At 37.5% G+C, this 57,671-nt stretch carries 42 protein-coding genes (1 of these 42 running past the window's edge); 12 read left to right on the top strand and 30 right to left on the bottom strand.

Annotated elements, in window-relative coordinates; genetic code table 11:
- The 9 genes from NYQ66_RS14930 to xylA all read right to left on the bottom strand — a co-directional run.
- Positions 1–69, bottom strand: partial view of a carbohydrate ABC transporter permease gene (locus NYQ66_RS14930; protein WP_259870535.1) — the beginning only. 852 nt of this gene lie to the left of the window's left edge; the window shows 69 of its 921 coding nt (coding positions 1–69); it begins with the start codon at positions 67–69; its stop codon lies off the left edge, out of view.
- A 12-nt stretch (positions 70–81) separates the two neighbouring features.
- Positions 82–1,053 carry an ABC transporter permease gene (locus NYQ66_RS14925; protein ID WP_407652096.1) on the bottom strand — a complete coding sequence of 324 codons (972 nt, stop codon included), beginning with the start codon at positions 1,051–1,053 and terminating at the stop codon, positions 82–84.
- A 187-nt stretch (positions 1,054–1,240) separates the two neighbouring features.
- On the bottom strand, positions 1,241–2,986 hold the full coding sequence (locus NYQ66_RS14920) for an extracellular solute-binding protein (RefSeq protein WP_259870534.1): 1,746 nt from the start codon (positions 2,984–2,986) through the stop codon (positions 1,241–1,243).
- Positions 2,987–3,259: 273 nt separating this feature from the next.
- Positions 3,260–5,014: a cache domain-containing sensor histidine kinase gene (locus NYQ66_RS14915; protein ID WP_259870533.1), complete on the bottom strand. Its 1,755-nt coding sequence runs from the start codon at positions 5,012–5,014 to the stop codon at positions 3,260–3,262.
- Between the two features lie 17 nt (positions 5,015–5,031).
- On the bottom strand, positions 5,032–6,594 hold the full coding sequence (locus tag NYQ66_RS14910; protein ID WP_259870532.1) for a response regulator transcription factor: 1,563 nt from the start codon (positions 6,592–6,594) through the stop codon (positions 5,032–5,034).
- A 147-nt stretch (positions 6,595–6,741) separates the two neighbouring features.
- The gene (locus NYQ66_RS14905; protein WP_259870531.1) at positions 6,742–7,422 is read right to left on the bottom strand and encodes a YesL family protein; all 681 of its coding nucleotides are present in this window, start codon (positions 7,420–7,422) and stop codon (positions 6,742–6,744) included.
- A gap of 762 nt (positions 7,423–8,184) precedes the next feature.
- A complete protein-coding gene (locus NYQ66_RS14900; protein WP_259870530.1) occupies positions 8,185–9,333 on the bottom strand; it encodes a glycosyl hydrolase family 8 in 1,149 nt (382 codons plus the stop codon).
- 176 nt (positions 9,334–9,509) lie between these two features.
- Complete coding sequence (xylB, locus tag NYQ66_RS14895) at positions 9,510–11,009, bottom strand: xylulokinase (RefSeq protein ID WP_259870529.1); 1,500 nt, start codon at positions 11,007–11,009, stop codon at positions 9,510–9,512.
- A 190-nt stretch (positions 11,010–11,199) separates the two neighbouring features.
- Positions 11,200–12,525, bottom strand: coding sequence for a xylose isomerase (gene xylA, locus NYQ66_RS14890; protein WP_259870528.1), 1,326 nt, complete (start codon positions 12,523–12,525; stop codon positions 11,200–11,202).
- A 159-nt stretch (positions 12,526–12,684) separates the two neighbouring features.
- Between xylA and NYQ66_RS14885 the strand changes: the two genes are divergently transcribed.
- Positions 12,685–13,869 (top strand): ROK family transcriptional regulator, encoded by a 1,185-nt coding sequence (locus NYQ66_RS14885; RefSeq protein WP_259870525.1) that lies wholly within the window; start codon positions 12,685–12,687, stop codon positions 13,867–13,869.
- Positions 13,870–14,157: 288 nt separating this feature from the next.
- Here NYQ66_RS14885 and uxaC read toward each other — a convergent pair whose 3' ends face one another.
- From uxaC to NYQ66_RS14825, 12 genes are all read right to left on the bottom strand, one after another.
- Positions 14,158–15,567, bottom strand: coding sequence for a glucuronate isomerase (gene uxaC, locus NYQ66_RS14880; protein ID WP_259870524.1), 1,410 nt, complete (start codon positions 15,565–15,567; stop codon positions 14,158–14,160).
- 20 nt (positions 15,568–15,587) lie between these two features.
- Entirely contained in the window at positions 15,588–16,133 is a 546-nt protein-coding gene (locus tag NYQ66_RS14875; protein ID WP_259870522.1) for a D-lyxose/D-mannose family sugar isomerase, read from the bottom strand.
- A 282-nt stretch (positions 16,134–16,415) separates the two neighbouring features.
- Entirely contained in the window at positions 16,416–17,063 is a 648-nt protein-coding gene (locus NYQ66_RS14870; RefSeq protein WP_259870520.1) for a bifunctional 4-hydroxy-2-oxoglutarate aldolase/2-dehydro-3-deoxy-phosphogluconate aldolase, read from the bottom strand.
- 24 nt (positions 17,064–17,087) lie between these two features.
- Complete coding sequence (locus NYQ66_RS14865) at positions 17,088–18,050, bottom strand: sugar kinase (RefSeq protein WP_259870519.1); 963 nt, start codon at positions 18,048–18,050, stop codon at positions 17,088–17,090.
- A 463-nt stretch (positions 18,051–18,513) separates the two neighbouring features.
- Positions 18,514–19,359 carry an SDR family oxidoreductase gene (locus tag NYQ66_RS14860; protein ID WP_259870518.1) on the bottom strand — a complete coding sequence of 282 codons (846 nt, stop codon included), beginning with the start codon at positions 19,357–19,359 and terminating at the stop codon, positions 18,514–18,516.
- A gap of 19 nt (positions 19,360–19,378) precedes the next feature.
- The gene (gene uxuA / locus NYQ66_RS14855) at positions 19,379–20,455 is read right to left on the bottom strand and encodes a mannonate dehydratase (protein ID WP_259870517.1); all 1,077 of its coding nucleotides are present in this window, start codon (positions 20,453–20,455) and stop codon (positions 19,379–19,381) included.
- 65 nt (positions 20,456–20,520) lie between these two features.
- Positions 20,521–22,617, bottom strand: a complete 2,097-nt coding sequence (locus NYQ66_RS14850; RefSeq protein WP_259870516.1) for an alpha-glucuronidase family glycosyl hydrolase — start codon at positions 22,615–22,617, stop codon at positions 20,521–20,523.
- 95 nt (positions 22,618–22,712) lie between these two features.
- A complete protein-coding gene (locus NYQ66_RS14845; protein WP_407652097.1) occupies positions 22,713–23,393 on the bottom strand; it encodes a GntR family transcriptional regulator in 681 nt (226 codons plus the stop codon).
- 962 nt (positions 23,394–24,355) lie between these two features.
- A complete protein-coding gene (locus NYQ66_RS14840; protein ID WP_272480045.1) occupies positions 24,356–25,924 on the bottom strand; it encodes a glycoside hydrolase family 43 protein in 1,569 nt (522 codons plus the stop codon).
- A gap of 154 nt (positions 25,925–26,078) precedes the next feature.
- A complete protein-coding gene (locus NYQ66_RS14835; RefSeq protein ID WP_259870513.1) occupies positions 26,079–26,900 on the bottom strand; it encodes a carbohydrate ABC transporter permease in 822 nt (273 codons plus the stop codon).
- Positions 26,900–27,847, bottom strand: coding sequence for a carbohydrate ABC transporter permease (locus tag NYQ66_RS14830; protein WP_259870512.1), 948 nt, complete (start codon positions 27,845–27,847; stop codon positions 26,900–26,902). Before NYQ66_RS14830 ends, NYQ66_RS14835 begins: the two co-directional genes overlap by 1 nt.
- A gap of 93 nt (positions 27,848–27,940) precedes the next feature.
- Positions 27,941–29,290: an extracellular solute-binding protein gene (locus NYQ66_RS14825; protein ID WP_259870510.1), complete on the bottom strand. Its 1,350-nt coding sequence runs from the start codon at positions 29,288–29,290 to the stop codon at positions 27,941–27,943.
- A 465-nt stretch (positions 29,291–29,755) separates the two neighbouring features.
- On the opposite strand from NYQ66_RS14825, the gene NYQ66_RS14820 reads away from it, so the two are divergent.
- The gene (locus NYQ66_RS14820) at positions 29,756–31,747 is read left to right on the top strand and encodes a YjhG/YagF family D-xylonate dehydratase (RefSeq protein ID WP_407652095.1); all 1,992 of its coding nucleotides are present in this window, start codon (positions 29,756–29,758) and stop codon (positions 31,745–31,747) included.
- A 189-nt stretch (positions 31,748–31,936) separates the two neighbouring features.
- On the opposite strand, the gene NYQ66_RS14815 is transcribed toward NYQ66_RS14820, so the two are convergent.
- The 4 genes from NYQ66_RS14815 to NYQ66_RS14800 all read right to left on the bottom strand — a co-directional run bounded on the left by NYQ66_RS14815 (position 31,937) and on the right by NYQ66_RS14800 (position 37,110).
- The gene (locus NYQ66_RS14815) at positions 31,937–33,406 is read right to left on the bottom strand and encodes a methyl-accepting chemotaxis protein (protein ID WP_259870509.1); all 1,470 of its coding nucleotides are present in this window, start codon (positions 33,404–33,406) and stop codon (positions 31,937–31,939) included.
- 465 nt (positions 33,407–33,871) lie between these two features.
- Positions 33,872–35,332 carry an alpha-ketoglutaric semialdehyde dehydrogenase GucD gene (gene gucD / locus NYQ66_RS14810; RefSeq protein WP_259870507.1) on the bottom strand — a complete coding sequence of 487 codons (1,461 nt, stop codon included), beginning with the start codon at positions 35,330–35,332 and terminating at the stop codon, positions 33,872–33,874.
- A 29-nt stretch (positions 35,333–35,361) separates the two neighbouring features.
- Entirely contained in the window at positions 35,362–36,273 is a 912-nt protein-coding gene (locus NYQ66_RS14805; RefSeq protein WP_259870505.1) for a fumarylacetoacetate hydrolase family protein, read from the bottom strand.
- 69 nt (positions 36,274–36,342) lie between these two features.
- Positions 36,343–37,110, bottom strand: a complete 768-nt coding sequence (locus NYQ66_RS14800) for an IclR family transcriptional regulator (RefSeq protein ID WP_259870504.1) — start codon at positions 37,108–37,110, stop codon at positions 36,343–36,345.
- Positions 37,111–37,354: 244 nt separating this feature from the next.
- Between NYQ66_RS14800 and NYQ66_RS14795 the strand changes: the two genes are divergently transcribed.
- A complete protein-coding gene (locus tag NYQ66_RS14795; protein WP_259870503.1) occupies positions 37,355–37,825 on the top strand; it encodes a nucleoside deaminase in 471 nt (156 codons plus the stop codon).
- Between the two features lie 40 nt (positions 37,826–37,865).
- Here NYQ66_RS14795 and NYQ66_RS14790 read toward each other — a convergent pair whose 3' ends face one another.
- Positions 37,866–38,321: a hypothetical protein gene (locus NYQ66_RS14790; protein ID WP_259870502.1), complete on the bottom strand. Its 456-nt coding sequence runs from the start codon at positions 38,319–38,321 to the stop codon at positions 37,866–37,868.
- A gap of 1,240 nt (positions 38,322–39,561) precedes the next feature.
- On the opposite strand from NYQ66_RS14790, the gene NYQ66_RS14785 reads away from it, so the two are divergent.
- The 4 genes from NYQ66_RS14785 to ppc all read left to right on the top strand — a co-directional run bounded on the left by NYQ66_RS14785 (position 39,562) and on the right by ppc (position 45,162).
- Complete coding sequence (locus tag NYQ66_RS14785) at positions 39,562–40,479, top strand: aldo/keto reductase (protein ID WP_259870501.1); 918 nt, start codon at positions 39,562–39,564, stop codon at positions 40,477–40,479.
- A 490-nt stretch (positions 40,480–40,969) separates the two neighbouring features.
- Complete coding sequence (locus tag NYQ66_RS14780) at positions 40,970–41,497, top strand: hypothetical protein (RefSeq protein WP_259870500.1); 528 nt, start codon at positions 40,970–40,972, stop codon at positions 41,495–41,497.
- Positions 41,498–41,717: 220 nt separating this feature from the next.
- On the top strand, positions 41,718–41,888 hold the full coding sequence (locus NYQ66_RS14775; protein ID WP_259870499.1) for an aspartyl-phosphate phosphatase Spo0E family protein: 171 nt from the start codon (positions 41,718–41,720) through the stop codon (positions 41,886–41,888).
- A 523-nt stretch (positions 41,889–42,411) separates the two neighbouring features.
- Positions 42,412–45,162, top strand: coding sequence for a phosphoenolpyruvate carboxylase (gene ppc / locus NYQ66_RS14770; RefSeq protein WP_259870498.1), 2,751 nt, complete (start codon positions 42,412–42,414; stop codon positions 45,160–45,162).
- Between the two features lie 724 nt (positions 45,163–45,886).
- On the opposite strand, the gene NYQ66_RS14765 is transcribed toward ppc, so the two are convergent.
- Positions 45,887–51,088, bottom strand: a complete 5,202-nt coding sequence (locus NYQ66_RS14765; RefSeq protein WP_259870497.1) for an AAA family ATPase — start codon at positions 51,086–51,088, stop codon at positions 45,887–45,889.
- Positions 51,089–51,239: 151 nt separating this feature from the next.
- On the opposite strand from NYQ66_RS14765, the gene NYQ66_RS14760 reads away from it, so the two are divergent.
- On the top strand, positions 51,240–51,383 hold the full coding sequence (locus NYQ66_RS14760) for an anti-repressor SinI family protein (RefSeq protein ID WP_259870496.1): 144 nt from the start codon (positions 51,240–51,242) through the stop codon (positions 51,381–51,383).
- Between the two features lie 2 nt (positions 51,384–51,385).
- Here NYQ66_RS14760 and NYQ66_RS14755 read toward each other — a convergent pair whose 3' ends face one another.
- Positions 51,386–52,108 (bottom strand): response regulator transcription factor, encoded by a 723-nt coding sequence (locus NYQ66_RS14755; protein ID WP_259870495.1) that lies wholly within the window; start codon positions 52,106–52,108, stop codon positions 51,386–51,388.
- A 490-nt stretch (positions 52,109–52,598) separates the two neighbouring features.
- Between NYQ66_RS14755 and NYQ66_RS14750 the strand changes: the two genes are divergently transcribed.
- Entirely contained in the window at positions 52,599–52,871 is a 273-nt protein-coding gene (locus NYQ66_RS14750; protein ID WP_259870494.1) for a spore morphogenesis/germination protein YwcE, read from the top strand.
- 290 nt (positions 52,872–53,161) lie between these two features.
- Here NYQ66_RS14750 and NYQ66_RS14745 read toward each other — a convergent pair whose 3' ends face one another.
- Together NYQ66_RS14745 and NYQ66_RS14740 are read right to left on the bottom strand one after the other, a co-directional pair.
- A complete protein-coding gene (locus tag NYQ66_RS14745; protein ID WP_259870493.1) occupies positions 53,162–53,698 on the bottom strand; it encodes an RDD family protein in 537 nt (178 codons plus the stop codon).
- 131 nt (positions 53,699–53,829) lie between these two features.
- A complete protein-coding gene (locus NYQ66_RS14740) occupies positions 53,830–54,474 on the bottom strand; it encodes a M50 family metallopeptidase (protein WP_259870492.1) in 645 nt (214 codons plus the stop codon).
- A gap of 214 nt (positions 54,475–54,688) precedes the next feature.
- Here NYQ66_RS14740 and NYQ66_RS14735 point away from each other — a divergent pair, with 214 nt between their 5' ends.
- The 3 genes from NYQ66_RS14735 (at position 54,689) to NYQ66_RS14725 (ending at position 57,178) form a co-directional block, all read left to right on the top strand.
- On the top strand, positions 54,689–55,264 hold the full coding sequence (locus NYQ66_RS14735) for a ribonuclease H-like YkuK family protein (RefSeq protein ID WP_259870550.1): 576 nt from the start codon (positions 54,689–54,691) through the stop codon (positions 55,262–55,264).
- A gap of 118 nt (positions 55,265–55,382) precedes the next feature.
- A complete protein-coding gene (locus NYQ66_RS14730; RefSeq protein ID WP_259870491.1) occupies positions 55,383–56,015 on the top strand; it encodes an alpha/beta family hydrolase in 633 nt (210 codons plus the stop codon).
- Positions 56,016–56,044: 29 nt separating this feature from the next.
- Complete coding sequence (locus NYQ66_RS14725; RefSeq protein WP_456151317.1) at positions 56,045–57,178, top strand: IS110 family RNA-guided transposase; 1,134 nt, start codon at positions 56,045–56,047, stop codon at positions 57,176–57,178.
- Positions 57,179–57,671 lie beyond the last annotated feature (493 nt).

Here is a 57,671-nt window from a genome sequence, read left to right as displayed (position 1 = left end):
ACTTGTGTCAAAGATCACGTCTTCTCTTGTTTTCATAAAACCTGATTTTCTTTTTTTAGCTTTTTTCATGCTGTACACCTCCTAGTATAGTCCGCCTTGGCCCATTTTTTTAGATAGTGAGTTCGCTGCTACTAAGAAAACAAAACTTATAACAGTCTTGAACATACCTGCTGCGGTCGCTAAAGCAAAGTTAAACTGCGATATACCATATTTAATAACAAATACGTCGATGTTCTCAGAATACTCAACGTTTTGTCCATTACCTAGTAGGTATTGCGCTTCAAATCCTGCTTCTAGGATGTAACCAATGTTCATAATTAAAAGTACAATGATTACTGACTTCATTCCAGGTATGGTAATGTGAATAATCCTTTGAACACGAGATGCACCATCAATTTTTGCAGCTTCATACTGTTCTTGGTCGATCATTGAAATTGCCGCTAAATAGATAATTGCATTCCAACCAACATTTTTCCATGTTTCAGCAGCACCTAGGATACCCCAGAACCACTCACCAACACCTAAGAATAACAGTTCTCTATCGACTAAGTTAAGACCCATTAATATTTCATTGATAATACCATCAATAGATAATACGGATGAAACTAATGCAGCCGCAACTACCCATGATAGGAAGTGTGGTAAATAACTGATAGTTTGTACCACTCTTTTAAATTTCATATTTGTTAATTCGTTAATTAAAACAGCCAATCCGATTGCTGTTACGAATCCTAATACCATGTTAATAACACTTTGTGCTAATGTATTTCGTAAAACACCTAAGAAACGGTCACTTTCAAACAAGAATAAGAAGTGTTTGAACCCAACCCACTCTTGCTCGGAAAATGTTCTTGCTGGCTTATAATCCTGAAAGGCCATTGTCCAGCCCCAAACTGGAAGATATTTAAAAATAAATACCCAAATTACAAATGGGATTGTCATGATAAGTAAAGCACGTTGGTCTTTACATTTTTTCAAGAAAGCCTTGAATCCCTTATCTTTTCTTTGAGGCATTTTAGGAGTAGGTGCGTTTACTTCAGTTTGTGCTTGCATGATCTATTCCCTCCTTCTCTTCTGTACATCCTTGATGAAAAAACCAAATTCCCACCAGTTCGTTTCACTCGTCCTGATGGTCATCGTACGTTTTTATATCTAGTCAGTATTAACTTTTTGTCATATTCGGAAAAATGGGAAGGCTGAACTCCCCAAGGACAACTCAGCCTTCCATTATTTTTTCTAATTACTCAGCGTTAGCGTTTTCTACACCTTCAGCAAGCTTTTCAGCTTTACTCTTCGCACCATTACCAATTACTTCTTCATAAGCTTCCGCTAAATCTGATGGGAACTCATCTAAATATTCTTGCCAGTTAGCATCGAATTCAGATGGATCACCAGTAATGATTTTAGGGAATTGTCTTAACATAAGATCATTATTCGTTTGATCATAAAGCGCAGCGTCTGATCCAGTTTCAACTGGTGTATCCCATGCTGGGAACCATGGTCTTTCTTCTGGCTCAGCGAATAACTCAGTGAAAGTTGTAATTCCGTAAGCATCTAGGAATTCTTTATCACCATCTTTGTAAGATAAAGCTGCTACTTCAGGTTGTCTGCGTGGTTCTACAGAGTTACCATCATCATACAATCCTGACATACGAGGCCAGCCCCACTCAAAGTATGTGAAACCGTGTGCATCTCTGAACTCTTTTGGTTCTAACATTGCGATTTGTTCTTCTGTACGATAGTAGCGACCATCATCACTTACTTCATAGTGTACGCCTTCATCGCCCCACATAATTTCTTTTTGTGTTTCGATTTTAGCAATGTGATCTAGATATTTAATGATTCTGATCTGATCCTCTTCAGGAGTACCAGTAGTAATACCCATACCAGGTGATGATACATAAGCAACTGGATCTAGGTATTGGTCTTTAATATCTTCACTAAATGTTATAGGGAATCCCATGTAATCATTGTATGGATCTTCATCTTCACCTAGTTTGTTCCAAGCGTCACCAATTTGCCATTGGTAGTCGAAGAAACCTACTACACGACCATTAGTTATCTTAGCTAGGTATTCATCATAGTTTTGTGTAAATGCTTCACGGTCAAATAGACCTTTGTTATTCACTTCGTTTAACTTTTTCAACCAATCTCTTGTATAATCTGTGTTAGCATACACAGTAGCGTCTTGTGTTTCCATGTCGATCATCGCGCCACCATCGTTAGGGAAACCAGCTAAGTGGTTCGGTTGGTTAGTAAATGCGAATAATCTCCAGTCATACGTTAAAGCTGTAAAACCGATTCTATCAGCACCATCTTCTGTTTGAGGGTTAGCTGCCATAAATTCTTCAATAACTGCAAAGTACTCATCTAAAGTTCTTGGTTCTGGATAGTCAAGTTCTGCTAGAGCTTCACGTTTGATAAACCAAGCACCTTGTTCAAGGTTAGCTGGTCTAGCATATCCATTTGGCGCACCAGATGAAATAAGATAGATGTTACCATCATCACGTTTCATCAACTCCCAATATGGAGCGTACATGTCATAAAGGTTTGGAGCATGTTCTTTAATTAAATCTTGTAATGGAACAAATCCACCAGCGTCGATAACCGCATCTGTAGATTGCTCAGCGTTTAATAGTTCTGGGTATTCACCACTAGCGATCATTGTACCGATCTTTTGGTTAACGTCACCTACGATATGCTCGATATCGAAAGTTACTCCAGTAGCTTCTTCAAAACGCTTACCAAGTTCTACTTCACTTGTGTTGATGTCAGTTCCTGGACCTGATGCATCAAAGAAATCGTACGATACAGGCTCAAGATTTTCTTCCGGTTCTTCTTCAGGAGTTTCATTATCTGTTCCTTCTTCAGAAGTATCTGGCTCATTATTCTCGCCGCTTGTTTCATCGCTGTCATCGCTACATCCTACTACAGCTAGTAGAAGAACAAGCATTAAAGCGAAAAGCAAATGTTTAAACTTAAACATTAGGTATTTCCCCCTTTTTTCTAATTAATCGCTTACATAACTTCGATTATTAAATCGTCGCCGTTCTTTGTAAGCACTTTCATTATACATTCTAAAATCTCGTTCAGTTACCCAACAAACTATAGTTGTTACTTTGTAAAACTTAGATTGCTAGAGTTTTTGTCGGATAAACCTATAATTTGTTATGTGAAAATCTAGTAAAAATGGAATAATTCATCTCCTTTTTCATGAATAGATGATAAACTTAGACAAAAAAATGTAGTCTAGTTATATCTAGACTACATTTTTATCTTTATCTACAGGAATACTGATTCGCACTGTTGTACCTATGTCTTTTTTACTTTTAAGTTCAAACTTAAATTGATCTTTATAATGAAGCTTTAATCTATAATAGACATTTTTAATCCCAACATGTTCTCCAATATATTCCTCTTCCTGTAGTGACTTTAATATAGAATTATATTTTTCTTCTTCCATTCCAACCCCATCATCTTTTATCTCGCAGATTAATCGATTATCACTGAGGGATATCTTTATGTTGATCACCCCAGATCCTTTCATGGCTTCAATTCCATGAATACTAGCATTTTCAACAAATGGAATCAACATCATATTCGGTATGACTGCCTCGTTTGCTTCGGGTTCTACATCAATATAATATTTCATTTTATCATCAAATCGATAGTATTGAATTTCTAAGAAGCACTTGATCAAGTAAACCTCTTCCTCAACCGTCACCCAATCTTTCCCCCAAATAAAAGATCTCCTTAGCATCATCGCCATGTTTTGAATAATCTTCGCAGTTTCATCTTCCTTTTTTATCAAGCTTCGCATCCGAATGGTTTCTAACACATTAAATAAAAAATGAGGATTAATTTGACTTTGCATCGCACTAAGTTGTGCCCGTTTGCTTTGCAATTCCAGATCCTTTTTCTGAATACTAGCAACATATACGTCATTAATAAGACCTTTTATTTTTAAAGACATTCGATTAAATTCAGATGTTAATACACCTATTTCATCTCGATATTGCTTCCCTTTGATGATATCGAAATTTTGTTTTTCCACTTTCCGAATATGACGAATAATGTTCGACAACCGTATGTGTAAATTACTAGTGATAAAAATTATAACAGCAGATGGGATGACAAAGTTAAGAAATGTTATAAGAAACAAAGATTTACGGGACGTTTGCACGTCTTCTAAAAGTTCATTTTCCGCTACAATCCCAACTAACCTCCAATTATCCATGTACTGTGCAGTATATCCAGTTTCAATCATCACACCGTTATTTGCATATCTGTTTGGATTAAACACTAGCTTACCATTTAACCAGTTCACATTTGGATTATTCGTGTATTCTATTTCACCATTTTCATTTAACAAATATACATCCCCATGGAAAGTGGCACTATCGAATATTTGTTCAATAACAGCCAAACTTAAATCGATCTTAATGATCTTTTGTATAGGGGAGTTTTCATAAAGTCCAAGCTCTCTCGTTACACTAAAAGTATCTAATTCGTCCGCATCCCCTTTTGAACGAGTTAATACTGGTGACATATCGGGACTCTCTACCGTTTTTTGATACCATTCCGTTTGTTTTACTTCCTCATTAATTTCATAAATACCACCAGCATAAATTGCCGTTTCATTTTCTGTGTAGAGACTAATGGAGTGAATAAAAGAATAGATCGGCGCATATTTACTTACATCACGATAATAAGTATTGTAGGCAAGTACAAAGTCAATTGTTTCTTCATAACGTCTCTCCAAAAAAGAATCTAACATATTATCGGTGTACAAGACATGAGATACACTTACAGCATCATCAATTCCCTCTTGTAGGTCATTCGAAATTTGCTCTAGTGATAAAGAGAGGTCATCCATTTTTTGTTCTTTCACATTACCCACTGTCACAAAATAAAATATGATATTGGTTAAAATAATTGGTAAAAAAACACAAAGAAAATATACCATTAATAACTTGTCTCGAAGTCGAATATTATTGATATGGAAGCGTCTCATTCTATCGCCAACTTCTTTTAGTTTTGTTTCATCACTTTATTTCGGTATTTTGTTGGTGTCACGCCAACAGTTTTCTCGAATTGTGTCACAAAATAATCAGCATTACCGAAGCCTACACTTTCCGCAACTTCATACACGCGCATGTCTGTTTGTCTTAACATTTTCTTTGCTTCATTTATTCGAACCTGCAAGAAGTAATCTTTAAAATACATGCCATATGTTTTTTTAAATAACTGGCCCATATAAACTGGATTCATATAAAACTCATTAGCGATGCTTTTTAATGTAAGATTCTCTCTGAAGTGTGTATCAATATATTTCTTTACTTTATGAATATTGCCCTTTAAATTATCTTTATTTAACTTTGCAATCAAAGACGATACTTCTAGTGTAAACGCGTAAAATTCAACTTTTATTTGGTCTAATGTACAAGGATGGTCTCTTAGTTCTAACATAGAATCAAGTGTATATAGATCCTTTTCATCTCCATTAAATGACTTTACGGTTTTTACTAGCTCATGTACAAACCGATTAATGGATGTTTTAACCGCATCACGTGCGAAAGACTTATCTTTATATTGTTGAACCATTTGATCAATCGTACCTTCAATTTTGACTACATTGTTTTCTTCGATTTGTTCCATTAAACGATCATAGTAGGACTGATCCAAATCAATATAGTGAACAGCATTATCATGAATCTTATCGTAAAAGATTGGTCGGTTTGGTTCCTCTACATATTTGAATTGCGCAGCAACTTTCGCAGACTCAAAGGACTCTTTTATCTCTTTTGGATGTTCAACAAGTTTACCTACAAACAAAGAGACGGGTTGCTCTAACTTTTCAGTTAAATCTGATTGAAGTTTATTTGCAAATTGCTCTAGATTCTTGTTAGCAACTTGCAATTGTTCTGTGTGGACAAGCAAGCCAAAATGGCCATGGCCATGTTCCCTGAACAAGATATTGTTAGCTTCTGTATTATCTTGGTTAATTGCTTGGTGAATCGTGTCACGTATCAATAGAGCGTCAACCTTCATATGATTGACTTCAATCAACATGTAACTCATTAATCCAGCTTGTTTCACATTTAGCTTCTCTAGCCAATCTTTGCTACTCGACAGGTTGTCCTTTCCGGAAATGATCTCCTCTAAGGTAGCGATTGCTAATGTGTTTGCTTTATTTCGTTGTTGCACTTTTTCTTTTTCCATCTTTTCAAATAGCACACGCAACGTTGTTTCGAATTCGTCTTTATCAATTGGCTTAAGAATAAAATCATGCACCCCAAACCGTACAGCTTGTTGTGCATATTTGAAATCACTATAACCACTTACAATGATAAATTTCGGCGAACGAACTTCCAATTCTGTTGTTTGTTTAATAAGTCCTATCCCATCAAGCACAGGCATTCGAATGTCAGTAACGACTAAGTCTGGTTTATGTTCCTTGATAAACTCTAACGCATCTTCTCCATTGTCAGCTTCCGCAAAAACCTCAAATCCACAACTATTCCAATCAATCAAACTTCGTAACCCTTGTCGAATAAATCGGTCATCATCAACTAAAAAAACTTTATACCGCAATGCTGTTCCTCCTTCAATCCTACTCCCTCGCAGGCGAAAAGATAGATAGAGTCTGTTCCCACCAAGTGCATCAGACTGCCAGTTGCTACATTTAAAATATATTGTATTTCAATTAGAAGGGTGGTTTCACTAAAAAGTTTGTTACTCTTATTTATTACTTTCTTCGCCTTGTTCTTTTTCATCTGCACGTTCTTTAAGTACTTGTTGTTTATACTCTAAGCGCTTGAATGCTAACAAAGCACACCCCATTGTTATAAGAGAGATCATACTTGCTGAGATTAACGGTGTTAGACCTGGTAGAAAAGACATAAGGTAATATAAACCTACTAATCCGACAACCATGGCAATAGTCATAATTGGACTAAATACACCGATTAAAATCGCTTGTTTAAAATAACTCCTAAATTTGAGGTCAAAATGTACATAAACAGGAAAAATATATAAAAGTGCAATGATATAAAGGATCCCAACAAAAATTAACCCAATTCGTAATACATACGACATGGCACCAGTTACATTCGGTAAGAATTGTAAATCTAAATATAAAATATATCCCACTATAAGAAGTACAAAACCGATTAGGTTGGCTTTGAAGAACTCACTTTTAAAAGTGTGTAAGAAGGTATTGAAAAACTTTACCGGTTTGCCTATTAATAAATCTCGCCAAACAGTGTACATAGCTACTGTAGCAGGAAATATTCCTAAGACAATTAGACCTAAAAGGGAAAAGCCAAACCACAATAAGTTGACATATGCAATCCACATAATCCATTCAAGTATACGGTACATTCCTTTTCCACTACCACTGATGTTCTTTCCCATAGACATAGCTGAATAACCTCATTTCCAATTTTATATCAAATTGATTATAACATGCGATTACTAACAATATATACAATAATCCGACATAAAGATGTTACTTATTATAATAGAAGATACTCGTACTAATTCATCCTATAATAAATCAAAATTTATTTTATATTAGCACTCTATAAGTCGCACACTTCCACAAATTATTCATATTTGATACAAAATGCGTCGCAACTGTAGCAGCCGCTAATCTATGGTCGATTTTGGCGGCTAAGAGATCCGTTATTTGTCCATAATCTTCCTTTATATTATTTTAGCGGCTACCAGATCCCTTATTTGCCCTGCTTCCATTGATTACGTGGGCATTTTGCTAAAATAACGTACTGTATAGCCGCTTAGATTTTAAATTGGCCTAAAATAGGAAAATAAGGTCTCTCATAGCCGCTCCGAATTCTATGGAAATCTTGGTGGTCATGGGATCCGTTATTTGCCTAAATTTCATTGTTACCAAATTTTCGCGGTCACCAGATTCGTTATATGACCTAATTGCATTGATTTCGATGGCATTTTGTTAAAATAGCGTACTGTATGACCGCTCAGATTCAAAATTGGTTAAAAACAAGAAAATAAGGGAACTCATGACCGCTTGCGTTGTATTCTCTCATTATCTTGTGTTACGGTGCACTCTATACAAATTCCGTCATACAACGTTTGATTTTCTCTGTTTCAAAAAAATAACCGAGTGAACAACAGGCCCACTCGATTTCTTTTTTTATTATGTTATTCAGCTGGTTTTATTATTCTAAAGTTTCCACTTAAAGACAATAAACTAAAGAAATACAAGCAATTATCATAGTAGCGACGATCGCCAGTGCGAAGCGGTGTATTCCAGAAAAGGTCCACACATTTCTCTGCATTTTTGCCAGTTGTAGCTAAAGATGCCATTGCGTTAGATGCTAGTAATCCAACAGGGTGTAATGACTTCTCTTCAAACGGCTCTCCATCAACTTTATATCGGCGATAGTCATCTGGATCTTTATCAACAAAGAAAGCTTGAATCCTGTCATTGATGTCAGTTGGACACTCTTCGTCTTTAAACCATTCATAATCTAGTCCAATGTTACAAGCAACACGATAAGAGTCACTAAAGAAATGCCCAAAGCCTCTTACATGGTTAGGTGTACCATCATAGAATGCATATTCCGGAGCAAGGCCTGTTTCAGAGTGACATGCAATTTTTAGATATTGTCTGCTCGCATCGGCAGCTTCTTTCCAGAATCCACGATCTTCTTCATTTGCCCATAAAGCAAATAACTCATAAAAGTGTGGTAAGTGATAAGATGGATCAGAGAACTCTACATTTGGAATGAACTTGATTAATTTATTTTCTGGATTCCACATTGGATATCCATCATTATTTTCACCTTTATGCACACATGCTTTTAAGATTTCTCTAGCTTGTTCACTATAGTTTAATGGGAATTCTCCATCACCCCAACGATTAGATGCAAAGAATAATGCCATAGCAAAATACTCTTCTCCATCTGGTGCTGGACCATGTGAATTTTTCTTCCCGTCAGTTTGACAAGACCATGCAAAATAGCCTGCATTTTCTCCTTCTGTCATGTACATATATTTATATGTCCATCGCCAAATACGATCAAACACATCTTTATTATCCATTTGCACGGCCATCATCATACCGTAAGATTGTCCTTCAGTACGGACATCTATATTTCCCGTATCAACCATATATCCAAGATCTTCGCCTTTTTCAAAGTAGATCTGATACTCAGGATCTTTATCTGTGAAAAGTTTCTCCCATGTATCTTGCACTTTAGCAGCAATTTCCTTTTCATCATATCCATAATCTTTCAATAGGTTTCTGTACTCATTTGTATAATAAGCGCCTTCTTTAATTGCAGTCATGTGTTCTTCCCCCTTGTGAAATAGACTTCTAGATTTAGGTGCATAGTTAACTTTACTTTATTATGTAAGCACTTTCAAGTTTTAATGAAGCAAATTTCGACATGTTTAGTAGCACGTCGATTAAATAGATGGTGCGGTCTTTTCAAAAACCGCACCTTCCTATTAATTAAGTTAAATTAGCTACGGAAATCCATTAATTGTTTGTTTAAGCTAGATGTTTGCGTGTACACATCTTTGTACACTTTAAATAATTTTGCATAAGTTTCAGCGTTCTCTGGAATTGGCTCATAGCTTTCTGCTTCTGCTAAGAATGCATCAGCACATTCCTCAAGCGTTGAGAACCAACCAGATCCAAATGCAGCAAGCATCGCAGCACCCATACCAGGACCTTGTTCACTTGTAAGCTTCACAATTTTCGCATTGAAAATGTCCGCTTGCATTTGTAGCCAGTCTTCGTTTTTCGCACCGCCACCGATGGAGTATACGGTATCGATCGTTTTGCCATTCTCTCTAAAGATATCAATTGATTCGTTAAGAGAGAAAGTGATTCCTTCAAGTACCGCACGAGCAAAGTGCTTACGCTTATGTGAGCTATCCATTCCGATGAAGCTACCACGGATTGTTGCATCTGCATGCGGTGTTCTCTCTCCAACTAAATAAGGAGTGAATAGTAATCCGTTCGAACCAACTGGTACAGTACCTACGTCTTGAAGAAGTGTAGCAAAGTCTTCTTCTGGTGCAAACGTGCTCTTGAACCAGTTTAAGCTGTGTCCTGCAGATAATGTAACACCCATTGTGTAGTAAGCATTTGGTGCAGCATGGTTAAAGTAGTGAACTTTACCTTCGTAATCTTTATCACCAGTTTCTTCATAAGAAAGTACAACACCTGAAGTACCGATACTTGCAAATGTTTTACCTGGTGAAAGAATACCTGAACCGATTGCACCACAAGCGTTATCTGCTCCACCAGCAAATACATCTGTAGTTCCAGCTAGACCTGTTGCTTTGGCAAAATCAGCTGTGATGTTACCAACATTGTCGTGAGAGTTTACAAGCGGAGGGCAAATAGAAATGTCGATATCTAAAATTTCACAGATTTCTTTGCTCCAGTCTTTTGCACTAATGTCTAACAAGCTTGTACCCGCAGCATCAGAATATTCCATTTGTAACTCACCAGTAATACGGTAACGCAGATAGTCTTTTGGAAGTACAAATGTTTTTGCCTGCGCATAAAGATCCGGTTCATTTTCTTTTACCCAAAGGATTTTTGGTAATGTAAAACCTTCTAACGCAAGGTTTTTCGTAATACCAATGAACTTTTCTTTTCCAACTTTTTCATAGATCTCTGCACATTGTGGAGTTGTACGTGTATCATTCCAAAGAATTGCGTTGCGCAATACTTCATTGTTTTCATCTAAAAGTACTAATCCGTGCATTTGACCTGAAAAACTCATACCTTCAATAGCATCTACATCAACATTGGCTGTGCTAACTAACTCAGCAAGACCAGCTGTTGTTTGTTTTACCCACTCTTCTGGATCCTGCTCACTATAACCCGTTTTTTCATGAATCAATGGATATTCCTTTGATACTTCGTGTGCTACTTCACCTTTTTGATTAACAAGCAAAAGCTTTACAGCACTCGTACCAAGATCGACACCAATAACATATTTCATTCAAACACCTCTTCTCCTGGGATATCTGGATAGGAATTTCCCCATCTTCAAATCCGCAAAGTTATAATTTTTTCTATTAGTTATCCCCGAATTGAACATCTATATCTATATTCTAGCGTATGAAAGTAATACCCCCACTTACAACTTTAAAGTGAGGGTATTGTAATTTGGTTACAAGGTAAGTTTTAAATTATTCAGCGAACGTAGTTAAAAGGTATTGGTTGATTGTAGCTTTAATGCTCTCCGTACGACCAGAAGTAAGTGGAGTTACTTCACCTTTATTAAGCATATAGTCTTCTAATTGTTTGAAGTCAGACTTTCCGTCTACGATATCTTTACCAACACCAGTAGTGAAGCTAGAATAACGCTCAGAAACGATATTTTCGAATACTTTGTCTTCAATCATTCTGTTAGCTACTTTGTAACCAATAGCAAATGCGTCCATACCTGCGATGTGTGCATGGAATAGATCGTCTTGCTCGAATGATCCTCTTCTGATTTTCGCATCGAAGTTTAGACCACCTTTACCTAAACCACCGTTTTTGATGATTTCATACATCGCTAATGTAGTTGAGTAAAGATCAGTTGGGAATTCATCTGTATCCCATCCTAATAATGGATCACCTTGGTTAGCATCAACAGATCCTAAGATGCCATTGATTCTTGCCCAACGTAATTCGTGTTCGAAAGTATGTCCAGCAAGTGTAGCGTGGTTAGCTTCAATGTTCATCTTGAAGTGATCTTGAAGACCATAAGTTCTTAAGAAACCAATTGTAGTTGCTACGTCAAAGTCATATTGGTGTGTAGTTGGCTCTTTTGGTTTTGGCTCGATTAGGAATTGTGCATCAAAGCCGATTTCTTTTGCATAGTCTACTGCCATTTGGAAGAAACGTCCTAGGTTGTCTTGCTCTAATTTAAGGTCTGTGTTAAGAAGCGTTTCGTAACCTTCACGACCACCCCAGAATACGTAGTTTTCTCCACCAAGCTCTTTACCGATTTCTAATTGCTTTTTCACTTTCGCAGCTGCATAAGCAAATACGTCTGCACTGTTTGAAGAAGCAGCACCGTGTACGAAACGTGGGTTCGTAAAGTTGTTAGCAGTGTTCCAAAGTAATTTTGTTTTGCTGTCTTTCATGTAATCTTTGATCATTGCAACGATTGTATCTTGGTTTTTATGAGATTCAGCTAAAGTGTCACCTTCTGGAGCGATGTCTACATCGTGGAAACAGAAGTATGGTGCACCGATTTTTTCAAAGAATTCGAAAGCTGCTTCAACGCGTGCTTTTGCAAGGTCCATTCCAGAAAACTTGTCCCATGAACGTACTGCAGTACCTGCACCGAATGGGTCAGAAGCGTCTGCAGTGAAAGTGTGCCAGTAAGCTACACCGTAACGTAAGAACTCTTCCATTGTTTTGCCATTGATTACTTCTTCTGGATTGTAAAATTTAAATGCGAAAGGGTTAGTTGACTTAGCGCCTTCGTACTTAATCTTGTTAACGTTTTCAAAGTAAGCCATTTTATAAATTCCTCCAATTTACTTTATATATAAAATTCGCTTGCATAAATAATTATAACAACGACATAATAGTTTGTCTAGTGAATAAACAAAGTTTGTGATAAAATTACAGAAGCGTCACAAAAGTTTTACATTTTAGGGGAGCGAGATGATCATATTATGGCTCAAACATGGAATCAACATGTAGTGAAAAAAGAAAATAAAACATTGGTACTTGAAACCATAAAAGAACATGCACCGATTTCTCGTGCTGATGTTGCACAACGTACTGGGTTAAACAAAGGCACCGTCTCCTCATTAGTTAGTGAGTTAATTAATGAACAATTAATCGATGAGTTAGGACCTGGGGAATCCAGTGGTGGCAGACGACCCGTTATGTTGTTATTTAATCAATTGGTAGGATACGCAATTGGCATTGATTTAGGTGTCAATTACCTGTTGGGCATCTTAACAGATTTAAACGGCAATATCATAACCGAAAAGAAGATAAATTATGAAAACATCTCCTATGAAGAAATACGTGAACGATTGTGGGATATGATTGATTTTTTAAAAAGCAAAGCACCGGATTGTCCATATGGAATCATAGGAATTGGAATTGGCGTCCCCGGTATTGTAAGCAATGAAGGTGAAATATTACTTGCACCTAACCTAAATTGGAAACGGATACAGTTAAAAGAAGAAGTAGAGAAAAAATATAACTTACCTGTTACGATTGAAAACGAAGCAAATGCAGGTGCATATGGGGAAAAGAAGTTCGGCGCTGGGAAAGATTTTCAAGATATCGTCTATGTTAGTGTTAGCTACGGAATTGGTGTTGGACTAATTTTAAACGGCAACTTATACAAAGGTAGTCATGGATTTTCTGGTGAGTTCGGTCATATGACCATTGAATTAAAAGGACTGGATTGTCGATGTGGTAATAATGGTTGTTGGGAGCTCTATGCATCTGAACAAGCTATTTTACGTCGTGCGAAAGAACTAAAGATTCAACCTAATAAAGGAGAAGAACTCACACTGGATACGCTTGTGCAGCTTGCAGATCAAGCAGAGGATCCTAATGCCATCGCTCTTTTTGAGGAAATTGGAGAATACTTAGGATTAGGAATTACAAACATCGTTAATTCCTTTAACCCAGACCAAATCATTATCGGCAACCGGATTACTGCTGCAAAGAAGTGGTTGCAACCTACATTAATTGATCGCATTTATAGTTATGCGCTTAAGTTTCACCAAACCGATCTACAAATTAATTTTTCTATACTTACTACACATTCAACTGCATTGGGTGTTGCTGCTTTTGCGATTGAGAACTTTTTAGAGGTGGATTTGATTAAGAAATAATGTGTTTTTAGGTTGCTTTCATGTAAATGTAGCAACCTTTTTTAGTTCTCTAGGGAAATTACGCGGTTTATGTCGCTCCTCTCCTTTTACGACGCGTATTTCTCGGATTTCCGTTTTTCGTGTCGCTTATCTCCTTTTGCGACGTGTATTTCTCGGATTTTAGTTTTTCGCGTCGCTTATCTCCGATTCACCTCCATCATTGTCGAATTCATTAAATGAAGTGTAGGTGTAAGGAAAAAGAATATGAAAAAAGCTTGGGAACCGGAGAACCCAAGCATTAATAATATTCTATTTTGCTAACTCCACACCCAAATATTCTTCAACGTTATTAAATGAAATGTCCTGTACCATTTGTCCTAGCCACTCGATGTCATTTGGATATTCCCCGTTCTCCACCCATTTACCAAGGATGTTACAAAGAATGCGGCGGAAATATTCATGGCGTGTGTACGATAGTAAGCTACGAGAGTCCGTTAGCATACCGATAAAACGTGATAACACACCAACATTGGCTAGGGTTTTGATCTGCGCTTCCATACCATCGCGGTGATCATTGAACCACCATGCTGTACCAAACTGAATTTTCCCTGGAACATCCCCTTGGAAGTTACCAGCCATCGTCGCTAACATATAGTTATCACGAGGATTTAGATTATACAAAATCGTTTTTGGCAACTCGTTTGTTTTATCCAATTCGTTTAAAACATTTGCTAAGTCGTCTGCATAAGTAAAGTCTGCAATCGAATCAAAACCAGTGTTTGGTCCTACTTTTTCTACCATCCGTGTATTCGTGCTACGTAGTCCACCGATGTGGAATTGCATCGACCAACCTTTTTTCGCATATAGCTTTCCTAAGAAGATTAACACAAAGCATCTAAACTGTGTTGCCTCTTCAGCTGTAATAGTGTGTTTGTTTCGCGCTTGATCAAAGATCGTTTCAACTGTTTGTTGGTCAACATTACGATAAAATGGCGTGTCTAAACCGTGGTCAGAAAGTCTGCAACCTACTTCGTGGAAATACTCCACACGTTGCGATAATGCTAATAAAAAGTCGTTAAAGCCTTCAATTTTAACGCCACTAACCTCTTCTAGTTTTGCAACCCAATCGGCAAATGAAGCCATGTGCACATTTAATGCGCCATCCGGACGGAAAGTTGGTAACACTTTCACATCAAAAGAGGCGTCTTCCTTTAATTGTTTATGGTACGCTAGATCGTCAATAGGATCGTCCGTTGTACAGATCCCTTTTACATTAAACTGCTCGATAATGCCACGCGCAGAAAATGCCCCTTGCTTTATCACTTCATTACTCTTTTCCCATATTTGCTCAGCTGTTTTTGGTGATAAAGGTTCTTCTATACCAAAACACCGTTGCAATTCTAAATGCGTCCAGTGATAAAGAGGATTCCCAATCAGATGTGGTACAGTTTCTGCCCATTTCAAATACTTATCTTTAGCACTCGCGTTTCCAGTCACCAATTCTTCTGGGACACCATTTGTTCGCAACACACGCCATTTGTAATGGTCTTCACCAAGCCATACATCCGTGATCGAATCAAAGCGCTTATCTTCCGCAATTTCCTTTGCTGTTAAGTGACAATGGTAATCAAAGATTGGCATATCTTTCGCATACGTATGATAAAGTTGTTTTGCTGTTTCTGTTTCTAACAAAAAATCCTTGTCCAAAAATGTTTTCATGCCGCTCCTCCTATAAATCTTTATTCCGCTACTTCCGGTGTTCTTTTTATTCTTGGATCTGTGAAAATATCCGATTCATCTCTGCTCGTAGTTGAAAACTCTGAAATAATTGCTCCACGGCCATCTGCCTGAAACCAATGCAACGTGTTCGGTGGAATTGTGTATTGCTCACCAGCATTCAGTTCTACCTCATGAAACACAGTGTAGTAATCCTCACTTCCAACTGGAACAGTTGCTTGCATTGCCTCAGATGGTTTCCCTTCTACATATAACCAGACCTTCCCCCACCTGCATCGGAACGTTTCTGTTTTACCTTTTATCTCACCTACATGTGGATGTTTATGCTCTGGGCATGTTTGGTTTGGAAATAGTACTAGTTCCTTCGCGCAATAGTGCTCATTGTTAATATAAGTAATTAGCTCAAGACCTTGGACCTCTAATTCGTTTAGTCCAAAATCAGCAACTTCAATGGATTGCTTTTCTTCACTAGTTAACACAATCCCTACTCTGTCAAAAAAGTTAATTGTTTTCGACTTCGCTTTTTGATAATCTACCTTAGCCAACATGCGCCTCACTCCTTTTTTCATTGGAAAAACCCACGACTACTGGTGTGTGACTCGGCATTCTATTTCTTAAGCTCACTCATTTGAAAAGGATGCTAAAAAATCATCCAATCCAACATACGTATGTGTTTCATCTTTAATTGGACAAACTTCCATTATCGTTTTATGCGAGGAATGCCTTGATTATGCGCCATATGCGCCTTCATCTCCAAGACAAGAGCCTAACTTACAATTGCAAAAAAAGGCTGTGCCTAATAAAAACGAACACAACCCCATATTTATATATTAAGCTAATCCTCTAGCTTTCTTCACTTCTGCTACAAACTGTTTCGCTTTTTCTGTTAACGCTTTGCAGTATGCTTCGTCAGCATTGTCTGTAGCCTTCACAAGTGTACTACCAGCACCAACAGCTACAGCACCATTTTTGATATATTCGCCTACGTTATCGACATCAATACCGCCAGTTGGCATTAACGGAATTTGTGGTAATGGACCACGAACATCTTTAAAGAATCTTGGACCAACCACACTTGCAGGGAATACTTTGATCAGGTCAGAACCATTTTCATAGGCCGTTAAGATCTCAGTTGGTGTAAATGCACCAGCTACGCAAACAGCACCATAACGTTTGGTCATTTTAATTGTTTCTACATTAACCGTTGGGGAGAATACGAATTTCGCGCCAGCCATAAGTGCCATACGAGCTGTTTCAGCGTCAAGCACTGTACCTGCTCCAACAATCGCATCATCGTCACCCAATTCTTTTGCCGCTTTTTCAATAACAGCTAAAGCACCTGGAGTTTCTACTGTAATCTCAATTCCTTTTACTCCACCAGCACTTAAAGCCTTAGCGATAGGAATGATTGTATCTGGTGTCGCTTTACGTATAACCGCAACAACACCACTATCTATTAATCTGTCTAATGTTTTCATGTAAGTCATCTCCAATACCTTAATCTATCGAACGACATCTTCTGTTGCTGTTCGATTTACAAATGCTTCTAATTCTTCGTGGTCTGGTAAACCTTCATAGTCACCTTTGACCAATGTCTGCATAGCGCCTACTGCATTTCCGCGTTCAACCGCTTTCGGAATAGTTAAGTTATCCAACATTCCAGAAATAAAACCTGCTGCAAAACCATCACCAGCACCAACCGGATCAACTACTTGCTCTACCGGGAATCCTTCTACAAGTTCACTCGTAGTTCCGTCAAAATAAAAAGCACCTTTTGCTCCTACTTTAAGGATAACTAACTCGGCACCTAACTCCAAAAATAGTTCGCCAAGCTTTTCTGGATCCTTTTCTCCATGGAATAAGAACGCTCCTTCATCAACGCCTGGAAGTACAATATCAGCAAGCGAACAAAGTTCACGTAACACTTCACGTGCACGATCTTCTGACCATAGCTTTCTTCGTAAGTTAGGATCAAAGATAATTTTAGTCCCGTGTTCTTTCGCGATCGAAATTGCACGCAACACTGCTCCATAACAACTCTGGCTTAATGCCGGTGTGATACCAGTTAGGTGTAAGAACTTGGCTTGTTTAATATAATCCTCATTGATATCAGCCGCTTCTAGTCGACTAGCCGCTGAACCAGCGCGATAATATTGCACGCGCACATCTTGGCTATTTCTTACTTCTTTAAAATAAATGCCAGTAGGCGCACTGCGATCAAATTTCACCTGACTCACATCAATACCTTCACCTCTTATCGAAGAGAGAAGTGATTTGCCAAATTCATCTTTTCCTAGTTTACTAACCCAACCAACCTGATGGCCTAGTCGTGACAGTCCAATTGCTACATTCGTTTCTGCACCACCAAAATTATTGGAGTAGCTATTCGAATAGCGCATGAGTGGCGATGGTGAAGCCATTGGTGTAAATACGATCATTGTCTCCCCTAAAGTTACAACATCCATACTAAAACCCTCGTTTCTTTTCACTTTCGTATAGGTTTTTATATTATCTTTATCTTTCACATTATATATAATAAGCGCAGTAACAACTTTTAGATGAGTGCTAACACTCCGTTCGGCAGAATACTTCGCTTATTAGACTTTCAAACTAATAAGTGTATAAAGACTTAATTTTCAAGAACTTCTCTCACGATAAAAGAGTACAAGAAACAGATTTCATGTTCCACACTGATTTTATTACTGTATAAAGATCATATAATGTTTTATCTATGTGCAGGTATTAGCGAAACAAGTTAAATTGGCGACACTCCTACGGGAACAGCGCGAGCCGAAGATCCACTCAGAAGCGTACTTTGCTTCTGAGTTAGCTGAGGCCGTGCCCGTGGAAAGGGAGCCAATTTCACTTGTGTAGCGGGTGCGATAGTTACTGCACAGTTTATATAAATTACGTCAAAATCTAAAGTTTTTACACCCCAGAATAAGCCATAAACCCGCCATCTACTGGAATACAAGTACCGGTTACAAATCCACTAGAATTTTCATCCACTAACCATAACAAAGTACCTAATAAATCTTCTGGTTTACCTAAACGACGCATTGGTGTATGATCCAATATTTTCTGCATTCTTGGTGTTGGAGAACCATCTGTATTTGTAAGTAGTCCACGGTTTTGTTCTGTTAAGAAAAATCCAGGCGCAATCGCATTTACACGAATATCCGATTCAGCCATATGAACAGATAACCATTGCGTGAAGTTGTTGATTGCTGCTTTTGCCGCACTATAAGCAGGTACTTTTGTCATTGGGCTTGGCGCACTCATCGATGAAATGTTAATGACAGAACCGGATCCCTCTACCATTTTTCTTGTAAATACTTGTGTTGGAATAAGGGTTCCGATGAAGTTCAAGTTGAACACAAAATTAAATCCTTCTGTAGTTAAATCAAAGAATGATGTCACTTCTTCACTCTTAATATCTGCAAGGTTTAATGTTTCATTAGTCGTACTTCCTTTAGGATGATTACCACCTGCACCATTAATTAATACATCACACGTACCATACGTATCTGATACAAGTGCTTCTGCCTTTTTCACACTTTCCAAATCTAGTACATCACACTGAACAGCTAAAGCTTCTCCGCCATTAGCTTTAATTTCATCTGCAACTTTCACAGCCTTTTCGTACGTACGATTTAAAATCGCAACTTTCATTCCTTGGCGTCCTAGCTCTTTAGCCATCGCACCACATAGTACACCGCCACCACCAGTGACAACCGCTACTTTTCCTTTTAACTCTGGACTAATCGGTAACATAATTACTCCTCCTCGAAATTTATTTAGTTGAGCTTTGTTTTTCATTCTCCATCGCGTCCCATAGTCCCCATAAGTACATGATTCCCAGAGCGCGGTCGTATAAGCCGTAACCCGGTCTACATTGCTCGTCCCAAATATGACGACCGTGATCTGGACGTGCATAACCTGTGAAGCCACTATCGTGATACGCTTTTACGATGTTCGTAATATCAACAGAGCCATCCGCTGTACGGTGAGATGTTTCAATAAAATCACCATTGTCAAAGCGTTTTAAATTTCGGATATGTGCAAAAGGAATACGATCTGCAAATTCACGTACCATTGCTGGAATATCATTTTCTGGATTAGCTCCAAGTGAACCACTACATAAAGTCACACCATTATACGGACTATCAACAAGTTTTAGAAACCTTCTAATATTCTCATGTGACGTAATTACACGTGGCAAACCAAAGATAGGCCATGGTGGATCATCCGGGTGGATCGCCATTTTAATGTCATTTACCTCTGCTACCGGAATAATTTGTTCTAAAAAGTACTGTAAGTTGTTCCATAAATCTTCTGTAGACACTTTGCTATATGCATCAAATAAGTTCTTCAGTGATTTTAAACGCTCAGGCTCCCAACCAGGCATAGTGAAATCTTGATTGCTAGCAATTTTCTCTACTAGTTCGATAGGATCCATGTTTTCTACTTTTGCTTTTTCATAGAATAAAGCAGTTGAACCATCATCTAATGCTTTAAATAGATCCGTACGCGTCCAATCAAATACTGGCATAAAGTTATAGCAGATTACTTTCACGCCTACTTTAGACAATTTTTCAATCGTACGTTTATAGTTTTCAATATATTTATCACGTGTTGGTAAACCTAGTTTAATATCTTCATGTATGTTTACACTTTCCACAACATCAATATGAAAACCGTGTTTATCTGCTTGTTGTTTAACTTCTTCAATTCGCTCTAACGGCCACTCTTCTCCAGCCGGAATATCATGCAAGGACCATACAAGACCTTCTACACCAGGAATTTGTTTAATGTGATCCAAACTAACGGCATCGTTTCCTTCACCAAACCATCGAAATACCATTCTCATCTGCTATTCCTCCAATAATTGTATAACCTAGGGCTATCTATTTTTAGATAGCCCTAGCATTTGAATTAATATATTGTTCTATTTTTTGCGTCTGGAACACCTGACTTACGATAGAAGTACGTGTTAATTTGATCGCGCCACTCTCTTGCATTTTTAAGTTGCATGTGTAATCTTTCTTTCACGTTATTAAAACGATAGTCATCCATTTTTCCTTCTAAACTGTTCCAACGTGTAATTAATCCTTCTACCTGCTCGAAACCTAAGAAGTGTGTATCATAGATATGTTGGATCACTGTTTTACCAGATTTCAATTCATATGTGTAAGGAACATGGTGGAAGAACAGTAATAATTCATCCGGACATGTCTCTAAAGAATTATAGATTTCTTTATTTGGAGAGAAATATTGTTCCGTGTATCCAGTCCCTGTTTCCATCGTTCTGTCAACACCCATACCGTCTCGATCTGAGAAGTGATAGGTTCCCCAAACGTCGTACTCATATCCATCAATATTTGGACCATAGTGGTGATGTTGATTAATCATCCAACCTACACCAAGTGGCGCATTATAATTTTCATAGATATGCCAAGAATCTAGTAGCATTCCTTTCACTGTTTCCACTACATTTTTATCATCACCAAATGTTAAACGTACCCAATCATCCGCAATATCTTCTGATGTAGCATCCGGATTCCAGATTAATCGACCATAACCAAAAAGGTTCGCTTGTGCTAGTGTGTTTCCAGTCCAGTTCGCATCGTTACCGATATTAGAAACCGCTGTGATCCCACTATATTTAAAGTCATAAACCGAACCATTTACAATACTATCAACCGTTGTACCTTCCCCTTTAGCATGCGTATCAAATTTCAAGTATTCCTTCCATTGCGGTACTAAGAAACAAAGGTCTTTTTGTTGACCTGTGTACTCTTGTGCTACTTGGAATTCCATTACTTGATTCGTTTTTTCCATTGAACCGATTAGTGGAGAAATTGGTTCTCTAACTTGGAAGTCCATTGGTCCATTTTTAATTTGTAATACAACATTATCTAGGAATTTCCCATCTAACGGCTTAAAGTGATCGAATGCCGCACGAGCTCTATCTGTAGAACGATCACGCCAATCTTGTAAGCAGTTGTACACGAAACATCTCCAGAATACGACTCCGTTAAATGGAGCAAGTGCTTCCGCTAACATGTTTGCGCCATCTGCGTGGTCTCTGTCATAGAAGAATGGACCTGGACGATGCTCCGAGTCTGCTTTCACAACAAACCCACCAAAGTCAGGGATATATTTATAAATTTCTTCTACTTTTTCTGCCCACCATTTTTGCACGCCCGCGTCTAATGGATCCGCAGTAGCTAAGCCACCAATTTGAATAGGGCTAGCGAAATTTATACTTAAGAATGTTTGCACACCATAAGCTCTGAAAATATCCGCAATTTGTTGTACTTCCGGTAAAAACTTACTTGTAATTAAGTTTGTCTCTACTTCCCAAACGTTAACGTTGTTAATCGATATTGCATTAATACCAACAGAAGATAGAAGACGAGCATAATCTTTAATTCTAGTTAAATCACCAGTAAAACCATTTTCATCATAAAATATAGAATTACCAGAGTATCCGCGCTCGATGCTACCATCCATGTTATCCCACTGATTCATCATACGGAACTGGTTTTTCGGTTGCTCGACATGATGAAGTCCATCAATTGAATTACTTGTTTGCATAAAGCGTAATAATTGGAATGCTGCATAAAGCACGCCTTTGTCCGTCTTACCAACTAGTACTAATTTCTTTGTGTCAGCTTGGTTAACCGATTTAATAACGTAACCTTCATCATTTAGGTTCTTCACCTCATCTGCAGAAAGACCATATTCTTCTACATCGATAGTTTGGTATGTACCAAGAATGATAGTGGCATCATCCGTAAAATAGTTATAGATTGTCATATCTTTCCCTAGCATTGCGTTAGCTGCTAACGTTAGCTCTTCAACTGCTGCATTTAAAATTGGTGAATCTTCTGTCACGCTTAACGATGCGAAATAGGAGGAATACTCTGCTTTTAGGCTCTCGTCTGTAATCTCATTGTACTGTAACCATGCTTTATATCCTTTTTCAGCGGATAATTCTTTTATTACATTTGGTGTTTTTACACTCATGGTCTAAATCCCCTCTCGATATAATGTTATAGTTGATACCGCTTACACATTATTTAAAAAAATAAATTATACAACACGAGTAGAGAAGCTTTCTTCTACTCGTTAAAAAAACCTGGATATTGCTCTTTTAACTTCCCTTTTTCCAGGTCGACTAATTTTAGATGCAAGGCCATTGATGCTTCCGCTTCGTCACGTTTCTTATCTGAAATGAAGTGGAATATTTCTTTATGCTGCGCAACAAGCACGCTCCAATTATGATCCGCAACCAATCGCAACATTCGTAAGCGGTCAAAGTGACTATTCATCTGCCGGATCATATTCCACGTACGAATTTTGTTACAGCCTTCAAATAAGATTTTGTGGAATTCATCATCTAATTCGAACAATTTGTGATGAGATTCTTTTTCCAGGCACAGTTCTTGTAATCTAATATTTGTTTCAAGTTGAAAAAGTTGGTCATCATCCAACGCTTCACACGCTTCTCTAACAATTGCTTTTTCAATATTTTCTCTAATAAAGCGTCCTTCTTCCACTAGCGATAAATCAATTTGTGTAACGATTGTTCCGCTTTGAGGAAACACGCCCAACAAATCCTCTTGAGCCAGCTTTAAAAACGCTTCTCTTACCGGTGTACGGCTAACCTTCAGTTTTTCAGAGACTTCTTTCTCTGATATTTTCGTTCCCGGCTCTAGCTCTAAATTAATAATTTGATCTTTAAGCGTGTAATACACGAAATCACGCGTGGAACCATTAATTCTTGTATTGGTTGTAGAAATGCCCTTCACCTCACCATCACCTTGCTACATCCAACACCACACTGTATTTTAATCATACTAGTATGGTAGTTATACAACCATTATAGGACGGATCTAGGCAAATTTCAATAAATATAAGGGGATTTTTTTTAATTTTGTATCCGTTTTCTCAACTGGTAGGAGGAGATTGTTAGGGCTGTTTTCAATATCGGTGGTTTTTTTTATTTGTCAGAGTCGATATAAAATCCTTCGTAACAAAAAAGTAATATATTTAACAGTGTACTAGCTAACTTTTGGGAGTTGGATCCCTCTCTGACTACAATCGGCTCTTGAGGCATTTAATTGTCGGAGATCGTGGCATTCTCTGACTTCAATCCACTCTCAAGGGTTTTTCTTGTCAGTGATCGCACTCTTCTCTGACTTCAATCTGCTCTCATGGGACTTTCTTGTCAGTGATCGCACTCTTCTCTGACTTCAATTTACTCTCGAGGGGTTTTCTTGTCAGTGATCGCACTCTTCTCTGACTTCAATCTACTCTCATGGGACTTTCTTGTCAGTGATCACACTCTTCTCTGACTTCAATTTACTCTCGAGTGACTTTCTTGTCAGTGATCCCACACTTCTCTGACTTCATTCTGCTCTTGAGGCTCTTTCTTGTCAGTAATCCCACACTTCCCTGACTTCATTCTGCTCTCGAGGTACTTTCTTGTCATTGATCCCACACTTCTCTGACTTCATTCCGCTCTCGAGGTACTTTCTTGTCATTGATCCCACACTTCTCTGACTTCATTCCGCTCTCGAGGGTTTTTCTTGTCAGTGAACGCACACTTCTCCGACTACTTTTCGAGTTCCTGCTTTGGAAATGTCAGAGGGTGGGCTAATGACGCACTCTATAGAAATTCAGTATTATCCAGATCTCCTATGGCACACCAAATATAAAAAGAAAAGGATGTATGCTCAATTGCATACATCCTCAACCTATTTTATTTCTCTTCATACTTAAAATAAGCAAAATCAGCCGGTAATTGTTGCCCGCTTAAATCTTGATTACACACTCCAACAAAAGTACCAGTAAAACGAATATAATCTGCATCATCATCAGAAAGATTACTTATATCTATTTTTTCACCAATCGTCTGCCATTCCCCTTCACCATCCACATAATAAAATTGAAGCCATTGATGGTTGATCATCGCTTTTAATTTTGTAGTAGCATTGTTAAGTGGGATATCTTGATTTAATAATTCATCATATTTACCGTGTCTTGTTTCTATAATTCCGATACACTTTCCATGCTCCTCATGGTCTGTAACACGTAGATACACATGATCATCGGTATCATAATAAACGATTAAGCCGGCCATTTGTTGAAAATGTTCTGGTGAAAATTCAACCTCTGTCTCCACTTCCGCTTGAAAGCTTTCTAGTCTCCTTGCTAGCAAGCTTTGACGGTGGCAGGAATTCATTGATTCTCCACCTTTTAGCCTTAAATAGCCTGGGCGCTCTGTAAGTGAAATCCAATCCTCTTCAAAAGGTCTTCTTAATGAATTCCAATATCTTTTCAATGTATCGCTACTAAAATCATCTAAGTTACTTTCTTCTTCAAATGGGTGTGCAGGCAAGTCAGGAGCTTCAACAATCGTTTGCGGATTATTCCCTCCCTCTACACGTAACCATCCATCTTCTGTCCAATAACATTTTTGAATCGCTGTTTCTCGTCCTAATATACACTTCTTATCAACAACTGGTCTTGCACAAAGATGCGCCATATACCATTCGCCATTTTGCGTTTCTACAAGACTACCATGACCAGCTTTTTGCAGTTGATCTTCGTTTTCTTGGTCTGAAGTTAAAATCGGATTAGTCGGGTCCACTTCATAAGGCCCCTCTAATGTTTTGGATCGAGCCATTGTTGCCGCATGCGTGTACCACGTGCCGCCTTCAGCTGTTAACAAGTAATAAAAACCGTTTCGTTTATAAATATGTGGTGCTTCTGTTAAGCCAAGTTCTGTACCTTTAAAAATATTTTTAACCGGACCTACTAGCTTTTTCTCTTCAACAGAATATTCTTGTAGCGCAATTCCTGCAAAGGAGTTGGTCCCTTTTCGATGGTCCCAAATCATATTAATGAGCCACTTTTTCCCATCATCATCGTGGAATAGTGATGGGTCAAAGCCACTGCTATTCAAGTAGACAGGTTCGGACCATGGACCTTCAATATTTTCTGCAGTTACCAAATAGTTTGGCGTATCTTTAAAGGCACCCATTCTGCTTTTCACGTCCGTATAAATTAAATAAAACAGACCATCAGCATAACTCAGACACGGTGCCCAAACCCCACCAGAGTTTGGATTCCCGATCATATCTAATTGTGATTCACGCGTTAACGGGTATGTAAGCAATCGCCAATTAACCATATCTTTTGAATGATAGATTTGAACACCAGGAAACCATTCAAAGGTAGATACAGCAATATAATAATCATCTTCCACTCGCAAAATGGACGGATCGGGATGATAGCCAGGTAGTACCGGATTTGTTATTTGTGACAATGTAACCATCCTCTCTATTTTTCGTAAGCACTTACATTTTACACGAAGACGTCTCTTATGAAAAACGATAATGTAGAAAAAACTGACATTCTTTTGAATGCCAGCGTTTTTCCTGAAACCCTCTATATGAACCCAATATTCACCCAATTTCTGACTACCCTTTCACCGACCCCGCAGCAAGTCCTTTAACAATTTTCTCTTGTGCCACAAAGTAAACGAGTAAAAGTGGTAAACTACCTAGTGTTAATGCAGCCATGATTGCTGGTACATTGATTGTAAACTCACCATAAAATTCTCTTAAACCTAGTGGTAAAGTTGCGACATCTGATGAATTAGTTAAGACCAAAGCGAAAATAAATTCATTCCATATGTGAATAAAGTTGTAAATCGCAACAGTTGCAACTGCAGGAGTTAATAAAGGAAAGAGAATATTCCAAAACAATCTAATATGGCCGCATCCATCGATTTTGGCTGACTCCTCTAGTTCTTTCGGGATCTCTTTCATAAATTGAGTGAAAATCACTACAGCAATCGGTAAAGCAAATGCAACATACGGTCCAATAAGCGCCCATATCGTATCGTAAAGACCTAAATTGATCGTTAATAGATAGATCGGAATTAGGGTAGTATGGATAGGAATCATCATCCCGACCATAAATAACAAAAATAGAGGCGTATTCAATTTGAATTTCAATCTAGCCAGCGGATAACTAGCCATTGCACCAATAACAATAACAATGATCACCGACAAGACCGACACGATTAAACTATTCATAAAATATCTAAAAAAATCGATTTCTAACAAAAGTCCATAGTTGCTAAAGGAGAAACTTTCCGGAAGAGACCATGGTGATGTCATGAAATTCAGTTGGGATTTAAACGATGTATTGACCATGATGAAGAAAGGTAATCCCGTAAAAAGCAGTAATACAATTGCTAGTACATACAGGGGCATTTGCTTTATTCTTTTTATCATTATTCCACCCCTCTTCTTTTTCTCTCACCGATTAAAATGAACAAAGTTATAATAAACGCAATGATAAACATGGAAAATGAGACGCTACTACCGTAACCCATATTAAAATTAGTAAATGTCTGCTTATACATATACGTAGCCATTAATTCCGTTGAATTGTTTGGACCACCCATGGTCATCACATAAATCAAATCAAAATATTTCAATGAACCGATAATGGACAAGATTGCAGAAGTAACGATAATCGGCATTAGTAATGGAAGTGTAATATTCTTAAACCTGTGCCACGCGGTTGCACCATCAATACTAGCAGCTTCATATAACTCTTCAGGAATACCGACAATTGCCGCTCGAAATAGAATCATATAAAACGGAGCAAATTGCCAACATACTGTTGCAATAACTGCCCATATTGCTGTACTTTCTTTTCCGATCCAAGCCTGCTGTAAAGATTCTAATCCTATCATTTCCAGAAGTGCATTTAGCAGTCCAAAGTTGCCATCATAAATAAAAATAAACAAAATACCGATCGCTACTGTGGACATAAGAAACGGCATGAAGAAGACAGAACGGAAAAACCGAATACCTTTAATCGGGCTGAACAATAATAGCGCCATAATCAATCCCAATGGTAGTTGGGTTAATAATGAGGCACCAACTAACAAAGAATTGTTACCCAATGATTCCCAAAAGACCTCGTCTTGAAATAGGGTAATATAATTTTCTAACCCTTGAAAAACAAAGTTATTATCAATACCAGACCAATCAAACAGACTATAATAAAAAGTCATAAAGATAGAATAGATAACATACACACCATATATGATTAATGCAGGCGTCATAAAACCAATGATCGCTAAGATCTCTTTTCTTTTCTTGGCAGCCTTCGTCTGAACCTTTATTGAAATATGTTTTTGCGTTGATGCTTCTCCCAATTGTTTTTGCAATGCCCTCACCCCAATTATAATGGGAAAACTACACCAAGAATTTACGCTTAATGTAGTTTCCCTTACTAAGTCTTCAAATAGGTTTATCGGAAGTTAATCTAATAACTCTTTTGCTTTTTCTTCCACTTTTGCCATTGCTTCTTCCGGGGTCATCGAAAGACCAATTAATGCCTGTGTAGTATCTAAGTGAACTTGTGCTAGTTCTGGCGGAAGTGTTTGGTCATAATACGTTTGCATAGCCTCTGAACTTTCTAGGACATCACTGATTTCTTGTACATATGGATCTTCATATTCCACACCTTTAATTGCAGAAATGTCTCCAGCAGTATTAGCCATTTGTGTAGAAGTTTCTAAACTAGCAAGCTCTTTCACTAGTTCAGTTGCTAGATCCTGGTGTTCACTAGATTCGGAAACAGAGAACACAGGAGATACCCCACCGACAATATGGTTTTTAGCACCTTGGCCACCTTCAATAGCAGGGAATAAGAAGAATCCTAGCTTTTCTTCAAATTCAGGCATTTCATCACGAACATTATTGACTAACCAGTTACCCATGACCTGCATACCAGCTTTTCCAGAATATAATAACTGTCTTGATTGACCAGTGTCATAGTTCATTCCGTTTACACCTTCAGGGAAGGCTTCCATTTCCACTAGTTCTTGTAATTTATGACCGGCTTCAATATACGCTTCATCGTCAAAACCTCTTCCGGTACGATTATAAGCCTCGCTAAATAAATCTGGTCCTCCCATTCTTTCTGCCAAGTACATCAGATAAAAAGATCCAGTCCACTTAGATTGGTTCGCTAACGTGAATGGAATAATATCATTTTCCTTTAGTGTTTCAACAATAGCAGTTAGGTCATCAAACGTTTCAGGTTCCTCTATACCAAGATCCGCAAAAATCTCTTTGTTATAGAACACAGGTACAACAGCCATACCAATTGGTGCACCATAAACTTTCTCACCATACGTAGATGCGGATAAGGCAGCTTCAACATAGATGTCTTGATCGATATCATTCGTAATTTCTTTTACTTGGCCAGCGTTAACGAACTGCTCAAGCCAACCTCCACCCCAAGACGAGAATACATCTGGTGGATTTCCACCACCCATCGCTACAACTAATTTTGATTTATATGGGTCATTTTCTTGTTGGGAAACTTCGACTGTTACGCCAGGGTTCTTTTCTTCAAAGCGGTCTACTGCTGCTTCAATAGCCTCCCCTGAAGGACCATCCTCAATATGCCATAACGTTAATGTTACATCTTCTTCAGGTTCGCTACTCTCGTTACTTTCACTTCCACTTTCTGTTTCCGTATCATTTCCACTTTCATTTTCCGGTTCGTTTTCTCCCCCCGTGCTTACATCGGTATTCGTCGGATTACACCCCACAATCACGACTAGCGACAATAAAAATACTAGCAACAAACGAAATTTCATTCTGTTTCCCCCTTGTTTAAATTAATGATAACGTTTACAAAAACTAAAACCTCTGTTTCCCCCCTTTCCTTGGAATAAAGTTAAACAATTGTTTGAAATTTCAGATAATAAAAAGGAGTAAATAACTAAGATGAAGAATCATAAACATATAAAGATAATTAATTTGTTCATGAAGTGAGTTTTAGATAGGTAAATTAGTAGGATCTTTCAAGGGTAATCAAATCAGGCATTTAGTTGGCTAGTCAAGAAGAATAATTATAAAGGTTTATACTTGAATGAGAGGATAAATTGCTACTTAATTGTTTTATATTATAAAACAGAGTTTGATATATTGACATTATACCTTCTAAAATTTATAATTGTCAACAACAAATGTAAGCGCTTTATAATATTTATATGCAATCACGATCGTCATCATGTGTTCATCCATGCTAATCCACAAATATAGCGAAGGAGAGATTATTAGTGACAAATTCTCTAGAGAAACTGATGCAATCTGATTCGACTCATCTGTATGACATCAAGACGCACGCACACGGTCCCCAAGGTAAACTACCACTCACGGATCAGATGCTACGCCATTCCCCAAGCGGTAACTTGTTTGGACTTTCCCAGAATGTTGGAATGGGATGGAAGGCGTCCGACTTAACAGGAAAACAAGTTTTATTACTTAGTACACAGGGTGGGATGAAGGATGCGGATGGTAGCCCGATCGCACTCGGTTATCATACGGGCCATTGGGAAGTAGATTTATTGATGAAAGAAGCAGCCAAAGAAGTAATTAGACACCGTGGCATCCCTTTTGCCGCTTACGTAAGTGATCCTTGTGATGGTAGAACACAAGGTACCGAGGGAATGTTTGATTCTTTTCCATATCGAAACGATGCGGCTACCGTTTATCGCAGATTAATCCGTTCCTTACCAACAAGAGAAGCTGTTATCGGTATCGGTACATGCGATAAAGGATTACCCGCCATGATGATTGCTCTCGCATCAATGCATGACCTTCCAACCGTTGTCATCCCTGGTGGTGTAACATTACCTCCTACATATGGTGAAGATGCAGCAAAAATCCAAACGATTGGTGCACGGTATTCAAATAATGAGTTAAGTCTGGAAGAAGCTTCTGAACTCGGGTGTAGAACTTGCGCAACATCTGGAGGAGGTTGTCAGTTTTTAGGGACTGCCGCCACCGCACAAGTCGTAAGTGAAGCACTTGGTCTATCCGTTCCACATTCTGCATTAGCTCCTTCCGGTCAAGAGGTTTGGTTGGAAATGGCAAAACAATCTGCACGCGCTGTGCTCGCTTTGGAAGATGAAGGACTTAAAACAAAGGATATCATAACCAATGCATCGATTCGGAATGCGATGATCATCCATGCTGCTTTTGGCGGATCTACGAATCTATTACTTCACATCCCTGCGATTGCTCATGCAGCTGGGTGTAATATTCCAACTGCAGAAGATTGGGATGAGATTAATAGAAAGACTCCAAGACTAGTAAGTGTTCTTCCTAATGGACCGGATTATCACCCAACAATTCGGGCATTTTTAGCAGGTGGTGTACCGGAAGTGATGTTATACCTTCGTCCTCTCGGCTTACTTGACGAGGATGTGATGACTGTAACTGGGAAAACACTTCGTGAGAACCTTGACTGGTGGGAACAATCAGAGCGAAGAGTGAAAATGAAAGAGCGTTTAAAAGAAGCAGATGGACTGGATGCAGATCAAATTATCATGTCTCCTGACCAAGCAGAGATTCGCGGGCTAACTTCGACAATAACTTTTCCCAAAGGGAATATTGCTCCTGATGGCGCGGTTATTAAATCGACATCCATCGACTCAGAACGACTAGATGAACATGGTGTTTATTATCATAAAGCTGAGGCAAAAGTGTTCACAAGTGAAAGAGATGCAATTGAAGCAATAAAAAGTGGCGCTATAGTAAAAGGAGATATTATGGTACTGACGGGATGTGGTCCACTTGGAACAGGCATGGAGGAGACGTACCAAGTTACATCGGCACTAAAACATTTATCCTACGGTAAATACGTAACGCTATTAACAGACGCACGCTTCTCTGGTGTTTCTACTGGCGCTTGTATTGGGCATATTGGTCCCGAGGGATTAGCAGATGGGCCGATTGGCAAGCTACAAACTAGTGATGTCATTGAGGTACGCATTGATGCTATGAATCTATCAGGGGACATTAACTTTTTAGGAACGACTGCTCATCCTGTATCTGCAGAAGACGGGGCTAGAATACTAGAAGCACGTGAAACGAATGCAGAGATTAAACCCTCTCCAGGATTACCAGATGACACTCGGCTTTGGGCAGCCCTGCAAAAAGTAAGCGGTGGCACATGGCGTGGTAGTGTGTATGATGTAGATCGGATTATTAAAGTGTTAGAGGCTGGGGAAAAGGTATTGGATAAAGAAGTAATAGAGAAAAATTAAAGATTCAGAAAAGCTTGGCACCGAATGCCAAGCTTTTTATTTTTTGCAATTTTTAATACAATTATTGCTATCGATTCGGTATGTTAGACAGATAGGATGATAGGTCTATTTGTATGTAGACTATTTGAACGAAAACAGGAGAAAGACCCACTCGTCCATTCTCCTGCTCCACTTACAATCGAACTTTTATTAAAATGTTTCTCGTATTTCCATTGCGTTGTTTACTGTTTGTTCCATAATAGTAGAGAGTTTTTGATTTCCAAAAGTAAGTTCTTCCACTGTTGCATTCATTTCCTCTAGGCTCGCAGTAGCCTGTTCAATAATAGCCGCCAGATCACTAGTGGAATGCTCAACACCTGACGATTGCATTCGTACTTTCTCCGCGAGAGATTTGAATGTATTTAACCCCATATCAAGCTTATCCATCGTTAATGCAATTTCTTCAAAATAACCAGTAACCTCATTTGTTGATTGCACACCCAGGTTGATATTATGTTTACTTTGATCCATCTTTTCAAGTGCCTGTTTATTGCTTGTATTTAATTCTACTAAATTCGTTGAAATTTTTTCCGTTGTTTTGCCTGTAAGTTCTGCAAGTTTTCTTATTTCTTCAGCGACCACCGCAAATCCTTTACCTGCTTCCCCAGCCCTAGCAGCTTCAATGGAAGCATTGAGCGCCAAGAGATTAGTCTGTTCCGTAATGTCTTTGATCGTACCTGCAAATGAATTTGTTTCTGTAATTTTTTCTGTTAGCACATTAAACGTCTCACTTAAATCATTCATTACGCTCGAGAGGGAGCGAATATTTTCATTTAGCTCTTGAATCATATGATTTCCATTCGTAGTCAGCTGATTTGCATGCGTGGAGGCTTTATACAAATCAATAGATTTCGCATGGACCTCATCCATATTTTGCTTTGTATCCATTGTATTTTGTGTGATTTCTCCAATTTTCTCCGCTTGTGTTTGACTTCCAATCGATACTTCGTTTATAGTTGCGGCCATTTCATTTTGTGCTGTTAAGCTCAACTGCAAGTGCTCATTCACTTCCGCAATACTTTCAATGATCCCCTTTACACTACTCTCTAATTTTGACTTCTGTTGTTCCTTTTTCACTGTTTCTTCTTCAGCACTGACTAATAGTTCTTCTATTTTTTTAGTTTGTTCCACATGTAAACGAATAACAACGAAAAAGATAATACCAATTAATAAATAGATTAAGATAACATAACTAAACAATGCCTGAACTTGACTATTGCTTGCAAGAAAATGATTCGCCATAATAACAATTAGACCTAATGAATAACCAAAAAAGAATATCTTTCTGTTCATATGTATTGCCGAATAAATGGACAAAAATAATGTTATTAAAATAATTTGAATGCTACTTTCTTTAGTGAAAATAAATACTAAATTTAAACCATAAATTATTGTCAACATCAAGTAGGGCAGCATTCTTATTTTTTTCAACACTTTTTGCAGAAGAAAATATAAAGCTACTAAAATAACTAAACCAGCACTATAAATCGCTAACTTGTATAATTCCTTATCAACAATCGATAAACCTACACCTGCTAACATTGTAATTGCAATCGTAACTAGCATTAGTGTGTTTTTCTTTAATGCGTCTTGATATGTCATCTTATCTACCACGCTCATGCCAACACCTCCACCTTCACGGCACATACAAAAATTGTCATAAGTAAATTATATATGTATAAAGACCAACATGACAACATATTTTCCACAAGATACAAAACTATCTACCTAGGACTCTTTCACTATCCGAAAAAGTTAAATGCTAACTAGTAAATTACTTCAGAAATAATAAAAGCTTGGCTCAATGCCAAGCTTTTATTATTTCTGAAGTAATTTTTTTGTAAGATTAGGTCTCGCTGAACCATTATTTAAAATGAATGTTACAAAAACAAGTTTCTTCCTATTTATATAGCTACTATTATTTTCTCAGTAAATTTTATGTTCACTAAAAATCCGGTTCTAAACGCCAAAGCATTCATATGTATATTTCAGCGTTTATATTTAGGTGTTGTTTGAATCTCATATTTTGGTCATTAAGAAACATGAGGATGAACGCAACCATCCTCATGCCTAATAATTAAACAATTATCCTTTTATAAACACCGTCTTCGTCGTAGTAAAGAACTCTTTCGCCGCCTGACCTTGCTCACGTGACTGCGAACTAGAAGCTTTCATACCACCGAATGGCGCTTGCAGTTCCACCCCAGCAGTTTCTGAATTGATTCGCACTAGTCCTGCTTCAATATCGTCTATAAATGTCAATATGTGATCGATGTTTTTTGTGAAAATTGAAGCGCTTAGACCAAACTCTACATCGTTAGCTAAATCAATTGCCTCACCAAGTGTATCGACTTTCATTAATGCTAACACCGGTCCGAAAATTTCCTCTTGTGCAATCGTCATCGATGAGGTCACATTATCAAAAATAGTAGGATTCACATAGAAGCCATCCTCATACCCGTCAGGCTGGTCTCCACCAATAAGTAATGCAGCGCCTTCCTCAAGCCCTTTATCAATATAATGACGGACCGTATTATATTGTCCCTCACTAGCACAAGGCCCCATCCATGTACTTTCATCTAAACCATTTCCAACTTTAATATCTTTTACTTTGTCGAGTAGCTTCGCTTTAAACTCTTCATAGATACTACTTTGGACAATCACCCGGCTACTACACGTACACTTTTGACCGGTAGATTTAAGACCACCGCTAATTGCAGCATCAACAGCAAGGTCAAGATCACAATCAGCAGCTACAATAAGTGGATTTTTTCCACCCATCTCCAACTGATATTTACCTCCACGTCCGGCAACAGTTCGGCCAATGCCTTGCCCAACTTGGTTAGAACCAGTGAAAGTGATTGCATTCACGTCTTTGTGCTCCGCTAATCCTTGACCAATAACAGATCCTTTTCCAGTAACAAAGTTGACCACACCGTTAGGAAAACCTGCTTTATCAAAGCACTCTACTATTTTAGCAGCCGTAACTGCCCCTTCTGTTGCAGGCTTTAACACGACAGTATTCCCGTAAATTAAAGCGGGAGCCATTTTCCAAATTGGGATCGCGACCGGGAAGTTCCATGGGGTAATCACGCCTACTACACCCAACGGGACACGCTTACTAAACATTAATGCTGAACTGTCCGTAGATGGGATCACGTCCCCTACCTCACGCATGCCTTCGCCAGCATAATATCGAAGAATAGCTACACCACGGTTCGTCTCTCCCTTTGCTTCAGGTAACGTTTTTCCCATTTCTCTCGTCATTGTTTCTGCGATGTCATTTAGATTATCTTCTATTACTTGCGCTACTTTAAATAGAAGATTTCCACGGTCAGCACCGGATAATTTACGCCATGCTTTTTGTGCCTCTTTGGCAGCTGCTACCGCTTGGTCTAGATCTGCCTTTGTTGAACTTTGTACGTTTCCAACGACTTCATGTTTGTTGGCAGGATTAATACTTGCGATCACCTCATCGGATGAAGAAGTTTGCCAAACACCATTCACATAATTTAAATATGTTTTCGTTTCTGCAATTGTAGACATAAATATCCTCCTAAGAATTAAATAGTTTACTAGACTTCTTCTAAATTCGCCTTGACTTGTTCATTCTCTTGTAACGGAGCTTTAACAGGATTAGTTAAAGTACCAATGCCTGGAATCTCGATTTCTACCATGTCCCCATCTTGTAGTGTAAAATCATCATCTGGAACAATACATGTACCAGTTAATAAAATCGTACCATCAAAAGTAACATTATCTTTTATTAAATAGGATACTAACTCTTCATATTTTCTTTTTAGTAATGCTGTGCTTGCACTATCCTGAAATACCTTTTTACCTTCCCTAAAAATACGGCAAGTAATTACAAAACTGTATGGATCCTCTACAGTTTCAGCTAATCGAATTGCAGGCCCAATTGAACACGAGTGTTTCCAAACTTTTGCTTGTGGTAAATAAAGTGGATTTTCCCCCTCTATATCACGACTGCTCATATCATTACCAATCGTATAACCGATAATAGCACCATGACTGTCAATCACCAGACCCAATTCCGGCTCTGGAATTTGCCAATTAGAGTCGCTTCTAATATAAACAGGAGTATTCGGCCCAATTGTTCTTCTTTCTGTAGATTTCAAGAAAAGCTCTGGCCTCTTTGCATCATAGACTTTATCGTAATAGGAATTGGTCGTGACCTTTGCTTCCATGTTTCTCGCATCTCTACTTCTTGAATAAGTTACCCCTGCTGCCCATACTTCATAGGAACGAACTGGAAGCTTTAAAGTTAAATCTTCCATCTTTTCCGGAATTGGTAAAGAATCTTGCATAATCTCGTTTACAATTGCCAAGCATGACTTCTTGTTTTGCTCAGCAGTACGCATGAAGGAAATAAAATCAATAAATGGCAAATCATAAACCATTCCTTCATCCGTAACTGCAGCTAACTGATTTGGTCCTTCACCTGATTGATAACAAATAACCCTCATTCAACCACTCCTATTTTATATTATAAAACCGCGTTCTGTATTATACATACAGTAAACGCAATTTATTTATCATGAATAAAAAGAAGATGTATAACCTAATTTATTGGAAATTTCCAATGCTGTTTCTTTCAGTTGTTTAATTGTAGACGTTTTATATTCTTCTGTTACATTAGAGATTGTTGTTGATATACTAATCGCTGCCGATGTATCTCCCTTATGATCGAAAATAGGCACTGCGATACAACACACTCCAGGCTCATTTTCTTCCTGGTCCATCGCATAACCTACCTTAACTACCGCCTTCAACTCTTGTAGAAATGCTTCTTTTGAAGTGATCGTATGAACTGTTTGCTTAAAAAAGTCATACTCCTTTACTATCGCTTGTAATTCTGTTTCTTTTTTAAATGCTGTTAACACTTTCCCAACTGCACTTGAATGAATCGGAACTCTTCTTCCAATACGAGAAAAAACAATAGATGCCGCACCTTCTACCTTGTCGATATATACACCGGCGTTACCATCTAAAATAACGAGGTGCACCGTTTGTCCCGTCGTATCAGATAATTTCGTTAATGGTTGTTTTGCCACATTTCGAATATCTAAACTATGGAGCACATAATTTCCTCTTTCAACAAGCTTTAGCCCGAGGCTATATTTGCCAGTGTCGAGATCCTGTTTTATATAATCATGTTGTTTTAATGTTTTTAATAAAGAATGTATCGTGCTTTTATTTAATGAAAGTTGAGCACTTATTTCAGAGATCTTTAGTTCTTGTTGTCTTTCATCAAATAAATCTAGAATACGAAGCGCACGATCTATAGACTGAATTATTGGCATGCCATCTGTCTCCCTATCACGAAGCTATCCATTGTTGAAAATGTAAGCCTATTCATTTTTACTTTCAAATTACCTTTATCGCAAAATATTGTCAAGGTATTCGCATCTTTCTATTCAAAAAAGGTGAAATGTAAGATAATCTCACAGGGAATTTTACATGATAGCGCTTAAGTTTTCAGAATATTCTTTTACGCAATAAGTATACCTGATAAACTTGTATAAAACAATCATAGGGGGACATCAAATGAACAACAAATTGTATTTAAACCAAGCGATTCAATTAGCAGTTGAAAATGTAAGTAATAATGGTGGTCCGTTTGGAGCTGTTATTATTAATAAACAAGGTGAAATTATCGGAAGAGGACAAAACCGAGTAACAGATTGCAACGACCCTACTGCTCACGCAGAAATACAAGCAATTAGACAAGCATGTGAAAATCTACAAACCTTTCAATTAGATACATGCACTCTTTATACAAGTTGCGAACCATGTCCAATGTGTTTAGGAGCTATTTATTGGGCTAGACTTGAAAAAGTGTATTATGCAGCCGATCAGAACCTAGCTGCAGCTTCTGGTTTTGACGATGCTTTTATTTATGATGAGATTGCTAAACACCATGAAGCTAGATCCATCCCTTTTCACTTATTACCTTTAAAGGAAAAAGTGCTACCATTTAAGGTTTGGGACCAGCACACAGCCAAAGTAGAATACTAAGAAAGGCAAGTGATCCGAGAGACAGATAATCGGGTCACTTTTATTTATTATAATCCCACAACACCTTCCAATCCCCTTCTTCTTTTGTAGCATAAATAGATTGGACGATAGAAAAATTTCCGTAATCACCTTTATAGGATTGTGTAACCACAACCTCGTAAACGGTTCCGATTGGCTTTGCATCACTACTCATTTTCCAATTATTCATCTCATTCACTCCACTTAGTTCAAAAGAAAATGTCGTAACTCCAAAATGATTCATAAACACATGAGCTCGATCTTGTATATAATGGGCCTTATCAAACCTACTCTTCATTTGTGAATGAAATAAGTCCCAAGAATCCGCAAACTTCCCTTCTTCTTCATATACATAAAACGCTTCTACAATCTCTTTAGCTTGATGGCTTGGTGATAGTTGAATCATAATAAATACTACAATAAAAATGATAAAAGCAATGGCTACCCCAATGATTAACAATCCTTGTTGTCTTCGCATCCCATCTGCTCCCTTATTAAATCTGATAGCTTGCACACACTTTTGGACTACTAGTATAACTATTCAAAGCCCGGCAACATTATTATCAGACTTTCTACACTTTTAACAATACACAGGACAGATGTATCAATTACTTTTATACATATAACTTATTTTTTATTCGTAGTAGATACAAAATGCGACGTAACGCTCTATTCTAAGATAACTCCCAGATTATAATTAGCTTAGATTCCTTTTCGAGATCCTCCGCTATTATTTCGGGCATCACAACCGGCATTTGATTCCCTTTTGAGATCCTCCGCTATTATTTCGGGCATCATAACCGGCATTTGATCCCCTTTTGAGGTCCTCCTCCATTATTTCGGGCATCATAACCGGCATTTGATTCCCTTTTGAGGTCCTCCACTATTATTTCGGGCATCATAACCGGCATTTGATTCCCTTTTGAGGTCCTCCACCATCATTTTGGTCATCATAACCACTTTCTATTTGAATATATGATTATTACGTCACAGTTTATCGATTCTACGCAGTAATCGAATTTAATAGAAAAGGATTATATTTAGTTTAATACAAGGTTATTAACAAACATAACTGGTAATAATGGATACCATTAGAGACCAATGAGGTGAAATGATGGAGCAACAAGACTCATTTGGAAAAGGATGTTTCTTTGGAGTTGTTTTCTCTATTCCGTTATGGATGTTAATCATCTTTTTCGTGCGGCTAGTACTGTGAATAGAGGATATACCAAAATATTCTTTTACTTCCATGATTAGCTTTCGCTACTTTATTAAAATAATAGAATTGAATCATTTACACTATGTATTAATACCTATAAAACACCCATAAAAAAATAGAATAAATTTAAAATATAGTTCTTTAGTAGGATGTAAACGTTTTATTTCTATTATACAATGGAAACGGTTACAATTCATGGAGTAATAACACATACTCTGTTCTGAATCGAATCATTAATATGATTTTGATATATCAGTAACAGCTTTATGTGCAATATTTTTTCCAAAATAGATTGTCCCCCTATTGAGCATCCTAGTTTACTGAGGGTGCTATTTTTTTTGCCTTTTTTTTGATAAAAATGCAAAACGCTCGCCATGTATGATGTATTCTTTATTTTGATTGTCAAGGCTTTCCCAAAACGAATCACACGTAATTTAGTACTAAACAAAAGAGAACATAAGATAATAGAGTTAATTACATAAAGGGAGTGAAGGATCTGATGAAGTATAGACGTTTAGGAAGTACAGATTTAGACGTTTCCGTAATAGGTATTGGCACATGGCAGTTCGGTGGTGAATGGGGCAAAGATTTCACGCAAATGGAAGTAGATCAGATTTTAGATAAAGGCAGAGAAGTAGGCATAAACCTGCTCGATACAGCCGAGTGTTACGGTGACCACCTTTCCGAATCTTTTATTGGTGATTACTTATCGAGGAATAATCGGGAAGACTGGATTGTAGCAACTAAATTTGGACATCATTTTATCGATAACTTTGAAAGAACACGTCAATGGAAAGCAGATCAAGTACTAAAGCAATTAGATCATTCTTTAAAGTCTTTAAAGACAGATTATATAGACTTGTATCAAGCACATTCTTGTTCAGATGAAGAATTTAATAATGATGACTTATGGACAATGTTAGACAAACAAGTGCAAGCAGGTAAAATTAGAAACTTGGGTATCTCCCTGCAAAATGAAGCTAGCACATACCAAACCAAAACCGCAAAAGAAGTTAACGCCAGAGCGATACAATTAATTTATAATCGATTACAACGTGAGCCTGAAGATGAAGTTCTTCCGATTGCTGAAAAAGACAATCTTGGTGTATTGGCTCGAGTACCCTTGGCAAGTGGTTATTTAAGCGGAAAGTATAAGCCAGGTGCAACCTTTGAAAAAAGTGATGTTCGTTCCAAACATGATCAAGCAGATACTAGCAAAAAATTAAAACTCGTGGAAGAAATAGCAAGAAACGAAGTACCTGAGGGTGTACCTATGGCAACCTGGGCTTTAGCATGGTGCCTAAAACATCCTGCCGTTTCAACTGTAATACCAGGTTGTAAAAATCCAGACCAAGTAGTGCTTAATGCGCAAGCAGCTGATTTGGTATCCACGAACCACCCACAACACAAGCAATAGTTTTTGTTATAATAGCGGAATCCAAAATCCGCTATTTTTCTTTTTATAACTAGCTCCACTTTTTTTGAATTCCCTCACCTATTTGCATAAAAAAATCATTTTTAGAAATAGTAAGAAAAAAATAGGTGAGGTGATATAAATGGGTTTATTTAGCGCTATCTCAGAATGGTCAAATGGTAGGTATGAAAAAAGAGTCTCAAAGATGCAAGAAAAAGGCTTATGCCCAGACTGTGGTGGAAAAGGAATACACACGTTACCCCACGAACATCTTTATTCTAGCACCTTCCATTGCCCCGGATGCAGTGGTAGTGGATTATTTGAAGATTGGATGAAATAGCTTTCCTATTTTACGGTTACTTTATCTTTAAGTAACCGTTTTTCAATTTGGTTTTACATTTATATACACTTCTTCATGTCTACCTATCAATTAAATATGTGATCGTATAATTCTTCTTTTAAATGAAAGAATGGATTTGAAGGAGTTTTTCATATGAAGACCTTAAATAGAATAGTATCCAGCCTGATTATATTGGTAAGTATCGCATTCTTCTTTCAAAGTTTTACACAGCTTAGTCAGAATAAGCATATCATTTCAGAGAAAAATGATTACAACAAAGTGACCTTAGAAACAAAAAGACATGGCTTATTTGAACCGGCAGTAAGCCCAACTGCTACAAAACCGTCTATAGAAGCAGTGAAAAAGTTATACAAAGACAAGTTTGAAAAGCTCGAAGCAAAAATCCAAACACGATTAGATAGTCTCATTGAAATCGCCTATCAAGAATATAATAATGAAGAAATTAATCTATTCATATTTTTAAATAAATACAAGGAAAAAGCAAACGATTTAGAGCGTAAGTCGGATGAGGAATTTCACACAGTACTTGGCCAGCTTGAGAGGGATTTAGAAGGATATGGTTACAGTCAAAGTATGCTAAAGGAATTCGAAAATACATATGAATCAACTAAAAAGGCGAAAAAAGAAAACATGTTCAAACGTTTTTTAGAAGAAATTTAAATCCTTATAAAAAGTAAAAACTGGATGGAAACGTACCCATCCAGTCAATTAACTCCCATCCACTTCTATTATACAATGGAATCACAAATTCTGCTTTCTTTTTTCTTACAAATACAATCACCTTCTCTTGTATTTTTATAAACAAAAAAGTATATTTATAAGTATAATTATCAAAATAGATATTATAGGTATTATTCATAATAGATTGGGGATGAATAAATTGACTGAGAAGGAAGAAAAGGAAATAGAAACACTCAGAAAAAAACTATACCAAAACTATAAAGAAAAGCACCTTTGTGATGATGTGGTAAAACTTTCACAAGAATTAGACGATCTATTAAACAAAGCTTTTTTCCGAAAGAAACGATCGAACCACCATATATCTCGCTAACCATTGCCCCTTTTAAATTGAAATGGATGCTTTTAACTTCTAAAATAAAGCTATATAATTTCCTGTGCTTAAATCTCCATTAACAGCTTCTTAATGAATAATTTACATAAAGTATAACCCCATTTAAAAGCATTCCATTTTGAGAATTATATATTTCCAAATACTGGCTATTACCCTATAACACTCTTTCCATATCATGTAATACCCCCATCAAAAGAAAACGCTAACTTTATTGACTTATCACTATTTTCAGACTATAACTATAGTAATGGACAGGGAAAATCACGTTGATTCATAGCATAAATCAATCAAGTATCTATATCAAAATTAGATTGATTAGCAAGTAGTCAGAAAATATAACATACTTATTAGTTATTTTTCTAAGAGAAACATGTTATGATTATTTTATGTCTCTGCAACAGAAAACCGTTCGACGAATGAAATGCGTGCGTTATATCCCCCAAACGATTCTAATTCTCAACAATAAATAAGGTTATAAATTCTCGAAAGGAAGTGGAACTAAATGGATACAAAAACAGTAGATAAAAACACAGTCTCCTTACATAGAGACGTAGATTACCTCAGTAAAATCTTAGATAATGTATTGCTCCACGAGGGCGGAGAACATTTGCTAGAAACCGTGAATAATATTAGGTCTCTTTCTAGAACATTAAGAGAGACTCAAGATCCTGCCGTTTACATTCAAATTAAAGAAGCAATCAACAACTTAGAACCACCACTTAGACAGAATGTCATTCGCGCTTTTTCTGTTCAATTACATTTATTTAATATCGCAGAGCAAAACTACCGCAGTCGTCGTCGCAGAGAATATCAGGCCCAGGATGAAAATGTTATTCAACCTGGATCATTAGAAGAAGGTGTGAATAAGTTACAGGAGAATAATGTAACACCAGAGATGGTTACTAACTTACTAGAAACATTGTCCTTGGAGTTAGTAATTACTGCACACCCTACGGAAGCAACAAGACGTACGATCTTACAAATTCACAAACGAATTGCCAACTTACTAAAAAATTGGGATTATTCCTACACGCGTTATGAGAAGAAAGTAATCCAAGAAACTATTTTCAACGAAATCACTATCTTGTGGCAATCAGCCGAAATTCGTGAAAAGAAGCCTTCAGTTATGAAAGAGGTTTCAAACGGGCTTTACTTCTTCGATAAAGTATTGTTTGATGTTTTACCAAGAATTCACCAAGATTTAGAAGATCTATTATACGAAAAATATAGCCAGCGTTTTCAAGTTCCATCTTTCCTACGTTTTGGATCATGGATCGGTGGTGACCGTGATGGGAACCCGAATGTAAAAGCAACAACTACATTTGAAACATTAAAGACACATCGATCATTAGCACTAAGAAAATATAGGGAATCTCTTGATAAGCTAAAAGATTTACTTAGCCACTCAGCTAAGAAGGTTAACATCAGTAATGATCTTGTTGATTCTATTATTAAAGATAAAAAAGCACTTAACGAATCTGGTTGGCATAAACAAGACGAAATATATCGTGTGAAAATTTCCTTGATGCTATCCAAATTACGTTATACAGAAGAAGATAATGATCTTGGTTATGAAACTGCAGAGCAGCTATTAGCTGATTTACGACTGATTCAAAAGAGTTTGTCGAATCATCATCCTAATCATAATCCAATTAAATTACTACGCAAGGTTATTCGTCAGGTTGAGATTTTTGGATTCCACATCGCTTCTCTAGATATTAGAAATCACAGTGGAGAGCATGAATCTGCCCTAGCTGAAGTGCTTCATTTAGTGAACATTGCAAAAGACTACAAGCAGTTAAATGAAGATGAAAAAGTGGAAACTTTAATCAAAGTTTTACAAGATCCAAGACCGATGATTTCCATTTATGATGAATTTACAGATGAAACACAAGAAGTAATCAATACTTTCCGTATGATTAAGCGTGCACAGGATACGTTTGGGGAACGTGCGATTGAAGTGTATTTAATTAGTATGACGCAGTCTGTAAGTGACTTATTAGAGGTATTAGTCCTTGCTAAAGAAGCAGGTTTATACCGCGTTTATCCGGATGGACATGTCGTAAGTAGAATTCACGTAGCTCCATTACTAGAGACAATTGATGATTTGAAGAACGGTCCAGAAATGATTGAAAAATTATTTGAGATTCCTCTATATCGCAAGCACTTGTCTGCTCGTAAAGATTTACAAGAAATCATGCTTGGATATTCAGATAGTAGTAAAGATGGCGGAACATTAACAGCAAACTGGGAGCTATATAAAACACAACAAGACGTTCATGACATTGCTTCTCGTTACGGCGTGAAATTAAAGTATTTCCACGGTCGTGGTGGCTCACTCGGTCGCGGCGGCGGTCCACTTTATTCAAGTCTTTTATCCCAACCACCTGTTACATTAGGTGATGGTGTTAAAATAACAGAGCAAGGGGAAGTATTATCTTCTCGTTACTTGTTGCCAGACATTGCTTATCGTAGTTTAGAACAAGCAACGTCTACAATGATGACAGCGATCATGGGACTTACGTCTACTGAAGCAAAACAAATGCCATCAAAAGAGGCAGAAGTTGCAATGAGCGATATTTCTGAATATGCTTTAGATAAATATCAATCACTTGTATTCAAAGATCCTGGTTTCTTAACTTACTTTAACCAAGCAACACCATTACATGAGTTAGGTGACTTAAATATAGGTTCACGTCCAATGAAGCGTAAAGGTAGTAACCGATTTGAAGATCTACGTGCGATTCCATGGGTATTTGCTTGGACACAAAGTCGTCAACTCCTACCAGCATGGTATGCAGCCGGTACCGGTTTAAACAAATACATTGAAAAAACAGGTAACCTAAAGCTATTACAGGAAATCTATGAGAAGTGGCCATTTTTCCAAGCAACAATCAACAACTTGCAAATGGCACTGACGAAGGCTGACCTCACTACCGCAAAAGAATATGCAAAAATGGTAAGTGACGAAGCAACGCAAAAACGTATTTTTGACCAAATTACCGAAGAATATAACCTTACAAAAGCAATGGTGCTTAAAATAACTGGTCAATCTGAATTGTTAGATCACAAACCGAATATTAAAGAATCTGTTCGACTACGTAACCCGTTAGTTGATCCACTAAACTTATTCCAAGTAGATCTTATTTCAGAACTTAGACAAGGTAATGAAGACGAAAGTCTCGATGATTTATTAAATGAAGTACTACTTACAATCAACGGCGTTGCAGCAGGTTTACGCAACACAGGTTGATCATCCTTAAAAAGCTTGTGCATTCACGTGAATGCACAAGCTTTTTTCAATGGTTTTATCACCGTTTAATGGTATTACACAGTAGATATTAAATGCGTCGTAACAAAAAAGTAACATGTTTAACAATGTACTAGGTAAATTTTGGGAGTTGGATCCCTCTCTGACTTCAATCAGTTCTCAAGGTTTTTTCTTATCAGTGATCGCACGCTCCTCTGACTTCATTCTGCTCTCGAGTGACTTTCTTGTCAGTGATAACACATTTCTCTGACTTCAATCCGCTCTCAAGTGACTTTCTTGTCAGTGATAACACACTTCTCTGACTTCAATCCGCTCTCGAGTGACTTTCTTGTCAGTGATAACACACTTCTCTGACTTCAATCCGCTCTCAAGTGACTTTCTTGTCAGTGATAACACACTTCTCTGACTTCATTCTACTCTCGAGTGACTTTCTTGTCAGTGATAACACACTTCTCTGACTTCATTCTACTCTCGAGTGACTTTCTTGTCAGTGATAACACACTTCTCTGACTTCAATCCGCTCTCAAGTGACTTTCTTGTCAGTGATAACACACTTCTCTGACTTCGATCCGCTCTCGAGTGACTTTTTTGTCAGTGATCGCACACTTCTCTGACTACTTTTTGAGTTCCTGCTTTGAAAATGTCAGAAGATAGGCTAATTACACACTCTATACAAACTATGCAACAAAAAAAAGAACAAACTCTGCTATTTATAGAGTTGTTCCTTTTCGTTTGTAACCGCTGGGTCTTCATCAACTGTCCATTCAACATCAAACATAGGCAGTGAAAAATAAAAGGCTGCACCTTCACCTTCGTTACTTTCTACCCACACATTCCCTTGATGGAGCATAACGATTTCCTTACTAATTGCTAGACCTAGTCCATTCCCTTTTTTCTTTTCTTTGGAACCTTTTGTGTAAAAACGATCAAAAACAAAATCAACTTCTGACTTTGGTATACCTACCCCTTCGTCCTTTACACCGATGATCATTTCTTTCTTTTCATTAAATTTCAGCGTTACTTCAATTGTACCTTCACTCGTATGTTTTATTGCATTTGTGATGATATTTGTCATCACTTGCTCTAGTCTTATCACGTCAACTTCTACTAACAAATAGTTATCTTCAGGAGGATAGTGCCAACGATAGTTTAGACCAGCTTGTTGAACGTCTAACTCGAATTGGCTACACAGATGAATAAATAACTGATCAACTGGAGCTACATCCTTATTCAATTTGATTTGGCCAGACTCTAATTTGGCAAGTTCGAATAAATCTTGAATCAAACGATCCAACGATTTAACTTTTTTACTGACCTTCTCCAGATATCCACGTTGTTTACTTGGTTCTTCAACTACTCCGTCCAAAATTGCATCAACATAGCCTTGAATAGCAGCAATAGGAGAACGCAAATCATGGGAAACATTAGAAAACAGTTTTTGTCTTAATTCCCGTTCATTCGCTAAATCCTGATTGACTACTTGCAGTTTTTCATTTACCTCTTGTAACAATCTCGTTCTTTTCTCTACTTTTTGTTCCAGGCTAGCATAAAGATTTGCATTATCAATGGATATCGCTATTTGCGAAGATAACATCGTTAATACTTGGATTCTCTCTCTAGTAAACGCGTTGGTTGATTGGTTGTTTTCTAAATACAACACACCAAGGAGCTTATTTTGAGACAAAATTGGAATCGAAAGTACGGATTTAATTTGCTTAGCTTGAATATAGGAGTCTGTCATAAATACTCCTCGTTTTACTGCATGACCTAGTACAACAGGCTCTTCTGTACTAGCAACATAATTAACAATATTTACGGAGAAACTAGTTGCATCATGAATCGGTAAGGCCTCAGGACACACTTGCACTTCTCCATCAACATTATTATGTGCTACTAGCTGTAATTGTTGATCTTGATAAAGAATGAAGAAAGCCCGTTCCGCACCAGCATTCGTTAACACGATATCCATCATTTTTTCTAATAGTTTTTCAAATTTAACTTCGCCTGACAATACACGTGAGGCTTGAAGTATTGTTTGGGTATCAATATGGACACCGAGCTCTGCCAATTCCCCTGTTCGTACTGGCTTTAGAATAAGATGTCCATCGTTATTAAGTATGGATTCCGTAACAGTCGTTGCTCCCCACTGTTCAAAAAAGTTGTACGCCTCAGACATATACGCCTTTGCAGTCCGATCAAGGTTATTACTTATGAAATGTTTGGCAGCACAAAGATTAGCAATAGCAACATCCTGTATGTATCCATTTGTTTCAGCTAATTCAATTGCTTGATGATAATGGATAGCCGCTTGACTGTTTCTCCCCATCATACTAGCAAACTCCGCCTTTACTAATTCATACTTATGTTCAAAATTTTCCGGGGCGTGTTTTGCCCATTTCTTAAGCTTTATTAAATTCTTTCTTAGCTTTCTAGCAGCTTGTGTACGACGAATCCTTCCATCTTGAACAAATCTACTAATCCACAAGGAATGGTACATGTAAAAGTCAGGGGCAACAACTAGCATAAGCGCTTTTTCTACTAGTTTTTCCAATTCAGTAATAACCGTATTCGTGTATTCCGAATGGTTAAAAAGATATGCCATTTGCAAACGAAGCGTCTTATGAATAATCTCAGCAGACATATCTTCTGTTATAGGAGTGAAATTCCATTCCGGCTCATTTTTTGGGTCGGTAAGATGAGAAATCCATCCGTTTAGCTCAGTTAAAAAGTCATTGGAAATCTTGTACTCATTTTTTCTTGAGAAGTCAATCTGCTTTTCAATTGTGGTTTTCACCTCGGACAGTGGATCCCCTTTTGAAAAGGTTGCGATTCCTATAAAAGATGCATTCGCACCAGCAAGGTGTAAATTCCCTACTTCCACACACAACTGTTGGGATTGCTTTAAGTATTCCAAGCTATGACGCATATGTCTTTTCCAATGGTTCACAAATGCACCAAAAACAAAATATACCCTAGCCTTTAAAGCCAAATCCCCTCTACTTTCTGCGTGATCGATTGCTAGTTTACCATATTGATAACTACCATCGTAGTCTCCAAAACCTGCACTTAGCGTTAATGCAAAATTATTATATACTAGCGCAGACAAGTCCATGTCCCCATACTTTAACGTTAAACGCAATGCCCGAAGCATTAAAATCGTCGCAAGGTTTTGATTCACATGGTATGCAGATGCATTGGTGTTAATTAATGTTTGCATCAGCATATGTTTAACCTCGTCAGCTACTGGTGGAAGCGCTAATAAATCCTTTGACTCCTTCTTGCCCAATGTAATTTTTGTTCGGATATATTCAATAGCAACTTGAGCTTTATTTGGGTTTCTATCAAACTTCCACCCAAATAAACCTAGACCAGTTAGTCCAGCCTCCGTCGCTTTTTCCACCTCGTGGATATGTGTGTACAGCATAATTTTCAATCGGTATATGATAAGTTTTTCTTGATTGGTTTGTGCGTTATTTAATACCTCTTTAAAAGTATGTTCCGCTTGATCGAATAATTGGTTCAGGTAGGCTGCCTCACCAAGGCTAGTCATAATCTTCCGTGTTTGTTCAGGATATTCCGACCAACCGTTTGCCGGCAAGAGGTCCATAGCAAGTGAAAAAAAACGATACGCTTCTTGAAATGCTGCCGAACTTTTCGACTTTTCACCTGCTAGAAAGTTCCATTCCATTAATTTAAGTCGCTCTTCACATGTTAATCGATCGATGCATTGATTAAAATGATTGACCACTGAAAATATGTTTCCTTTAAGTTGACTAGGAGAATAAGAACGGGCGAGTATTTCTCCAATCTTCAAATGATTTCCTTTACGCTCCTCTTCGGACATGGAAGTGTAGAGTGCTTGGTGCACTTTATCATGCGTAAATACATAGGTAAGCGTAGTTTTATTTCTTGAAAATTCATCATCATCTGTCTCACGCAACTGTTCACCGAGATTGGTTGGTATAACATGCCCTTCTTGCACACCCACCTGTAGTTTTTCCGCTACATCTTTTTCTTTTTCCCCTGTAAGGTTAGCTAGCAGTGAGGGATGAAATTGGTTTCCTACACATGAGGCAAGTTGTAACATGTACTTCGTCTGATCCGGGAGATGATCTACCCTTTTTATCAAGAAGTCTAAAATGGTTTCAGTTATAGGAATGTCAGATAACTGATCCATATCAACCTGCCAACTCTCTATTGATTGATCAAAGGCGATGATTTGCTCTTCATAAAGAGACTGTAAAAGTTGCGTGATAAAAAATGGGTTTCCCTTCGTAATTCGATACACATAATCAACTAGTTGGATAGCCTTCTGATTTTCGGCAGCTAAAATATCGGTTACCCAAGCTATAATATCCTCATATGTTAACGGTTTAACACGCACGTTCCGAAAAGAGATTTGCGTTTCTGTTATTTGTGATAGCATCGTTCCAAATGAATGTCCTATTTGCACTTCATCGTCTCGATACGCTCCTACGATTACAAGAGAACGTTCCCCTTTATTCGTTAGAAGGTGCTGGATTAAATCTAGCGTCGCACGATCTGCCCATTGTAAATCATCAAGAAAGATAACTAAAGGATGTTCTTTTTGAGCAAATAAATCAACAAAGTTTCTAACCGCTAACCGAAATCGATTATGGACATCAATCGAAGATAATAGCACTTCCTCATCCTCATGACTTTCCCGACTGATAAACCAACGTAATTCTGGAATAAAACGTAACATCATATCCGCATTATTCCCTAATGCTTGTTTAATCTTTTCTCTCCAATTTTCCACCTGCTGCGGACTTTCACGCATCACCTGCCTCAACAAAGATTGAAAGGCACCAATTAAAGGAGCGTAAGGAATTTGCCTGTGCAACTTAACAAACTTTCCAGAAATAAAATAGCCTTTTTGCTTTAAAATTGGTTCGTGCAATTGGTTTACCAATGATGTTTTACCAACACCAGAAGGACCAGGAACGAGTAATAAAACAGGCTTCCCTTCTCTTGCATCTCCCAATCCATTGATCAGTTCTTTCATTTGTTGATCTCGCCCATAAAGCTTAGGAGAGCGTTCAAATAATTCACCCTTATCCTTATCAGCTAAAGGAAAAGCTTCGATTGCTTTATTTTTCTGCCACTGATCATAGCACTTTTCTAGGTCTCTCTTTAAGCTAATAGCAGTTCGGTAACGGTCCGCTGGCATTTTTGATAATAACTTCATAATAATATCAGAAAAGACAATAGGAATATTATTGTTAAGCCGATGTGGCTCAACTGGTATTTTGGCTATATGCGCATGAATAACCTCGACCGGATTGTCTTTATCAAATGGTACCTGTCCGGTTAGCATCTCATATAAAATTACACCTAATGAATAGAGATCAGTGCGATGATCAAGCGTAAGATTCATCCGCCCTGTTTGCTCTGGTGAAATATAAGCAACTTGATGAAGAGCGTGATAAGGGCTAATTTGTTGTTGATTTTCCTTCCATAGTTTTGTAGATTGTTCAAACCCTGTTATGCTTACATCATTAGATTGTGGATGAAATAGAATATTGTCTGGGTGAATAGATTTATGTATGGTTTGATGGGTATGAAGGTTAGAAATAATAGATGTAAGCTTAATAGCTATTTTTAGAAAAGACGACAGATCAAAGGCGTATTCTGCCATCCATGTACTTAACTTCATTCCTGAAAAAAACGGAAAGACAAGATAAGTATTTGCACGATATTCTACATACTCAATTGGACTTAATACGCCGTCGATATTCATATCATTTAGGAGGTTATATTCTTGTATTACGTCTGCGACAGTAGCATTTGCCAGGCTTTTCGTTTCTTTTATCAGTACAGTTTTGTAATCATCAAGCCTTCTAGCTTTGTAAAGAATCCATGACTTACTTTCTAAATATTTAGCCACATTTTTATATCCTGTTATTGTTATCAATGTCATCACCTTAATTAAATATTTGAATATTTAATATATTTTATAATTAATTTAACTACATTTAACTTACACTTATACTTTTAAACTTATAATTGATCTTGTACAAAGACAAAGGGGGATTTACATGGTCTTTAAGCAAAAGGAGAATGTTCAGGTTGAGAGTAAAACAGCCGACATAGACAAAGAGTGGTTGTGCCTTATGGTCATGGCAAAAGAACAAGGTCTATCCATAAAAGAAGTGCAAGCTTTTTTAGAGAACCGAAAATGAAATCAACACTGTGATTCTTGAAACATATGGAATTTATAGCCTATACCTCTTACTGTTTCGATATACACAGGACTATTCGGGTTACTTTCAAGTTTTTTACGTAAATTGCTAATATGCACCATTACCGTACGATTATCACCTAGACTTTTTTCACCCCAAATCATTTCAAAAAGTTTTTCAATACTATATACCCGTTCAGGATTTTTTGCTAGTAAACATAATATTTGAAATTCTTTTGCCGCTAAGTTTACATGTTGACCATTCACTTTCACAACCGCACTATCCATATTAATCTCTAATCCGGGATATTTTATAATAGTAGGAATAGATGATGCCGTTGTTTGGCGTTCAGGTAGTACACGCATCCTTCTTAAATGCGCTTTGATTTTCGCCATAATGACGGCTGGACTAGTGGATTTAGAAATATAGTCGTCACCGCCCACACCTAGACCTAAAATGGCATTCATGTCATCGTCTTTAGAGCTTAAAAACAAAATTGGTACCTCTGTTTTTTTTCGAAGTAGTTGGCATAATTCAAACCCATCCAAGTGCGGCATCATTACATCCAACACAATTAGATCTGGCGGTGTCTGTTCCAATACCGCTAGTGCGTCTAATTCATCACACGCGGTAAGGACTGTATAGTTGTTTTTTTCTAAGTATAATCGCAACACTTCCTTCAGATCCTCGTCATCATCAATTAGCATAATCTTTTCACTAGCCATTTTCGAAACCTCCACCCCAAAAATATTAATTCTATCATACTACCATTTTTTTACATAATGCACTTATACTATATATTACTATATTTTACTCGTATAGTATCCTTAAGTATATACTTTGAACGACTTTTTTCTCATCATTCAAAAAATTTAACTTTTTATATTGTGCAGTAATACAATGGGATTTTCTATATGTAATACAGCTTCCAAGTTGGAGGCTTTTTTTTATGATTTTTGAAATATTATTCGGATTAACTTCATCGACTTCATTTTTTAACTGTAAATGATTTAGAAGCCTTTTTAAAGATTGAATGGCTTCAAAATCGGGAACACGAAAATATAGAGATCATATAAATATAAAAAATCAATAATTAAATGTGACATTTTTTCGAACTAAATGTTACAAATTAGTGAACTTGATGTTATAATCAATGTAAACCCTTTCAAAAAGAGCGTAAAAAAGCAATGCGAATTTCAAAGGAGGCACCCTCATATGGATATTTTGTTGATTTTTTTATTATTGTTTAGTGCAACACCATTACTGTTTTGGTCGGAGAACTTGAAAAAAACAGCAATATTTCAAATACCATTTATCATAGGAGCATGGTTTGCTTTTATTCAAATTGCATCAAGCGGTACACTTCCAAGCGAATTATATGTATGGTTCTTATTTATCGGAAACCTTATTTATGGTCACATCGCAATCTTTGGATTATGCGTAAAGTTAAAAAAGATGTACAGATTCCGCACTACTTATGCTAATTAAGAAAGTGTAAGGTTCTCTTCCACTCCGATTTATGACAAAGATTTCTGCAAAGTGGAGTAAAACTTAGAAGTCTTTTAAAAAAATGACTCACCTACTTGGTGAGTCATTTTTAGTCATAACACAAACGTAAGGCTATGTAGATTAAAATACTTGGGAGGTCGTCTAATCAAAATCCTTTACGTTTATCATGTGAAGTACTTTCACGTATAGTTATACCACTATTTCCTCTGTCTGTCATAGGGCTTAAGATGGATTAGTATTCCGATTAAAGACTGACTATAGGTACAAGTTTACACATCTAAGGAATTAGTCTCTTTTGTTCGCTTGTCTACTTCCTGCTTTTGGACAACAAATGTACCACAAGCAAAATCATGCAAAGACCGTTTATAGACGTCTAATCCAATAAGAATAAAGCCTAGCATACACAAAGCACCAGAAAAGAAGTATCCGTAAAAGCGAAGCATCGATCGGATAAACGTGATCCGATCACCATTTTTATCAACAATCGTTGCACCAATGGCTAGCTTTCCGATCGTACCTTTCCAAGGTGTTGCTGGAAGAATGGAATAATATAAAGAAACAATTAAAAATAGAAGATATAAATTTGACACCTCTAGCACAACAATGCTAAGCACTAAACAATCAATAAAAAACGCATACATACGTTTTTGAAATCCAATAAACGGCTCTTGTTCGGCTTGATCCGAATTTGTAATATGTGGAGAGAGGTTCTTCTCGTCCTCTTCTGTTTCCGAATGTTTTTCTCCGTTATACCGGTGCTCATTATATTGTTTTAGCCAATCTTTTAATCGTTCATTGTTCTCCATACACACATCACCTCCATAAAGATGAACACGTACTGAATTGGGGCGATCCGTTTCCCCTCTACTCCTATCATACCATGACCTGAATAAGGTATTGCAAATTTATTTTCGAACCAAATGGTGTAAGTTCATAATTACAAGATAAACTGACTTAATGTCACATATCCTATATAGACAGACTGCCAAAAAAAGATGAATCCCCATATAAGCGCTGGAATGAAAGTGGCTTGTTGCAAACTAGTTGCATCGCCAGCTCGTCTCGGCCTTGCTAAACTAATAACCATAATATGCGCAGCGCTTATGATTGACTCCACTAAAATAATGGAAGCAAATAGATAACTAATATGTATATGCAATGTCTGCCACTGTTGCTCTAACAGAAGAAATAGTAGTCCAATTAACGAAAGAGCCCAAATAAACCCAAACCCATTTCGAAGCCAAAAGATAACAGCCAATAGTAAAACGGTTAGAAGTATTACGAGTACTGTACCGTGATGACCTGTGTGAAGAAAATAAAACAAAAACATAGCAGTTAAGGAAGCACCAGTGTAGCCTGCATATGCAGTTAATATCCGACTGATCCATGATGAAGAACTTGTAGTCGCAACACCTGACGTATCTTGAAATACTGCTATCTTGTGCCCTTTTCCGCCAGTGATTTTTGCAACAAGTATATGCCAAACTTCATGGATTACTGTATAAATTAACCTTACATAGATTCCGACTAATGGGATTCTCGTTAACAGAAAAGCGATAATGATATAATAGACCACTTCCACTTAAAGAATCTCCTCTCTAACCCAACTTTTCTTCCATTATTCCCATTTTACAACAATGTTAAAAGATTATGGATTGATATAGAAGATGCATAAGCACGAACACCATTCTCATACAATCAAAATATACTATAGTAATTCAACTAACATGAGGTGGGAATTGCCTCCATTTCACCTATACACGTAATTTGCTAATGCTGAAGGGAGCAAGGTAGTGATGAAATTAGATCCTCCTCGATCTTTCATGAAAGAACAAGCTTTTATGAATCTTTCTAAGAAAAACATGTCATTTGAAGATGTATTTAACCACATTGTCCGCTTTATGGAAATGGATCCTCAAGGAAACTATCGACTAATCGTTGGTACCGATTCCCAAGTACACAAATTTCATACGATTTTTGTAACTGGAATCGTTATAAAACGAGAAGGTAAAGGGGCTTGGGCTTGCATTCTTCCAGTTAAGTTCCCCAAAAAGTTCCTTAACCTTCACGAAAAAATATCGATGGAAACCACATTAACAGAACAGGTCGCCTTACTCTTTGATGATGAACGAAAAAATGAACTAATAGACATTGTTCTCCCCCATCTATACCGCGGTAGTTCTTTCTCTATCGAAGGCCATATTGATGTTGGTTTAGAAAAAAGGTCTTTAAGCCGTTTTTTAGCCAACGAGATGATGGCTCGAATCGAATCAGCCGGACTAGAGCCTGTTGTCAAACCAGAGTCCTTTGTCGCATCTGGGTATGCCAACAGATATACAAAACAACCCAAGCGCTTCCTCAAATATGAATAAGATAGTTTGATGGTTAGATAGGAATTGGTTTTAGGCACAAACCAACTCCTAATTTTTTTTGCTCCAAAAGTTGGAAAAGATGATAGAATAATAGTAATTAGAGGGGAATGATGATGAAGTGGACGTGAAAAGAAAACAAGTACAGACAGAAAATACGACGATTGCCTATACACATATTGAAACGAATGCAACATCGATATGCTTTATGTTTTCAGGTGCAGGATACACGTATGACAAACCGTTACTATACTACGCAACAATGGTCATGCTCGAAAAAAACATCGATGTCGTCCATATTCATTATTCATTTAAAGACATTTTAAAGCATCCAATCGACGTCGTGAATGAGAGAATGTTAGAAGTGATCCATCCTGTTATGGAGCAAGTATTAACAGATCAATCCTACAAAGATATACTATTTTTAGGGAAATCACTAGGCACCATCCCTATATCACTGGCATTTATGCAGGACAACACCTACAAAAACGCCAAGATGATCTTGTTTACGCCATTACTCCGTTATGATAGCATCTATGCAGCAATCAAAAATTCTTATCATCAAGGATTACTTGTTATAGGGAATCATGACAACCATTTCGACGCGCAAAAGGTTGAAGAGTTGACAGATACTACCTTACATATTGAAGTGATTGAAAAAGGAGACCACTCTCTCCACGTAGAACACGTGAGAACCAAAGCTTCTATAACTGCCTTGTCAAAAGTAATGGATTTGCTTAATAAATTAGTGTGAACGTAGGGACGGTTCTTTTGTTTCCAAAAATGGAAACAAAGGAACCGTCCCTACGTTTACACCACTACGTAGGTTTAGACGTATCAAAGGACAAAATTGCAGTAGCGGTTGCGGATGAGGGACGAACTAAAGCGAGATATATAGGCATGATCAGTTATACTGTTGAGGCAATTAGACATTTAGTAAAAAAACTAGGAGGAGCTGATCAACTACGAGTGTGCTACGAAGCTGGGCCAACTGGATATGGACTATATCGACTCCTTAAGAGCATGGATATTGAATGTGAAGTAATTGCGCCATCTTTAATACCACGGAAACCTGGAGAAAAAATAAAGACCGATAAACGTGATGCTCTTAAACTTGCCACACTTTATCGTGCGGGAGAATTAACCCCCATCTATGTACCAACGGAAGATGATGAGGCACTCCGTGATTTAGTTAGAGCTCGTGAAGATGTTAAAGAAGACGAATTAAGAGCAAAACACAGACTAACAAAATTTCTACTAAGAAATGAAATCAAGCCACCTGAAGGCACCAGGAAGTGGACAGTGAAATATTGGGATTGGCTAAATAGCTTAAAATTTGATCGATCACCATCTCGAATTGCTTTCCAAGAATATTTACAACAGCTGAAAGAATTTCAGCAACGACTAAAAATACTAGAAAAAGAAATTGAGAACCAAGCCAAAGAAGGAGCCCATGCCCCAATGATTCAAACCCTTATGACGTTAAGAGGGGTAGCAGTGATCACGGCTACTAGTTTGGTTGCAGAGATAGGCTCTTTCGATCGATTTCTGACACCACAACATTTTATGTCATACACTGGACTGGTGCCTAGTGAAAATTCTAGTGGTTCAACACGAAAACTAGGAGAGATAACCAAGACAGGTAATAGACATGTTCGGAAACTTTTAATAGAGGCTGCGTGGAGCTATAGATACCAGCCTGCAGTCAAAGGAGAATTGAAAAAGCGACAAAAGGACCATCCTACAAATGTTTTAGGAATCTCATGGAAAGCTCAAAATCGCTTGCATACAAAGTACTTCCGCCTACTAGGGCGCGGAAAAGAAAGTGGAAAAGCTATAACAGCCGTAGCGAGAGAATTGGCAGGTTTTATTTGGGCAATTGCCAACGAATCTACTTATGGATCTAATAAAAGTTGATGTTCTTTTGACAATGGGCACATGGGCAAATAAGCAGGAAGAGAAATGATTAAAAGGAAATAAATATAGGGCTCGAAGGCAAAGGTAAAAACCGTAGAGGAGAACACACGACGGAGACTTGTGCTAGCCATAAGAATGACTCGGTGAACGCACGCCAGGAGTTCGTGATAGCTCCTCAGACGGAACGATAAAATGTGACAACCCACGGATATCAGTATGCTCATCGGAGTAGAGATTTTTGCCTTCGTGCCGTGTATTTATCTTCTTTATAAATTAAAGAAAGGGGATAAATATAGATTTATTATTCTTAGCTTTCACGAGGATCTCAATGCTTCAATTGGTAGTCAAGGAAAGCACTTGACAACCAATTGAAGCATTGAGGAAGTGTTGGCAAGCTAAGAAGAAGGAAATATTGTAGCAGTTACTGCTTCATAAATGAAAAAAGAGCCGTAAAAGACTCTTAATTTAAGGTTGCACAAAAACCCGATATTTT

It is taken from the genome of Aquibacillus koreensis, assembly GCF_025154055.1.
Lineage (GTDB): Bacteria > Bacillota > Bacilli > Bacillales > Amphibacillaceae > Aquibacillus_C > Aquibacillus_C koreensis.
This window is presented reverse-complemented; position numbering and strand designations above follow the sequence as displayed.

Excerpts from the sequence above, each read along its gene's own strand:
- NYQ66_RS14925 (WP_407652096.1), bottom strand. The coding sequence starts at position 1,053 with ATGCAAGCACAAACTGAAGTAAACGCACCTACTCCTAAAATGCCTCAA.
- NYQ66_RS14920 (WP_259870534.1), bottom strand. The coding sequence starts at position 2,986 with ATGTTTAAGTTTAAACATTTGCTTTTCGCTTTAATGCTTGTTCTTCTA.
- NYQ66_RS14915 (WP_259870533.1), bottom strand. The coding sequence starts at position 5,014 with ATGAGACGCTTCCATATCAATAATATTCGACTTCGAGACAAGTTATTA.
- NYQ66_RS14905 (WP_259870531.1), bottom strand. The coding sequence starts at position 7,422 with ATGTCTATGGGAAAGAACATCAGTGGTAGTGGAAAAGGAATGTACCGT.
- NYQ66_RS14900 (WP_259870530.1), bottom strand. The coding sequence starts at position 9,333 with ATGACTGCAATTAAAGAAGGCGCTTATTATACAAATGAGTACAGAAAC.
- xylB (WP_259870529.1), bottom strand. The coding sequence starts at position 11,009 with ATGAAATATGTTATTGGTGTCGATCTTGGTACGAGTGCTGTAAAGCTT.
- xylA (WP_259870528.1), bottom strand. The coding sequence starts at position 12,525 with ATGGCTTACTTTGAAAACGTTAACAAGATTAAGTACGAAGGCGCTAAG.
- NYQ66_RS14885 (WP_259870525.1), top strand. The coding sequence starts at position 12,685 with ATGGCTCAAACATGGAATCAACATGTAGTGAAAAAAGAAAATAAAACA.
- uxaC (WP_259870524.1), bottom strand. The coding sequence starts at position 15,567 with ATGAAAACATTTTTGGACAAGGATTTTTTGTTAGAAACAGAAACAGCA.
- NYQ66_RS14875 (WP_259870522.1), bottom strand. The coding sequence starts at position 16,133 with ATGTTGGCTAAGGTAGATTATCAAAAAGCGAAGTCGAAAACAATTAAC.
- NYQ66_RS14870 (WP_259870520.1), bottom strand. The coding sequence starts at position 17,063 with ATGAAAACATTAGACAGATTAATAGATAGTGGTGTTGTTGCGGTTATA.
- NYQ66_RS14865 (WP_259870519.1), bottom strand. The coding sequence starts at position 18,050 with ATGGATGTTGTAACTTTAGGGGAGACAATGATCGTATTTACACCAATG.
- NYQ66_RS14860 (WP_259870518.1), bottom strand. The coding sequence starts at position 19,359 with ATGTTACCGATTAGTCCAGAGTTAAAAGGAAAAGTAGCGGTTGTCACT.
- uxuA (WP_259870517.1), bottom strand. The coding sequence starts at position 20,455 with ATGAGAATGGTATTTCGATGGTTTGGTGAAGGAAACGATGCCGTTAGT.
- NYQ66_RS14850 (WP_259870516.1), bottom strand. The coding sequence starts at position 22,617 with ATGAGTGTAAAAACACCAAATGTAATAAAAGAATTATCCGCTGAAAAA.
- NYQ66_RS14835 (WP_259870513.1), bottom strand. The coding sequence starts at position 26,900 with ATGATAAAAAGAATAAAGCAAATGCCCCTGTATGTACTAGCAATTGTA.
- NYQ66_RS14825 (WP_259870510.1), bottom strand. The coding sequence starts at position 29,290 with ATGAAATTTCGTTTGTTGCTAGTATTTTTATTGTCGCTAGTCGTGATT.
- NYQ66_RS14815 (WP_259870509.1), bottom strand. The coding sequence starts at position 33,406 with ATGAGCGTGGTAGATAAGATGACATATCAAGACGCATTAAAGAAAAAC.
- gucD (WP_259870507.1), bottom strand. The coding sequence starts at position 35,332 with ATGTCTACAATTGCAGAAACGAAAACATATTTAAATTATGTGAATGGT.
- NYQ66_RS14805 (WP_259870505.1), bottom strand. The coding sequence starts at position 36,273 with ATGAGGGTTATTTGTTATCAATCAGGTGAAGGACCAAATCAGTTAGCT.
- NYQ66_RS14800 (WP_259870504.1), bottom strand. The coding sequence starts at position 37,110 with ATGCCAATAATTCAGTCTATAGATCGTGCGCTTCGTATTCTAGATTTA.
- NYQ66_RS14795 (WP_259870503.1), top strand. The coding sequence starts at position 37,355 with ATGAACAACAAATTGTATTTAAACCAAGCGATTCAATTAGCAGTTGAA.
- NYQ66_RS14790 (WP_259870502.1), bottom strand. The coding sequence starts at position 38,321 with ATGCGAAGACAACAAGGATTGTTAATCATTGGGGTAGCCATTGCTTTT.
- NYQ66_RS14785 (WP_259870501.1), top strand. The coding sequence starts at position 39,562 with ATGAAGTATAGACGTTTAGGAAGTACAGATTTAGACGTTTCCGTAATA.
- NYQ66_RS14780 (WP_259870500.1), top strand. The coding sequence starts at position 40,970 with ATGAAGACCTTAAATAGAATAGTATCCAGCCTGATTATATTGGTAAGT.
- ppc (WP_259870498.1), top strand. The coding sequence starts at position 42,412 with ATGGATACAAAAACAGTAGATAAAAACACAGTCTCCTTACATAGAGAC.
- NYQ66_RS14760 (WP_259870496.1), top strand. The coding sequence starts at position 51,240 with ATGGTCTTTAAGCAAAAGGAGAATGTTCAGGTTGAGAGTAAAACAGCC.
- NYQ66_RS14755 (WP_259870495.1), bottom strand. The coding sequence starts at position 52,108 with ATGGCTAGTGAAAAGATTATGCTAATTGATGATGACGAGGATCTGAAG.
- NYQ66_RS14750 (WP_259870494.1), top strand. The coding sequence starts at position 52,599 with ATGGATATTTTGTTGATTTTTTTATTATTGTTTAGTGCAACACCATTA.
- NYQ66_RS14745 (WP_259870493.1), bottom strand. The coding sequence starts at position 53,698 with ATGGAGAACAATGAACGATTAAAAGATTGGCTAAAACAATATAATGAG.
- NYQ66_RS14735 (WP_259870550.1), top strand. The coding sequence starts at position 54,689 with ATGAAATTAGATCCTCCTCGATCTTTCATGAAAGAACAAGCTTTTATG.
- NYQ66_RS14725 (WP_456151317.1), top strand. The coding sequence starts at position 56,045 with ATGGAAACAAAGGAACCGTCCCTACGTTTACACCACTACGTAGGTTTA.